The organism is Campylobacter sp. P0085 (genome assembly GCF_002139495.1).
GTDB classification, from domain to species: Bacteria; Campylobacterota; Campylobacteria; order Campylobacterales; family Campylobacteraceae; genus Campylobacter; species Campylobacter devanensis.
This window is the reverse complement of record NZ_MJKB01000002.1, coordinates 1-57,671: the sequence shown is the minus strand read 5'-3', so window position 1 is coordinate 57,671 and position 57,671 is coordinate 1. Positions and strand designations below refer to the sequence as shown.

General features: G+C 32.2%; 60 protein-coding genes and 2 rRNA genes (1 of these 62 running past the window's edge). 28 read left to right on the top strand and 34 right to left on the bottom strand.

Going from position 1 to position 57,671, the window contains the following annotated elements; translation table 11 throughout:
* A protein-coding gene (locus CIGNP85_RS02140; protein WP_086286757.1) for a hypothetical protein crosses the window boundary here: on the bottom strand, positions 1–130 show its beginning. It extends 632 nt beyond the left edge of the window; 130 of the gene's 762 nt are visible here — the first part of the coding sequence; the start codon lies at positions 128–130; the stop codon falls past the left edge of the window.
* Between the two features lie 232 nt (positions 131–362).
* Here CIGNP85_RS02140 and CIGNP85_RS02135 point away from each other — a divergent pair, with 232 nt between their 5' ends.
* The 10 genes from CIGNP85_RS02135 to CIGNP85_RS02090 all read left to right on the top strand — a co-directional run bounded on the left by CIGNP85_RS02135 (position 363) and on the right by CIGNP85_RS02090 (position 8,463).
* A complete protein-coding gene (locus CIGNP85_RS02135; RefSeq protein WP_086241346.1) occupies positions 363–1,421 on the top strand; it encodes a quinone-dependent dihydroorotate dehydrogenase in 1,059 nt (352 codons plus the stop codon).
* A complete protein-coding gene (locus CIGNP85_RS02130; RefSeq protein WP_086234540.1) occupies positions 1,422–2,669 on the top strand; it encodes a M16 family metallopeptidase in 1,248 nt (415 codons plus the stop codon).
* Complete coding sequence (dapA, locus tag CIGNP85_RS02125; RefSeq protein WP_086228955.1) at positions 2,666–3,559, top strand: 4-hydroxy-tetrahydrodipicolinate synthase; 894 nt, start codon at positions 2,666–2,668, stop codon at positions 3,557–3,559. Before CIGNP85_RS02130 ends, dapA begins: the two co-directional genes overlap by 4 nt.
* Complete coding sequence (locus tag CIGNP85_RS02120) at positions 3,559–4,347, top strand: enoyl-ACP reductase (protein WP_086224594.1); 789 nt, start codon at positions 3,559–3,561, stop codon at positions 4,345–4,347. Before dapA ends, CIGNP85_RS02120 begins: the two co-directional genes overlap by 1 nt.
* Entirely contained in the window at positions 4,347–4,886 is a 540-nt protein-coding gene (gene pgsA, locus CIGNP85_RS02115; RefSeq protein WP_236845571.1) for a CDP-diacylglycerol--glycerol-3-phosphate 3-phosphatidyltransferase, read from the top strand. Before CIGNP85_RS02120 ends, pgsA begins: the two co-directional genes overlap by 1 nt.
* A 123-nt stretch (positions 4,887–5,009) precedes the next feature.
* Entirely contained in the window at positions 5,010–5,759 is a 750-nt protein-coding gene (locus CIGNP85_RS02110; RefSeq protein WP_086241349.1) for a transporter substrate-binding domain-containing protein, read from the top strand.
* Entirely contained in the window at positions 5,752–6,414 is a 663-nt protein-coding gene (locus CIGNP85_RS02105; RefSeq protein ID WP_336526372.1) for an amino acid ABC transporter permease, read from the top strand. The genes CIGNP85_RS02110 and CIGNP85_RS02105 overlap by 8 nt, the downstream gene beginning before the upstream one ends.
* 9 nt (positions 6,415–6,423) lie before the next feature.
* Complete coding sequence (locus CIGNP85_RS02100) at positions 6,424–7,167, top strand: amino acid ABC transporter ATP-binding protein (protein ID WP_086224597.1); 744 nt, start codon at positions 6,424–6,426, stop codon at positions 7,165–7,167.
* Positions 7,167–8,042: an EamA family transporter RarD gene (rarD, locus tag CIGNP85_RS02095; protein WP_086224598.1), complete on the top strand. Its 876-nt coding sequence runs from the start codon at positions 7,167–7,169 to the stop codon at positions 8,040–8,042. Before CIGNP85_RS02100 ends, rarD begins: the two co-directional genes overlap by 1 nt.
* Positions 8,029–8,463: a hypothetical protein gene (locus CIGNP85_RS02090; RefSeq protein ID WP_086252427.1), complete on the top strand. Its 435-nt coding sequence runs from the start codon at positions 8,029–8,031 to the stop codon at positions 8,461–8,463. The genes rarD and CIGNP85_RS02090 overlap by 14 nt, the downstream gene beginning before the upstream one ends.
* On the opposite strand, the gene CIGNP85_RS02085 is transcribed toward CIGNP85_RS02090, so the two are convergent.
* From CIGNP85_RS02085 to CIGNP85_RS02040, 10 genes are all read right to left on the bottom strand, one after another.
* Positions 8,460–9,518 (bottom strand): glycoside hydrolase family 3 N-terminal domain-containing protein, encoded by a 1,059-nt coding sequence (locus tag CIGNP85_RS02085; RefSeq protein WP_086224600.1) that lies wholly within the window; start codon positions 9,516–9,518, stop codon positions 8,460–8,462. The two genes, CIGNP85_RS02090 and CIGNP85_RS02085, sit on opposite strands and share 4 nt — an antisense overlap.
* Positions 9,515–10,405 (bottom strand): NAD(P)H-dependent glycerol-3-phosphate dehydrogenase, encoded by an 891-nt coding sequence (locus CIGNP85_RS02080; protein WP_086238397.1) that lies wholly within the window; start codon positions 10,403–10,405, stop codon positions 9,515–9,517. The genes CIGNP85_RS02085 and CIGNP85_RS02080 overlap by 4 nt, the downstream gene beginning before the upstream one ends.
* Before the next feature lie 162 nt (positions 10,406–10,567).
* A complete protein-coding gene (gene gatB, locus CIGNP85_RS02075) occupies positions 10,568–11,989 on the bottom strand; it encodes an Asp-tRNA(Asn)/Glu-tRNA(Gln) amidotransferase subunit GatB (protein ID WP_086268374.1) in 1,422 nt (473 codons plus the stop codon).
* A gap of 67 nt (positions 11,990–12,056) precedes the next feature.
* Positions 12,057–12,593, bottom strand: a complete 537-nt coding sequence (locus CIGNP85_RS02070; protein ID WP_086286756.1) for a thiamine phosphate synthase — start codon at positions 12,591–12,593, stop codon at positions 12,057–12,059.
* A gap of 179 nt (positions 12,594–12,772) precedes the next feature.
* Positions 12,773–13,453 carry a F0F1 ATP synthase subunit A gene (locus tag CIGNP85_RS02065; RefSeq protein WP_086224605.1) on the bottom strand — a complete coding sequence of 227 codons (681 nt, stop codon included), beginning with the start codon at positions 13,451–13,453 and terminating at the stop codon, positions 12,773–12,775.
* A gap of 108 nt (positions 13,454–13,561) precedes the next feature.
* Positions 13,562–14,323: a TSUP family transporter gene (locus CIGNP85_RS02060; RefSeq protein ID WP_086226945.1), complete on the bottom strand. Its 762-nt coding sequence runs from the start codon at positions 14,321–14,323 to the stop codon at positions 13,562–13,564.
* A gap of 8 nt (positions 14,324–14,331) precedes the next feature.
* Positions 14,332–15,768 carry a potassium/proton antiporter gene (locus CIGNP85_RS02055; RefSeq protein WP_086224607.1) on the bottom strand — a complete coding sequence of 479 codons (1,437 nt, stop codon included), beginning with the start codon at positions 15,766–15,768 and terminating at the stop codon, positions 14,332–14,334.
* 2 nt (positions 15,769–15,770) lie between these two features.
* Entirely contained in the window at positions 15,771–17,438 is a 1,668-nt protein-coding gene (locus CIGNP85_RS02050) for a cation:proton antiporter (RefSeq protein WP_086228946.1), read from the bottom strand.
* 5 nt (positions 17,439–17,443) lie between these two features.
* Entirely contained in the window at positions 17,444–17,803 is a 360-nt protein-coding gene (locus CIGNP85_RS02045) for a heat shock protein transcriptional repressor HspR (protein WP_086224609.1), read from the bottom strand.
* A 10-nt stretch (positions 17,804–17,813) separates the two neighbouring features.
* Positions 17,814–18,701 (bottom strand): DnaJ C-terminal domain-containing protein, encoded by an 888-nt coding sequence (locus CIGNP85_RS02040; protein WP_086243653.1) that lies wholly within the window; start codon positions 18,699–18,701, stop codon positions 17,814–17,816.
* 151 nt (positions 18,702–18,852) lie between these two features.
* Between CIGNP85_RS02040 and CIGNP85_RS02035 the strand changes: the two genes are divergently transcribed.
* From CIGNP85_RS02035 to CIGNP85_RS02025, 3 genes are read left to right on the top strand one after another with little or no spacing between them, the layout of a single operon-like run.
* Complete coding sequence (locus CIGNP85_RS02035) at positions 18,853–20,265, top strand: Do family serine endopeptidase (protein ID WP_086286755.1); 1,413 nt, start codon at positions 18,853–18,855, stop codon at positions 20,263–20,265.
* Positions 20,266–20,310: 45 nt separating this feature from the next.
* Positions 20,311–20,985, top strand: a complete 675-nt coding sequence (locus CIGNP85_RS02030; protein ID WP_086224612.1) for a response regulator transcription factor — start codon at positions 20,311–20,313, stop codon at positions 20,983–20,985.
* A 21-nt stretch (positions 20,986–21,006) separates the two neighbouring features.
* Positions 21,007–22,254 carry an ArsS family sensor histidine kinase gene (locus CIGNP85_RS02025; RefSeq protein ID WP_086286754.1) on the top strand — a complete coding sequence of 416 codons (1,248 nt, stop codon included), beginning with the start codon at positions 21,007–21,009 and terminating at the stop codon, positions 22,252–22,254.
* Here CIGNP85_RS02025 and CIGNP85_RS02020 read toward each other — a convergent pair.
* The 4 genes from CIGNP85_RS02020 to CIGNP85_RS02005 are packed head-to-tail and all read right to left on the bottom strand — an operon-like array spanning position 22,225 to position 27,897.
* Entirely contained in the window at positions 22,225–23,481 is a 1,257-nt protein-coding gene (locus CIGNP85_RS02020; protein ID WP_086286753.1) for a ComEC/Rec2 family competence protein, read from the bottom strand. The two genes, CIGNP85_RS02025 and CIGNP85_RS02020, sit on opposite strands and share 30 nt — an antisense overlap.
* Positions 23,482–24,777 carry a TolC family protein gene (locus CIGNP85_RS02015; RefSeq protein WP_086286752.1) on the bottom strand — a complete coding sequence of 432 codons (1,296 nt, stop codon included), beginning with the start codon at positions 24,775–24,777 and terminating at the stop codon, positions 23,482–23,484.
* A 1-nt stretch (position 24,778) separates the two neighbouring features.
* Positions 24,779–26,704, bottom strand: coding sequence for a MacB family efflux pump subunit (locus CIGNP85_RS02010; protein ID WP_086232155.1), 1,926 nt, complete (start codon positions 26,702–26,704; stop codon positions 24,779–24,781).
* Entirely contained in the window at positions 26,704–27,897 is a 1,194-nt protein-coding gene (locus CIGNP85_RS02005) for an efflux RND transporter periplasmic adaptor subunit (RefSeq protein WP_086286751.1), read from the bottom strand. The genes CIGNP85_RS02010 and CIGNP85_RS02005 overlap by 1 nt, the downstream gene beginning before the upstream one ends.
* A gap of 131 nt (positions 27,898–28,028) precedes the next feature.
* Here CIGNP85_RS02005 and glmU point away from each other — a divergent pair, with 131 nt between their 5' ends.
* From glmU to CIGNP85_RS01965, 8 genes are all read left to right on the top strand, one after another.
* Positions 28,029–29,336, top strand: coding sequence for a bifunctional UDP-N-acetylglucosamine diphosphorylase/glucosamine-1-phosphate N-acetyltransferase GlmU (gene glmU / locus CIGNP85_RS02000; RefSeq protein ID WP_179187362.1), 1,308 nt, complete (start codon positions 28,029–28,031; stop codon positions 29,334–29,336).
* Complete coding sequence (gene coaBC, locus CIGNP85_RS01995; RefSeq protein ID WP_086286749.1) at positions 29,326–30,486, top strand: bifunctional phosphopantothenoylcysteine decarboxylase/phosphopantothenate--cysteine ligase CoaBC; 1,161 nt, start codon at positions 29,326–29,328, stop codon at positions 30,484–30,486. Before glmU ends, coaBC begins: the two co-directional genes overlap by 11 nt.
* Positions 30,483–31,154: a hypothetical protein gene (locus CIGNP85_RS01990; RefSeq protein ID WP_086224620.1), complete on the top strand. Its 672-nt coding sequence runs from the start codon at positions 30,483–30,485 to the stop codon at positions 31,152–31,154. Before coaBC ends, CIGNP85_RS01990 begins: the two co-directional genes overlap by 4 nt.
* Positions 31,151–31,828 (top strand): polyprenyl diphosphate synthase, encoded by a 678-nt coding sequence (gene uppS, locus CIGNP85_RS01985; RefSeq protein WP_086286748.1) that lies wholly within the window; start codon positions 31,151–31,153, stop codon positions 31,826–31,828. Before CIGNP85_RS01990 ends, uppS begins: the two co-directional genes overlap by 4 nt.
* The gene (locus tag CIGNP85_RS01980; RefSeq protein ID WP_086233121.1) at positions 31,828–32,556 is read left to right on the top strand and encodes a prepilin peptidase; all 729 of its coding nucleotides are present in this window, start codon (positions 31,828–31,830) and stop codon (positions 32,554–32,556) included. The genes uppS and CIGNP85_RS01980 overlap by 1 nt, the downstream gene beginning before the upstream one ends.
* On the top strand, positions 32,553–33,578 hold the full coding sequence (locus CIGNP85_RS01975; protein WP_086235404.1) for an LptF/LptG family permease: 1,026 nt from the start codon (positions 32,553–32,555) through the stop codon (positions 33,576–33,578). The genes CIGNP85_RS01980 and CIGNP85_RS01975 overlap by 4 nt, the downstream gene beginning before the upstream one ends.
* A complete protein-coding gene (gene truA / locus CIGNP85_RS01970) occupies positions 33,578–34,342 on the top strand; it encodes a tRNA pseudouridine(38-40) synthase TruA (RefSeq protein ID WP_086286747.1) in 765 nt (254 codons plus the stop codon). Before CIGNP85_RS01975 ends, truA begins: the two co-directional genes overlap by 1 nt.
* A gap of 129 nt (positions 34,343–34,471) precedes the next feature.
* Positions 34,472–35,560 carry a type I restriction endonuclease gene (locus tag CIGNP85_RS01965; protein ID WP_086238410.1) on the top strand — a complete coding sequence of 363 codons (1,089 nt, stop codon included), beginning with the start codon at positions 34,472–34,474 and terminating at the stop codon, positions 35,558–35,560.
* Positions 35,561–35,610: 50 nt separating this feature from the next.
* Here CIGNP85_RS01965 and CIGNP85_RS01960 read toward each other — a convergent pair whose 3' ends face one another.
* The 15 genes from CIGNP85_RS01960 to folD form a co-directional block, all read right to left on the bottom strand.
* Entirely contained in the window at positions 35,611–35,949 is a 339-nt protein-coding gene (locus tag CIGNP85_RS01960) for a chaperone NapD (protein WP_086253246.1), read from the bottom strand.
* The gene (locus tag CIGNP85_RS01955) at positions 35,949–36,845 is read right to left on the bottom strand and encodes a hypothetical protein (RefSeq protein WP_086233118.1); all 897 of its coding nucleotides are present in this window, start codon (positions 36,843–36,845) and stop codon (positions 35,949–35,951) included. Before CIGNP85_RS01955 ends, CIGNP85_RS01960 begins: the two co-directional genes overlap by 1 nt.
* Positions 36,845–37,306: a 4Fe-4S ferredoxin gene (locus CIGNP85_RS01950; protein WP_086226928.1), complete on the bottom strand. Its 462-nt coding sequence runs from the start codon at positions 37,304–37,306 to the stop codon at positions 36,845–36,847. Before CIGNP85_RS01950 ends, CIGNP85_RS01955 begins: the two co-directional genes overlap by 1 nt.
* Positions 37,303–37,839 (bottom strand): nitrate reductase cytochrome c-type subunit, encoded by a 537-nt coding sequence (locus tag CIGNP85_RS01945; protein WP_236845544.1) that lies wholly within the window; start codon positions 37,837–37,839, stop codon positions 37,303–37,305. Before CIGNP85_RS01945 ends, CIGNP85_RS01950 begins: the two co-directional genes overlap by 4 nt.
* A complete protein-coding gene (gene napH / locus CIGNP85_RS01940) occupies positions 37,836–38,621 on the bottom strand; it encodes a quinol dehydrogenase ferredoxin subunit NapH (protein ID WP_086286746.1) in 786 nt (261 codons plus the stop codon). Before napH ends, CIGNP85_RS01945 begins: the two co-directional genes overlap by 4 nt.
* Positions 38,618–39,370 (bottom strand): ferredoxin-type protein NapG, encoded by a 753-nt coding sequence (gene napG, locus CIGNP85_RS01935; RefSeq protein ID WP_086228085.1) that lies wholly within the window; start codon positions 39,368–39,370, stop codon positions 38,618–38,620. Before napG ends, napH begins: the two co-directional genes overlap by 4 nt.
* A gap of 1 nt (position 39,371) precedes the next feature.
* Positions 39,372–42,149, bottom strand: a complete 2,778-nt coding sequence (napA, locus tag CIGNP85_RS01930) for a periplasmic nitrate reductase subunit alpha (RefSeq protein WP_086286745.1) — start codon at positions 42,147–42,149, stop codon at positions 39,372–39,374.
* A gap of 407 nt (positions 42,150–42,556) precedes the next feature.
* Positions 42,557–43,660 (bottom strand): redox-regulated ATPase YchF, encoded by a 1,104-nt coding sequence (gene ychF, locus CIGNP85_RS01925; RefSeq protein ID WP_086241367.1) that lies wholly within the window; start codon positions 43,658–43,660, stop codon positions 42,557–42,559.
* Positions 43,660–45,129, bottom strand: a complete 1,470-nt coding sequence (locus CIGNP85_RS01920; protein ID WP_086241368.1) for a leucyl aminopeptidase — start codon at positions 45,127–45,129, stop codon at positions 43,660–43,662. Before CIGNP85_RS01920 ends, ychF begins: the two co-directional genes overlap by 1 nt.
* Entirely contained in the window at positions 45,119–45,724 is a 606-nt protein-coding gene (locus CIGNP85_RS01915) for a DedA family protein (protein WP_086232168.1), read from the bottom strand. Before CIGNP85_RS01915 ends, CIGNP85_RS01920 begins: the two co-directional genes overlap by 11 nt.
* A gap of 3 nt (positions 45,725–45,727) precedes the next feature.
* The gene (locus CIGNP85_RS01910; RefSeq protein ID WP_086241369.1) at positions 45,728–46,267 is read right to left on the bottom strand and encodes an adenine phosphoribosyltransferase; all 540 of its coding nucleotides are present in this window, start codon (positions 46,265–46,267) and stop codon (positions 45,728–45,730) included.
* A gap of 27 nt (positions 46,268–46,294) precedes the next feature.
* On the bottom strand, positions 46,295–46,627 hold the full coding sequence (locus tag CIGNP85_RS01905; RefSeq protein ID WP_086224635.1) for a hypothetical protein: 333 nt from the start codon (positions 46,625–46,627) through the stop codon (positions 46,295–46,297).
* Positions 46,618–47,067 carry a ribose 5-phosphate isomerase B gene (rpiB, locus tag CIGNP85_RS01900; RefSeq protein WP_086286744.1) on the bottom strand — a complete coding sequence of 150 codons (450 nt, stop codon included), beginning with the start codon at positions 47,065–47,067 and terminating at the stop codon, positions 46,618–46,620. The genes CIGNP85_RS01905 and rpiB overlap by 10 nt, the downstream gene beginning before the upstream one ends.
* An 88-nt stretch (positions 47,068–47,155) precedes the next feature.
* A complete protein-coding gene (gene lepB, locus CIGNP85_RS01895) occupies positions 47,156–47,989 on the bottom strand; it encodes a signal peptidase I (RefSeq protein ID WP_086286743.1) in 834 nt (277 codons plus the stop codon).
* Positions 47,990–47,992: 3 nt separating this feature from the next.
* Positions 47,993–48,844: a bifunctional methylenetetrahydrofolate dehydrogenase/methenyltetrahydrofolate cyclohydrolase FolD gene (gene folD, locus CIGNP85_RS01890; protein WP_086286742.1), complete on the bottom strand. Its 852-nt coding sequence runs from the start codon at positions 48,842–48,844 to the stop codon at positions 47,993–47,995.
* A 76-nt stretch (positions 48,845–48,920) separates the two neighbouring features.
* On the opposite strand from folD, the gene CIGNP85_RS01885 reads away from it, so the two are divergent.
* From CIGNP85_RS01885 to CIGNP85_RS01855, 7 genes are read left to right on the top strand one after another with little or no spacing between them, the layout of a single operon-like run.
* Complete coding sequence (locus tag CIGNP85_RS01885) at positions 48,921–49,286, top strand: c-type cytochrome (RefSeq protein ID WP_086224639.1); 366 nt, start codon at positions 48,921–48,923, stop codon at positions 49,284–49,286.
* Entirely contained in the window at positions 49,276–50,547 is a 1,272-nt protein-coding gene (hemL, locus tag CIGNP85_RS01880; protein WP_086286741.1) for a glutamate-1-semialdehyde 2,1-aminomutase, read from the top strand. Before CIGNP85_RS01885 ends, hemL begins: the two co-directional genes overlap by 11 nt.
* Positions 50,544–50,789, top strand: a complete 246-nt coding sequence (locus tag CIGNP85_RS01875) for an AtpZ/AtpI family protein (RefSeq protein WP_086226917.1) — start codon at positions 50,544–50,546, stop codon at positions 50,787–50,789. The genes hemL and CIGNP85_RS01875 overlap by 4 nt, the downstream gene beginning before the upstream one ends.
* On the top strand, positions 50,786–51,298 hold the full coding sequence (locus CIGNP85_RS01870) for a hypothetical protein (RefSeq protein WP_086228926.1): 513 nt from the start codon (positions 50,786–50,788) through the stop codon (positions 51,296–51,298). The genes CIGNP85_RS01875 and CIGNP85_RS01870 overlap by 4 nt, the downstream gene beginning before the upstream one ends.
* Entirely contained in the window at positions 51,285–52,505 is a 1,221-nt protein-coding gene (locus CIGNP85_RS01865; protein ID WP_086232176.1) for an MFS transporter, read from the top strand. Before CIGNP85_RS01870 ends, CIGNP85_RS01865 begins: the two co-directional genes overlap by 14 nt.
* Complete coding sequence (gene fliK, locus CIGNP85_RS01860) at positions 52,486–54,339, top strand: flagellar hook-length control protein FliK (RefSeq protein WP_086286740.1); 1,854 nt, start codon at positions 52,486–52,488, stop codon at positions 54,337–54,339. Before CIGNP85_RS01865 ends, fliK begins: the two co-directional genes overlap by 20 nt.
* A 1-nt stretch (position 54,340) precedes the next feature.
* Positions 54,341–54,607, top strand: a complete 267-nt coding sequence (locus tag CIGNP85_RS01855; RefSeq protein WP_086224645.1) for a FlhB-like flagellar biosynthesis protein — start codon at positions 54,341–54,343, stop codon at positions 54,605–54,607.
* Between the two features lie 36 nt (positions 54,608–54,643).
* On the opposite strand, the gene zupT is transcribed toward CIGNP85_RS01855, so the two are convergent.
* The 4 genes from zupT to CIGNP85_RS01835 form a co-directional block, all read right to left on the bottom strand.
* Complete coding sequence (zupT, locus tag CIGNP85_RS01850) at positions 54,644–55,513, bottom strand: zinc transporter ZupT (RefSeq protein ID WP_086286739.1); 870 nt, start codon at positions 55,511–55,513, stop codon at positions 54,644–54,646.
* Between the two features lie 598 nt (positions 55,514–56,111).
* Complete coding sequence (locus tag CIGNP85_RS08310) at positions 56,112–56,276, bottom strand: hypothetical protein (protein WP_179187350.1); 165 nt, start codon at positions 56,274–56,276, stop codon at positions 56,112–56,114.
* A 1,037-nt stretch (positions 56,277–57,313) separates the two neighbouring features.
* Positions 57,314–57,433, bottom strand: a 5S ribosomal RNA gene (gene rrf / locus CIGNP85_RS01840).
* A gap of 150 nt (positions 57,434–57,583) precedes the next feature.
* A 23S ribosomal RNA gene (locus tag CIGNP85_RS01835) occupies positions 57,584–57,671 on the bottom strand; the annotation flags it as partial.

The window sequence follows — 57,671 nt, the reverse complement described above, 5'->3', positions numbered from 1 at the left end:
TTTTATTATGCGGAATATCAGCAAAGTTAAATTTCTCACTAGGAAAATTAGTTTTATACCAATTTAACACACCTTTTTCATCTGCTTTAAGTTGATTTAAACGCTCCTTTTTCTCTAATTCGCCAATCACTTGAAGAGCGTTATACCCCCCCCCTATTTATAAATTGACTCATGAACTCCGCCCTTATAGCCTAAGCATTTTCATAAAAATTTTACCATTTTTTCTCTTGATATGCCACTTTTACTCCTTAAATTTATAAAATATTATATCTATAAATTGCCCAAAATATCATTAAATTTCTTATTAATTATAAGCAAATTTAAGCAAATTTTAGCTAAAATAGCAGGTTTAAAGGAATGTTATGAACTATAGTGATATTAAAAAAATTTTTTTTAAACTAAATCCAGAAAATGCCCATAAAATAGCTGAATTTGGAATGAAAGTATCTGTAAAAATTCCATTTGTTAGCGACTATTTGGTGGATAATTTCTGTTTTATTGACACTAAGCTATCACAAAATATTTTTGGAATTAATTTTTTAAATCCAGTTGGACTCGCCGGTGGATTTGATAAAAATGCTACAATGATTACACCGCTATCTGCGATGGGGTTTGGATTTTTAGAGTATGGCACTCTTACACCAAAACCTCAAGATGGAAATCCAAAACCAAGGCTATTTCGCTTAATAGAAGAAAAAAGTATACAAAATGCCATGGGATTTAATAACGATGGCTTAGATAAGATTAAAGCTAGAGCCTCAAAGGTATATCCTTTTAGTATCCCTCTTATTGCTAATATTGGCAAAAATAAGATTACACCAAATGATATGGCTATTAAAGATTATGAAATTTTGGTTAAAGGGCTTGATAGTTGCTGTGATGCATTTGTAATCAACATCAGCTCACCAAATACTCCAAATTTGAGAGATTTACAAAGCGAGTCTTTTATAAATGAACTATTTGCTGCTTTAAGTAGCTTAACCAAAAAACCTCTAATTTTAAAAATAGCTCCAGATATGAGTATAGACTCAGCTATATCTCTTTGTTCTACAGCTGCAAATGCTGGATTTAAAGGGTTAATTATCAATAATACTAGCGTGGATTACTCTCTTACACCAAAGGCAAAAGATTTTGGCGGTATCAGCGGCCAACTTATTAAAAACAAGAGCAAAGAGCTATTTAAAGAGGTTGCTAAAGAGCTTTATGGTAAAGCAGTATTAATTAGCTGTGGTGGAATTGATAATGGTCAAGATGCATATGAGCGTATCAAAATGGGTGCAAGCTTAGTACAAATATATACTAGTTTTATCTATGAAGGTCCAAGTATTTGTAAAAATATCAATAGTCAAATATTAAATTTAGCCTTAAGCGAGGGATATGAAAATATTTCTCAAGCAGTTGGCGCTAATCTAAGGAGATAAATGCTACCAAAATTTAGCAAAATTACCCTTGAAAATGGGTTTGAGATCTATCATACCCCTTTAAATTTAGGTTCAAATGTTATTAGCATAGATCTTTATTATAAAGTTGGCTCTAGAAACGAAACAATGGGTAAGAGCGGAATCGCACATATGTTAGAACATCTAAATTTTAAAAGTACAGACAATAGAAAAGCTGGTGAATTTGACTCCATTGTAAAGGGTTTTGGCGGAGTAAATAATGCTAGTACTGGTTTTGATTTTACTCACTATTTTATCAAATGTTCGAGTCAAAATCTTGATACATCGCTAGAACTTTATGCTGATATAATGGCAAATTTAAGCCTTAAAGAAGATGAATTTTTACCTGAGCGAGATGTTGTTTTAGAAGAGCGCAGATGGAGAACGGACAATAATCCAACTGGAATACTATATTTTAGACTATTTAATCACGCTTTTATATATCATCCTTATCACTGGACACCAATTGGATTTATTAAAGATATTGAAAATTGGAATATTGCTGATATTAAAGAGTTTTGGTCTAAATTTTACCAGCCAAAAAATGCATTTTTAATGATTACTGGAGATATTGACAAAAATACTGCATTTGAACTTGGCAAAAAACACTTTGAAGGTATAGCAAACCGCTGTGAAATACCTACTATGCACTGCATAGAGCCTGAACAAAACGGAGAAAAGTCTTTAATAATTCACAAACAAAGTGATGTAGAGATGATAGCTATCGCTTATAAAATACCGCCATTTAATCATCCAGACCAGACTGCATTAAGTGCAATTGGCGAATATCTTAGCAGCGGTAAAAGCTCATTATTTGAAAGAGTTTTAATAGATAAATTAAATTTAGTAAATCAAATTTATGCTTATCCTATGGAAAGCATTGATGAAAATTTATTTATAATAATCGCTATTTGTAATCCAGGTATAAAAGCCAAACTAGTTAAAAAAGAAATCTTAAAGCTGATAAAAAAACTAAAAAATAGCGATATAGATACTGATGAGCTAACTAAAATTAAAAATTGCCTAAAGAGCAATTTTATCTACTCATTAAGTAGCGCAAGCAAGCTTGCAAGTCTGTATGGAAGCTATATAGCAAGAGGCGATATAGAGCCACTTTGGCAACTCTCAGATAGGACAAATGCACTTACAACACAAGATATCAAAGAGTGTGCAAATAGGTATTTTAACAAAGATAAATCCACTACAATTATATTAAAAGGAATCAAATGAAAAAAAGTATTTATGGAGCGATGACAGCTCTAGTAACACCTTTTAAAAATGGTAAAATAGATGAAAATGGTTATGAAAAACTTATTAAAAGACAGATAAAAAATGGAATTGATGCAGTTGTACCTGTAGGAACTACGGGCGAGAGTGCGACTCTTACTCATGATGAGCATAGAATTTGTATTGAGATAGCTGTAAATGCGTGTAAAAATAGCGATGTAAAAGTATTAGCGGGTGCTGGAAGTAATGCTACTCACGAGGCTATAGGTTTGGCTGAATTTGCTCAAAATTGTGGCGCAGACGGAATCTTATCAGTAGCACCATACTATAATAAACCAACTCAAGAAGGATTATATCAACACTACAAAGCTATATCCAAATCAGTAGATATACCTATCTTGCTCTACAATGTCCCATCTAGAACGGGATGTGATATATTGCCAGAGACTATTATAAGGCTATTTAATGATTGCGATAATATCTATGGAGTTAAAGAAGCAAGTGGCAATATAGAAAGATGTGTTGATATTTTAGCTCATGAACCAAAGATATATTTATTAAGCGGTGATGATGCTATTAACTATCCAGTTTTAAGCAATGGAGGAAAAGGCGTTATATCAGTTACATCAAATCTCTTACCAGATCAAACTTCAGCTCTTACTCACTATGCTATGCAAAATGAGTTTCTAAAAGCAAAAGAGATTAATGATAAACTATATAATATAAATAAAGTTCTATTTTGCGAGTCAAATCCAATACCTATTAAAGCTGCTATGTATATTGCTGGTTTAATAGATAGCTTAGAATATAGATTACCACTTGTAGCTCCAAGCAGTGAGAATCTCAAAAAGATAGAATCAATAATGAAAACTTACGATATAAAAGGATTTTAATGAACTGTTATCATGAAGAATTTAAAGGCAAAACCCTAGTTATTAGTGGTGGTACAAGAGGAATTGGTAGAGCAATTGTACTTGAATTTGCAAAATATGGTGCAAATATTGCATTTACCTATAACTCTAATGAAGAGATGGCTAAAAATCAAGCATTAGAATTAGAAAAAGAATTTGGCATCAAAGCTAGAGCATATCCTTTAAATATTCTTGAACCTGAAACTTATAAAGAGCTATTTTTAGAGATAGATAAAGATTTTGATAGAGTCGATTTTTTTGTATCAAATGCAATTATTTCAGGGCGCGCAGTAGCTGGTGGTTATACTAAATTTATGAAGTTAAAACCTCGTGGAATAAACAATATCTTTACAGCCACCGTAAATGCATTTGTAGTAGGCTCTCAAGAAGCTGCTAAAAGAATGGAAAAAGTAGGCGGTGGTAGCATAGTTAGCTTAAGCTCAACTGGAAACCTAGTCTATATAGAACACTATAGCGGTCACGGCACAGCAAAAGCTGCAGTGGAAGCTATGGCAAGATACGCAGCTACTGAGCTTGGCGAGAAAAACATCAGAGTAAATGTAGTAAGTGGTGGGCCAATAGAAACTGATGCTTTAAGAGCATTTACAAATTATGAAGAAGTAAGAGATGCTACAGCATCATTAAGTCCTTTAGGTCGCATGGGACAACCAACTGATCTTGCTGGTGCTTGTTTATTTCTATGCAGCTCAAAAGCTAGCTGGGTAACAGGCCATACATTTATAATAGATGGTGGCACTACTTTTAAATGATAAATTTACCAAATTCTCTAGCTATATTTCGTATACTCTTAGCTCCACTTATGTTTTTTTTGCTTTTATGCATTAAGGGTAATGGGGATGCTATAGAGATTAGTTGGCTTAATTACTTTTGTGCTTTAACATTTGTAATAGCTAGCATTACTGATTTTTTTGATGGATATATAGCTAGAAGCTGGAATCAAAAAACAAAATTAGGTGCAATCTTAGATCCGCTTGCCGATAAAATGTTGATTTTAGCAGCATTTTTAGGTTTAATGATAATAGATAGAGCTGATGCATGGGCAGTATATATAATTCTTGTTAGAGAGTTTTTCATTACTGGATTTAGGGTAGTTATGGCAAGTGAAAATATAGATATAAGTGCATCCATAGCTGGCAAGATTAAAACAATAATACAGATGGTGGCCATAGGATTTTTATCTATGCAATGGTGGGGTGGCGAAATTTTACTTTGGATTTCTGTTATTCTTACCTTATATTCGGGATATGAATATATACATGCTTATATTAAAAATATTAAAAATATATAATTTTACTATATATATTTTTTAAATAACTATAATATAGCCTTTATCTAAAATATATAATTTTTATAATTTATTTATATATTTTAGATAATATTATGAAATTTTAAATAAATTTGAGGAGTAAATATGAAAAAGTTAATATCTTTTTTATTCATTAGTCTTTTAATGATTGGTTGTTCTTCTAATAATACCAACAAAGATAAATTAAGAGTCGCAACAGAAGGTACATATAATCCATTTTCATATCATGATGAAAGTGGCAAACTAGTCGGATATGATGTAGAAGTAATCACTGAAGCAGCCAAAAGAGCTGGATTTGAGATTGAATTTCATGAGACAAATTGGGATGCTATATTCTCAGGATTAAATTCAAATCGGTTTGATATGATAGCAAATCAAATAAGCGATGCGGACCCAAAAAGAGCCGAGCTTTATACTCTTAGTGATCCATATATAGTTACTTCAGCTGCCGTTGCTGTAAGGGCTAATGATAATAGCATAAACTCACTAAATGATATCAAAGGCAAAAATATTGCTCAAGCAATGGGTAGCAACTACTACGAGATTGCCATAGAAAATGGGGCAAATATTGTTTTAGTTGATGGATTAGCACCAGCTATTAAAGCAGTCAGTCAAGGTAGAGCAGATGCTACTATGAATGATAAACTTGCTATATTAAACTATATCAAAACAACTGGCGATAAAAATATCAAAGTCGCATTTAGCACTGGCAATGGCACAAGAAGTGTATTTTTATTTAAAAAAGAGCTAACCGAACAAAGAGATAGAATCAACAAAGCTCTTGAATCTATGAAAAAAGATGGCACCCTAAAACAAATTTCAGAAAAATATTTTGGAATAGATGTTAGTGAGTAATTATATTGAGGCATTTTTGCCTATGATTAAGGGGGCTATTTTATATACAATCCCCCTTAGTATTATATCTTTTATTTGTGGTATTGCAATAGGTGTTATTGTAGCGCTTATCCGTATCAATCACAGCAAAAATCCACTATCAAATTTAGCTAAGGCTATTTGCCAGTTCTACATCTCTATAATTCGTGGAACACCTCTACTTGTACAGCTTTTTATAATATTTTATGGTTTGCCAAATATTGGCATAACGCTAGATCCATTCATTAGCGCAATTATTGCTTTTAGCCTTAGCATTGGCGCATATAGCAGTGAAACTATTAGAGCTAGTATATTAGCAGTGCCAAAGGGCCAATGGGAAGCTGGATGGAGTATAGGACTAACTAATAGCGATACTTTTATTAAAATTATAGCACCGCAAGCCCTTAAAATAGCCTTGCCGACTCTATCTAATACCTTTATAGCGCTTATTAAAGATACATCTTTAGCTTCAGTGGTTTTGGTAGCTGAACTATTTCGTCAAGCTCAAACTATCGCCTCTCAAAATTATGAATTTCTAAGAGTCTATTCGCAAGCTGCTCTTATATACTGGATTATTTGTATAGGTCTTGGATATTTACAAACTCACCTCGAGGCAAAATTTAGCAAGCATCTATAAGAGGAAAATATGCTACAAATAAGAGATATAAATAAAAAAATCGGCTCTCATACCATATTATCAAATATTAGTTTTGATATTAAAAAAGGTGAGATAATTGCAATTATCGGGCCAAGCGGAAGTGGCAAGACTACACTTCTTCGTTCATTAAACTATCTAGAGATACCAGATAGCGGGATTTTGGAATTTAGCGATGGGAGTTTAAAAATTGATTTTAAACAGCATCCAAATAAGCAAGAAATTTTAAATTTAAGACGCAAAATGGGAATGGTCTTTCAATCTTATAATCTTTTTGCCCATCTAAATGCTACGCAAAATATCACCCAAGGGCTAATCAGCGTCCAAAAAATGCCAAAAGAAAAAGCCATTGAGATTGCTTTAAATTTACTAAATAAATTTGGCCTCAAAGATAGAGCCAATGCCTATCCTAGCTCTTTAAGTGGAGGACAACAGCAGCGTGTTGCAATTGCTAGAGCTGTTGCTTTAAAACCAAATATTTTATTGCTTGATGAGCCTACAAGCGCACTTGATAAAGAACTAGTAAGCGAAGTTTTATCCACGCTTAAAATGCTAGCAAATGAACACCAAACTATGATCTTAGTCACTCATGAGCTTAAATTTGCCAAGGATATCGCTGATAAGATTATATTTTTAGAAGATGGCAAAATAGTTACTATTGAATCCCCAAAAGAGTTTTTTAGTTCGCAAAACAATCCAAGAATTCTCAAATTTATAGGTGATCTAAACTACTAATGCAAGCAACGCAAAAAGGATTTATCTTAGCTTTAGCTACATTTATTATGTGGGGTGTATTCCCGATATTTTTTAAATTCATTGAAGGAATTGCAGCTACTGAGGTTTTGGCTCATAGGATTATATGGTCAGCTTTAATTTTGCTAGCTATACTTATAATTACAAAAAGATTAAACAGCGTCAAAAGAATAGCAAAAATAAAAAAAGTTACTCTAACCTTAGCCATTACAGGCGCATTAATTGCTAGTAATTGGGGAGTATTTATCTATGCAATCAACCAAAATGAAATTTTAGCAACTAGTCTTGGATACTTTATAAATCCTCTTTTTTCCATACTTCTTGGTGCGATAATATTAAAAGAGGAGTTAAGTCCGGCTTTAAAACTCTCAATTTTTATCGTATTTATTGCTATTGGAGTTCAAATTTATGCCATTGGCAATCTACCGCTAATATCTATTATACTGCCATTATCATTTGCGTTATATGGACTTTTGCGCAAAAGACTTGGGGTTAGAACTTTTGAGGGGTTATTTATAGAAACTATCATTTTAACACCTTTTGCTCTACTTTATTTGTTATATCTAGCTATAAATAATAGCAGTGAATTTGGGATAAATTTTAATGGTATTATGCTATTTTTAAGCGGATTTGTAACTATACTACCACTACTTACATTTAATGCTAGCACCAAATATCTTAAACTATCTACAATTGGATTTTTGCAATACATAAGCCCAACTTTAAGTATGATTATTGCAGTTTTTATATATAATGAGACTTTAGATTTTTATAAAATTATTAGCTTTGCACTCATATGGATTAGTCTTGCAATTGCTACAATTTCAAATTTAAGGAGAAAAAATGGCACAAAATGATTTAATTATAATGGCAGTTGCTGTATTAATTGTAGGAGTAATACTCTATAAACAGATAAATAAAGTAACACAAAATATCACAAATGATGATGAAAATCCACATTTAGTCTATTCTAAATTTTGTGATGCGATAGACAATCAAATAGATATATTGCGTCAAAACACCCAAGAAGATATGATATTAGAACCTAATAAAAAAGATGAAATACTAGAGGTTTTAAGCGATTTTAGTAAAGAACTTGTATTTATTGAGTCTTTAAATTCAAAAGATAGCACCCAATGGCAAAGTAAACTTTTTGCTCTTCTTAGCAGACTTGATAGTTTTGTAGAGTCTAATTTTATAAACGGAGAACAGCTTGCTAGAAGCATTAAAGAGAATTTAAGAGATGAGTTTAACAGACTTGGGCTAGATAGAGATTAGAATCTAGCCTTCTGAGCAATTATACGATTATACGCATCAATAATTCTAGCAATCTCTATTTTACCACTTTTAACAGAGTTAAAAATTGCATCATTTAAAGCTTTTATAGAGTTGGTTTTATTATAAAAATACTCACTTACTAGCAATATATCTACTCCAGCATTTACTGCCTTTATAGCATTTTGCTCAAGTGTTCCTCCAAGTGCTTTCATTAACATATCATCGCTTATTACAACGCCTTCATAATTTAAGCTATCTTTTAGTAAATTTGTAACTATTTGGCGTGAGAGCGTAGCTGGATTTACATCATCGATTGTAGGGATTATCATATGGCCAACCATTATAAATTTAGCCTTTTTACGCTTAATTAATTCATAATACGGCCTAATCTCATCAAAGTCAAAACTATCTACTATAGTGCTAATCTTATGTGTATCAGATGAGGCATTGCCATGACCTGGAAAATGCTTTAACACACTAGCAACGCCTACATTATCAAAAGCTGATATAAACTCACTAGCATATGCAGTTACTTCACCTGCATCCTTGCTAAATGCTCTTTGTCTTTGACCAATTATAGGTGATATATCATTATGAAGATCAACTACTGGAGCAAAATTCATATTTATTCCAAGATTTTTAAGCTGAGTTGCCATATTAGTATATAGCTTATTAGCACTATTTAAATCTAACTCACTACCAACCTTATAAGCTGATGGAAAATGCTCAAAATCGCTAAATTTATTAAATCTACTAATTTGCCCGCCTTCTTCATCGATAGCTATAAAAAGAGGATATTTAGAACTGGCGGAATTTAAATATTTGGTTAAATTTTTTAACCCCTGTTTGCTGCTAATATTTCTAGCTAGTATCATTACTCCACCGATTCTACCATTTTTAATATCAAGATGAAGCTGCTTAACCCACTCATCACTAGAACTGTTTCCAGTAAATCCCACCATCACCATCTGACCAATCATATTTCTTAACTCTTTATCACTTGGTGTGCCAAAGAGTGAAATAGTAAAAATAAATAGCAAAATAATCTTTTTCATCGTCGTTTTAATAAATCCTTTAATGCCTCTTTGGCGTCTTTGCCACCTAGCATATCAACTACTTGACTAGCAATTGGAGTATAAATCGCTTTTTGCTGAGCAATTTTAGTAATTGCATATGCTGTAGCTACACCTTCAGCCACCTCTCCAATTTGAGCTAAAATCTCATCAAGACTAAATCCACTAGCTAATCCAAGACCAACTCTATAATTTCTAGATAATTCACTACTTGCAGTTAAAAATAGATCCCCTGCTCCACTAAGACCTAAAAATGTATCACTCTTAGCACCAAAATGCTCACCAAATCTAGCCATCTCTACTAATCCTCTAGATATCAAACTAGCTCTAGCATTTTGCCCAAGACCAAGACCAGCACATACACCGCCAGCTATAGCGATCACATTCTTATATGCGCCACAAATCTCAGCTCCTATAACATCGTCGCTAATATATGGCTTAATAAAACTTGGAAAAGTGCTAGCCCAAATTTGAGCTAACTCATCATTTTCGCTGCTTATCACTAAAGCACACGGCAATCCTTGTATAACCTCACTTGCAAAGCTAGGACCGCTTAAAAATGCCAAATTTTCGCTTGGAGCAAATTTAGAATAGATCTCATGTAAAAACTCTCCACTAATCGTATCTATACCTTTAGAAGCTACTAATATTTTTTGATTCTTTGCTTTAAAATTTGAGCGTAAAAACTCATGTGTTTTTTGAGTTGATATACTAAAGAGCAAATAGTCGCACTCTAGCGCCTTATCCAACTCTACAAAACCTTCAATGTCACGCTTTGTTCGAGATGAGATAATGCAATCATTATTTATTTTAAGTGCTGAGTATAAAGCCTGCCCCCATTTTCCAGCACCGATTACTGCTATTTTCATATCTTGCTATCCATAGTTTTATATCGCTACTAATACTTACTAACAAAATCTCTATAAGATTAAATTTAATTTTGCAAAATAAAAAACATAATTTTATAAATAAAAATCTTGCTATATATTAATAAATTTAATCTTATGAAAATTGCTAATAAACCAATAATGCTACCCTAATTTCGTTTTTAATAACTCATTTACTTTGGCTGGATTAAATGCACCCTTGCCCTCTTTCATAACTTGACCAACAAAGAAACCAAATAATTTATCTTTACCGCTCTTATACTCAGCTACTTTATCTTCATTTGTAGCTAATATTGTATCAATGATAGATAATATAGCTGAATCATCACTTACTTGTTTTAGGCCCAGACGATCAATCACGCTATCTATATCTTCATCACTTTCTATTATTGCATCTAAAACATCTTTAGCAGCTTTTTGTGAGATGGTGCCATCTTCTATTCTGTTTAATAGAGTTGAGAGTTTTGCGCTATTAACTGGACTTGTCTCTATAGTTACACCATTTTTTAATCTACCTAAAAGCTCTACAGTAAGCCAAGTCACGCATAGTTTTGGTGAGTTTGTACCAGCTATTAGATCTTCAAAATATTTTGCCATCTCATAGCTGCTAATTATCACATCAGCATCGCTCTCTTTTATTCCAAATTCACTTATATATCTAGCTTTTTTTTCATCTGGTAACTCAGGTAAAATACTAGCTTCTTCCATAAGCTCATCAGGAATAATAACTGGTAATAAATCAGGATCTGGAAAATAGCGATACTCTGCACTATCTTCTTTACTTCTCATTGGTTTAGTTATTAATTTTGTCGTATCAAATAGTCTAGTTTCTTGAACAACCTCACTATCATATCTGCCATCCTCCCAAGCTTCACACTGACGCTCTACCTCATACTCAATAGCTTTTTGAATAAATCTAAATGAATTTAAATTTTTAATTTCAACTCTTGTATATAGCTTTTCATCACCTTTTGGTCTAATGCTAACATTTACATCGCATCTAAAAGAGCCTTCTTGCATATTAGCATCGCTAATATTTAAAAATCTTAAAATACTATGAAGTTTTTTAAGATACGCTACTGCCTCATCACTACTTCTAATATCTGGTTCGCTTACGATCTCTAAAAGCGGAGTTCCAGCACGATTTAGATCTACAAGACTAGATTTACTCTCATGGCTATTTTTGCCAGCATCTTCTTCTAAATGCGCTCTAGTAATACCAATTCTTTTACTTTTATCGCCAACTTTAATAATTAGCTCACCATTTTCTACAATTGGAATAGTAAATTGAGATATCTGATAGGCTTTAGGTAGATCTGGATAGAAGTAGTTTTTGCGGTCAAAAACACTCTTTTTATTTACAGTTGCATTTATTGCTTTACCAAAGCTAATTGCTTTTTTTACTGCTTGAGAATTTAACACTGGCAATGCCCCAGGAAGAGCTAAGCATGTTGGACAAACATGAGTATTTGGCTCCTCTCCAAAACTAGTTGAACATCCACAAAATATCTTAGTTTTTGTATTTAACTGACAATGTACTTCTAATCCTATAACTGTTTCAAACATAAATTTAGCCTTTTGATATTGATAAAATAATATATTTTAGCACAAAAAAAATTAAATATTAATAAGGTTAATCTAGCGTAAAATAGCGAATTGATGCAAATCCAGCCACACCGCACTTCATCACAGCACAAATTTGCTCAGCACTCATTATCCCGCCAAGAGCAATAACCTTAAATTTTGATATTTTTATAGCTTCTTTTAATCCTTCTAAGCCTTTTGGTTTGCCCTTATTTGGAGTTGCAAAAATTGGACTAAATGTAATAAAATCGGCTCCATATTGATTGGCCAATTCTATCTCTTTAATATTATGAGTGCTAGCAATTTTGATTAAATTTGGCGGAGTTTCCTTTAATAAATGAATAAAATTTGAACTAAAATGAATACCGTCAAAGCCAAGTTTGCAAGCCAAATCGATATCATTTTGAAGTAAAAATTTTATATTATGAGATTTAAATTTAATAAATTCTTGAGCTGTTTTATCATAGTTATTAGAGTTTTTATCTCTAAAAAGCAGCATGTTAGCCTCTTTTAATCTAAGAAAATTATTAAAAGCATAATCCAAATTTGAATAAAATTTGGGATCGCTAATTGCATACTTGATCACTATTTAAAATCCTTAATAACAGATATGATATCAAAGCTAAAATAAGACCGAAACTAGCCCCAATTAAACCACTAAGAAAAAGTCCTAAAAAATAAAAATGATAGATACAAAATAGTGCGCCGACAATAGCAACTGCCCACGACGCACCTAGAATAAAATTTAAAATATATACCAAAAAATTAATGCTCTTCAGAAACTACCACAGCACCAGCTAAATAAACATATGTTAAAATCATAAAGATAAATGTTTGTAGCAATGCCATAAATGTTAGTAATGCAAATGCTGGAAGTGGAGCAACCCACGGAGCAAGACTAAGAACAACCATCAAAAATAGATCATCGCCTTTAATATTTCCAAAAAGCCTAAATGATAATGAAACTATACGAGATAAATGAGATACAATCTCGATAGGAAACATTAAAGGAGCAAGAAATTTATTTGGTCCCATAAAATGGGCAAAATATTTAATCACACCTTGAGTGCGAATACCTTCAAAGTTGTAATATATAAACACACAAAGAGCCAAACAAAGAGTTAGATTCAAGCTAGAACTAGGAGCTTCAAAACCAGGAATAATACCAATTACATTACTTGTCAATACGATTAAACCAATTGTAGCTACTAGCGGTAGATATTTTCTAGCAAGCTCATCACTACCCATTACATCACGACCCATTGATACGATACCTTCTAAATATGCCTCAAGTAAATTTTGAGTACCACGAGGTACAAGCTGCATCGAGCTAGTAGCCATTTTAGCAACAATTAGCACTATAATCGCAACTAAAATAATGTGAAAAAGGTACGTAAAGCTATGATCATTAACGATCAAATTTGAAAAGAGAAACAGATCTTTCATAGAAAAGCGCCTTTTAAAAAAATTTGCGGTAATTATATCTTAATTTAGATTAAGCACAAATTAAAAAATCAATTTAAATATCTATTTTTGGTTATTTTATTCTAAATTTTATTTAATAAATAAATCATAAATAATCTTAACAATAGTTAAACTTACCACAGTTAAAAAGATAATTTTTATAAATTTAATCTCTTTTTTTATGACCATATGCGAACCAAAATAAGCTCCAATCATTTGGCCAAAACCCATAACTATTCCAAGTAGCCATAGAATTTGCCCACCTCCAATAAATACAGCTAAAGATACTATATTAGAAGTAAAATTTAAGATTTTAGTATTTGCTACTGCGGTTTTTAAATTTAAACCAAGCAAACTAGCAAAAGCAAACATCCAAAACGATCCAGTACCAGGCCCCATAAATCCATCATAAAATCCAATTCCTAACCCAAAAATAGCGTAAAATAAATTTTGACTTATTCTCTTTTCTCTATCAATTTGACCAAGATTTGGAGTAAAAATGGTGTAGATTAGAATTGCTGCTAAACAGATTGGAATTAGATATTTAATCACCACAGCATCGATTAAAAGTACTGACCATGTACCACACACTGCCCCTACAAATGTCCATATAATTCCGCGCCAAAGAGAGTTAAAATCCACCATTTTTTTATGAGTGAAATTAGCTGCTGCTGTAAAACTACCAAATGTAGCTTGTAGTTTATTTGTAGCTAATGCTACATGCTCTGGGATACCAACTGCTATTAATGCTGGGATGGTAATTAGCCCTCCACCTCCAGCAATTGCATCTATAAATCCACTAAAAAATGCTACAAAAAATAAAAGTATAAATATCCAAATTTCTAATTCCAAATTTAATCCTATAACTCATAAATTCTAATAATCTTTTGATATCTTAACTCGCTATTGCACAAAATAAGCAAAATATCATTTTGCATAAATTCAAATGAACCACTAACCTTTATAAGCTCGCCATTTCGTTTTGCTAAAACGATTAAAAAATCATCTGGCAAACCAAGCTCCGTTAAGTTTTTACCAATTACCTTTGATGATTCCCCTATTTTATACTGCTTTATGTCCGAATAAGATATTGGGCTGCTAGGCATATTTGGAATTGTAGTCTTAGATGGTTCGATAACTCCAAATATTTTTCCGCTTTTATTAAGCGTAGTGCCTTGAGTAAGCACAGATATTAATACCATAAAAAATATTATATTAAAGATTAATTGACCATTTTCTAGTTCAGCTGAGAGAGGATATGTAGCCAAAATAATAGGAACAACTCCTCTAAGGCCAACCCATGAGATAAAGCACTTCTCTTTTAAATTATATTTAGAAAATATAGTAGACATAAATACACTAATAGGTCTTGAAATAAACATAACAACAAGCGACATTAAAATACTAATCATAGCAACATGAGGTAGTTCGCTAGGAAAGACCAAAAGCCCAAGTGTAAGGAAGATAAATATCTGCATCATCCAAGCTATTCCATCAAAGAAACCAGTTAAATTCTTTTTATACAAAAACTCTTTTTTATTAGCGATAATTCCAGCTACATATACTGCAATATATCCATTACCGCCAATCTTTTCTGTCAAACCAAAAAGCACAGCAACCAAAGCTATTAAAAGCACTGGATATAACCCCCAAGAGCCTAGCTTTACTCTATTTATAAGGCTTGGGATTATAATACCAAATACATAACCCATTGTACCACCAAGGATAAACTCAAGTATAAGCTTGATACTCATTGTGTATGGATCTATAACTGTAGTAGCTGTAAGAAGTCCAAGTAGAGTAATAGTTAAAAAGATAGCCATCGGATCATTACTGCCACTTTCAAACTCAAGTAGCGACGCAAGATTATTTTTAAGCTTAGTTGAACGCATAATAGAAAATACTGCTGCTGCATCAGTCGAGCTAATAATTGCACCAAATAGTAACGACTCAAGCATAGAAAAGCCAATTATATAATAAGCAAATACTCCAGTAATCACAGCTGAGATAGCAACCCCAAAAGTTGCTAATACTATACCGCTTTTAAAAATAGGTTTTATTGATTTATAGTTGGTATTAAATCCACCAGAAAACAGTATATATATAAGTGCTATAGTTCCTACATTTTCAGCCATTTTAGCATTATCAAATTCAAGTCCTATAAGCCCATCGCTACCTGCTAGCATACCAATTGCTAAAAACATAAGCAGTGCTGGAACTCCATATTTATCAGATATTTTGCTAAATAAAACACTAAGGATAAATAATCCTCCAAATATAATCAACGAGTTATCCATAATTATCCTTGATTTAAGTCATTATTTATTTTGCACTTTAAAGCCTTACTAATAATAGCTTTAGCCACAGCTTCTCTCTCTTTAATCAAATAAAAATGATCTCCAAAATCAGTATAAAGCCCCTTCTCAATAGTATCAGCAAATCTTATGATAGTATTTACATCATATCCTAGATTTTTTATAGAGTTTGCTATTAGCTCTGATTTTTGTTCATTGCTAACAGCAATTATTGTAGCTATACAATTTTTAATATGAGCTTTTTCTAAAGTAGTTTTTTGAATAGCATTTCCATAATATACATTATCTCTACTATTCTTACCACGCTCTACTAAATTTAAATCATTTTCAAGTGCTATATATGAACAACCTTTAGCCTTTAATTGCCTTACTATTTCACGACCAAGCTTGCCATATCCACATACTACAAAATGGTTTTTATACTCTGGAATATCTATATTTACAAGCTCTTCTATCTCATCTTGTTCTTTTGTAGTTACAACTGCTTGCATTAGCTCATCTTGCTCTTCCATGCTATCAGCGATTTTGCTCACATTTTTTAAGATAAATGGAGTAAGAACCATAGATATAACTACTACAGCAGTTAAAATCTGCAATGTTTTATCATCAGCCATACCTTTTACAGATAATAATGTAAATATAGCTAAAGCAAACTCTCCAACTTGAGCTAAGCTTAGTGCTGCTTTTAATGCGACTTTTTTTCTAGTTAATATCATTAAGAATAGATAAATAATCAAAGCTTTAATTATTAAAACAGTAATCAAAACTAAAGCAATTATAAAAAGATTATTAGCAATTACATTAAAGTTTATCTGCATACCAACTGTTATAAAAAATAGACCCAAAAGAAGATCTCTAAAAGGTATAAGGTCTGTCTCAATCTGATGTTTATACTGCGTTTCAGCTATTAGCATACCAGCAATAAATGCTCCAAGTGAATAACTAAATCCAAAATAGTGCGCTAAAAAGCTAGAGCCAATAACCGTAAATAAAATAGTAGTTATAAATATCTCTTTTGAATTTGCACTCACTACTAAATATAAAACACGACTTAATATATACTTACCAATAAAATATAATATTACAATTAATATTACGGCACTAACCATAGATGTAAATATCAAAGAGCTTACAGCGCCATCTTCTACATTAAATATATCTATCATTAAAAGCAAAGGAATAACTGCTATATCTTGAAATAATAATATTCCAAGTACCTTGCGTCCATAACGCTTTGATATATGCCCATTATCATTTAATGTTTTTAAAACTATTGCTGTGGAACTAAGAGACAATGCAAAGCCTATAATAATAGCGCTTTTAATATCTATATCAAATATATAAACCGATAAAATGCTACATGCAAAGCCAGTAGCAAATACTTGAATAGGACCATATAAAAATACATATTTTTTCATTGACATTAAATGCTTAATACTAAACTCAAGCCCAATAGTAAACATCAAAAATACAATCCCAAATTCAGCTACAAAACTTAAATCATGATTATTTTTTAGCCCAAAAAGCTGTGAAATCAAGATTCCTGTAGCAATATAACCTATAATAGTTGGGATTCCATATCTGCGAAATATAAGATTAAATAAAACAGCACAACCAGCTGTTATTACAAATATATATATGATATTATCCATTTTCTCTACTTTTTATCATTTACAAATATTAAATCAAAACTACTACCACGCTTGACTAGCGAACCTTTATTTTGTGTTTTTATATTTGCCCTTAACTCCTCTATTACAGCTTCATACTCTTCAAGTCTTTGTTTTAAGCGCAAAATCACATCAACACCTGCTAAATTTACACCTAAATCTCTAGTAAGTCTTAAAATCATCTTAATCCTATCAAGATCTTTTTCGCTATAGAGTCTCATCTTGCCTTCAGTTCTGCTAGGCTCTACTAATCCCTCTCTTTCATACTGTCTTAGAGTTTGGGGATGGATACTTAAAACCTTTGCTACTACGCTTATTAGATAGACTGGCTCTTCATAATCTCTCATACCATCTCCTTTATAGTTTGCTTTGCAACATATCTCTTAATTGTGGATCAATCCGCTCAATATCTGGTAAAATTATATTGGTAACTAAATACATATCGCCATAGATGTTGCTTTTTCTATTTTTTACACCATAACCTTTTAATCTAATTTTTTGACCATTTTTAGTATTAGGCGGTATTTTGATTGATACATCTTTTTTAAATGTCTTTACATCAATTTTATCACCAAAAAGAGCAGTTTTAAGAGTTAAATCTAAATTTTTATACAAATCATCGCCATCTCTTTTATACTCCTTATCCTCTTCTATATTTACAGTAATAATTAGATCTCCTCTATGGTTTCCAGCACTTTTACCTTTATTTCTAGCCCGTAGCTTTTCACCGCTATTTAATCCGGCTGGAATTTTGATTTTAATCTTTTCGCCATTTATACTAAACTCATAATCACCGCCATTTACAGCTAGTTCAAGTGAAATATTTATTCTAGCTTGAATATCTAAATTTTGCCCAAATCCTTGATCAAAACCATCAAATCCACCAAAACCTGCTGAACTAAATCCACTAAACCCTCTCTTAGATCGTCCTGCACCGCCAAAATTGCCAAAAAGTTGATTTAATATATCATTAAAATCAGCATTACCGCCAAAATTTTCTCTACTAAAATCATGAAAACTCTGCCCGCCAAACATACTATCGCCATATTGATCATACTGCTTACGCTTCGTTTCATCGCTTAAAATTTCATAAGCTGCATTAATCTCTTTAAATTTCTCTTCAGTCCCTGGGTCTTTATTGATATCGGGATGATACTGCCTAGCTAGCTTTCTATAGGCTTTTTTAATCTCATCGCTACTAGCATCTTTAGAGATTCCCAAAGTTTCATATAAACTATTACTCATTATAATTCTCCACTTATATTTTTTTATATAAATTATATCATAAAAGTTGAGCTAATGTCAATCAACTTATTTAAATTCATTTGTATAAATATTAAATTTATATTTATCCCTACATAATATAATCCAAAGCAATTTTTTAAAAGGGAATAATATGAAAAAAATAACATTAATATCACTTATAGCAGCCTCAACAATTTTTGGTGCTAATGTAGAATTTAGTGATGCAAACCCAAATTTTAACCGCATAAATCCAACTATAGATCAAAACTCAATCCTATCATATAATAGTTCAATTCAAAAAGCAAAACAGACAGTTGTAAATATATCAACAACCAAAACTATAAAGGTAAAAAATAATCTAAATAGCCTAATGAATGATCCATTTTTTAAAGAATTTTTTGGTTTTGGTTTTAATATTCCAGAACAAAGAAGCCAAAAAAGCTCATCTCTTGGTTCAGGTGTAATCATCTCTAGTGATGGCTATATAGTTACAAATTATCATGTAATAGAAGATAGCGATGAGATTATAGTATCAATGTTAGATAATTCAAAAGAGTATAAAGCTAAAATAATTGGCTCAGACCCAAAAACAGATTTAGCAATTATAAAAATAGATGCTAAAAACCTAGAACCAGCATATTTTGCTGATAGCTCTAAGCTTCTTGAAGGCGATGTAGTATTTGCTATTGGTAATCCTTTTGGCGTAGGTGGAAGTATCACAAGCGGAATAATAAGTGGATTAAATAAAGATAATATTGGATTAAATCAATATGAAGATTTTATCCAAACAGATGCTAGTATAAATCCTGGAAATAGTGGCGGTGCTTTAATAGATAGTCGTGGTGCCTTAGTTGGTATAAACTCAGCTATTCTTAGCCGAAGTGGAGGCAATAATGGAATAGGATTTGCCATTCCATCAAATATGGTAAAAACAATAGCTCAAAAGCTAATTAGCGATGGAAAGATAACTCGTGGCTACATTGGTGTTATGATTGCAAATTTAACAAAAGACCAAAAAGAGATATATAAAAACAAAGAAGGCGCATTAATTACTAATGTAGAAAAAGACTATCCAGCTAGTAAAGCCGGCCTTCAAAGAGGCGACCTTATCATCAAAGTAGATAATACAATCATAAAAAGTGCAAATGATTTAAAAAATATAATTGGTGCATACTCGCCAAATACAAAAATTAATTTAGAATATGAAAGAGCAGGAAAAATCTACTCTACTAAACTCCAGCTAGCTGATACAGATGTTACTGGTAATACAGCTGAAAATTTAAGCATTGATGGCTTAAGCGTACAAAATTTAAGTGAAGAAATAAAATATAAATACAAAATACCTCAAGAGATAAAAGGTATATTAATCACAGATGTCAAAGATGGTTCAAATGCTGCACATACAGGCTTTGAAAGTGGAGATATAATTATTCAAGTAAATGAGAAAATTATAAATAATATTAATGAATTTAGCCAAGAGATAAAAGCGTCAAAAGCATCAAAAAGAAAACCAATAATCTGGATAAATAGAGCTGGAATTTTAATGGGGCTTGTATTGAAATAATAGCTATTTTTGGCTATAATCAGCTCAAATTTATAAGGCAGATATATGATAAAGATTCTAATGATTGAAGATGATTTTGAACTTGCAGAGATATTAAGCGAATATTTAGAGCAATTTGAAATAGAGGTTAAGATATGCGATGATCCATATCTTGGCCTTTCTACTCTTAATACAAATAAATTTGATCTAGTTATTTTAGATCTTACCTTGCCAGGTATTGATGGGCTTGAGGTTTGCAAAGAGATACGCACCAAACATACAATTCCCATCATTATCTCTAGTGCTAGACATGATATAAGCGATAAGATAAATGCATTTGAATTTGGCGCAGATGATTACTTGCCAAAACCATATAATCCCCAAGAGCTTCTAGCTAGAATCAAAAGCCATTTACGACGCCAAAGTATCACAATGCAAGAGATATCTCCAGCTCCAAAAGATCTAGTATGTGATGATTTTCGTCATATTATTACTCTAAAAGGCGAGCCGCTTCAGCTTACAGTTGCTGAGTATGATATCTTAAGATATTTAATTAAAAAAGAAGGTGGCGCTATAAGTCGTGAAGAGTTAATTTATAATTGCAACTCCATAAATGAAGATAGCACAAATAAAAGTATAGATGTTATCATAGGTCGTATTCGCACCAAAATAGGTGAAAATCCAAAAGAGCCAAAATATATCCACGCTATTAGAGGCGTAGGCTACAAGCTAGAACAATAAATTAAAACCAAAAAGGGCAAAATGAGATTTTCATCAATTTTTTACACCATTACGCTTATTTTCGCCCTTGGAATTGGGGCTATAGGAATAGCATTTTTATGGCTTATAGAGTATGATAAAGCCAATTACGCAAGAGAATTGAATACCAAATATTCTATTGTAGCTAGGGCTACTTTACTTCATTTAAATGAGTTAATTAATGAAGATGAGTATAAAGAACAGGTCTCAAATTTATATATGCCCCAAATAGATAATATAGAAAAAAAAGAAAAAATACTAAATCAAGCTGTAATCTTAGAAGAGATTACTACTGAATTAGGATCAAGCGCTATATTATTTTATGAGAAAAAAAACTATTTAAAGGTTACCAAAGACGACAATACTCTACTTCTTATAGATACAGCATATCAGCCATATAGATATATAATTATTCAGATTATTTTTGCTTTTGTAGCTGGAATTATCTTGCTTACATATATATTTATTATTCGTAAGATTATGCCACTTGGAAAGTTAAAACGCCAGATTGATAAATTTGCTCAAGGGGATTTAGAGATCAAAAATGTCGCCACTGGAAATGATGAGATCAGTCAGGTAGCAAGTGCTTTTTATGACGCTGTTAGCCAGATTAAAAATTTAAATAATAGCCGTCAGCTCTTTTTACGCAATATCATGCATGAGCTAAAAACACCAATTACAAAAGGTAGAATTACTGCTGAGATGATTCAAAAAAATAAAAATCAAGAGCGTTTAATCGATGTATTTGAGCGACTTGAGAGCTTAATAAATGAATTTGCAGCTGTAGAGCGTGCCACTTCTAGATTAATAGGAGAATTAAAACCTTGTAAAGTAAGAGATGTAATAGATGAAGCTATAGATATTGCTATGGCTGAAGAGTCTAGTGTGGGAGTTGAAGCCATAGATGATGCTACTGTAAAGGCAGATTTTAAACTTTTAGCAATTGCATGTAAAAATATAATTGATAATGCTCTAAAATATTCAGATGATAAATTTGTTAAAATTACAATCACAAACAATGAGATAGTATTTTCATCAAAAGGCCAGCCATTAGAAAATGATATAAAGCACTATATAGAACCATTTACACAAGGAACGAATGCCAAAAAAAGCTTTGGTCTAGGTCTATATATAGTACATAATATCTTAATAGCCCATAAATTAAAACTAATATATAAATATAATAATGGAATAAATAACTTTATCTTTAGTGATATAAATTTAAATCAAGGCAAAAATATAGACAAATAATCCAAGTAACGCCAATAAAAGCATTATCCACTTTTTATATATTGCTAATAATGCAATAATATTATACCCTATAAACTGCCATAGCTCTAGATTAGCCTTGCCTTGAGCTGGTGCAAATTCAATAAATCTAATCATAAAATCATCAAAAAGCCCACCTATTCCAAAAAAATGCAAAAATAGACTAACTGGATAAAATATTATAAAAACATAAGATAATGGAATTACGCTAATTTGATACCAGCTAGCTATAGGAAAAAAGTAATAAACAGGAATATTCATCGCTAAAAATACAAAAATCTCAAGAATTAAAGTATGCATCAAAATTCTCTTTAAACTACTAAGGTCACTTCTATTGCCAAAATGATAGATATATAAAAATATAAAATAGACCCCAAGACATGAAAAATAAAACCCGATAGAAAATAGTAATTGCGGACTAAAAGCTAATCCAATCAATATTGCTAAAATCAAATTTCCAAAGCTAAAAACCTTAAGCCCACGACTAAGCAATAAAAACCCAATCACACCCATAATATATGAACGCAAGAAACTAGGAGTAAAATCTAAAATATATAGATAAAATCCCATTAAAATAAACAAAATCAAACTAATATAAAATCTTAAATTTAAGTATGGAAAATATAGGTCTTGCAACGGCACAATAGTAAATCTAGCTACAAAAAATACAAAAATAAATATTACACTAAGATGAAATCCACTAATAGCTATAATATGCGCAATTCCCCAGTGAGTAACATTTTGACGCAACTCTTTACTCATTGGAGTTGCTAAATATAAGGCACTATATAATTCTTGCATTTTAGGATTTTGATGTTGAGATATGATTGCATTTTTAAGAATATTAGCAAGACTATAATTTATATCAAGCTTACTAATCTTAAAACTAGGCAAGAAAAATCTACCAGCAATATAATCTTTAAATTTAAGATTTTTAGTTATTACCCCTACTTCGCAACTACTACACTTTGGCAAGCTCTTAGAGCGAGTATAAAATATAAAGTTATCACTTTTAAACTGCAAAACATAATACTCGGAGTTTTTTCCTTGTCTTTTATCGCTAAATAAAAGATCAGCCTTAATAAAACTATATGGCTTAGCTTTAAAAGCTTCATAACTTCTAAACTCTAAATACAAATTTAGAGTAAAAATCGCAATACAAATAGCAATAAATACTCCAAATTGTCTAAAGTTAGAAAATAAATTCATCTACTTTGCAATGGCTTTATAGTAGCTTAACTCATCATTTAATAGCTCAAATTTTTGATTAAGGAGTGAAATTTGGGCTGATATTAGATTATTTTGCGCCTCTAATAGATCTTTTAACTCAGCACTTCCTTCATTATATTTACTCTTATAAATTGCAACAATCTTAGCTTGATCGTTTACCATTATGGCTAAATTATCATATGTTGCTTTATCAGTTTGATAAAATAATAGATATTTTAAAGACTCATTTATGGCATTTTTTAGCGTTTTTTCATAGCTAAATTTAAGTTTATTAAACTCAAGCTCACTAATTTTAATATGTTTTTTAAGCTTAAAATAGTCCAAAAATGGCAAACTAAAACTCACAACTCCACCAAGTTGATTAAAATCAAAGCTATTTTTAAACTCTTTATCGCTATCGCTTAAATTTGCACCAAGACTAAGACTAGGCAAAAGCTCTTTTTGACTTAGACGATACTCATAAAAGCTCGAATTTAGTTTTGCTACTGCTTCATTAATATCTGGACGATTTGAAAGCTCACCAACATCAAACTGGCTAATTCCTATAAATTCGACACCATCTAAGCTAAGTTCATCAAACCTTTTATCACTTCTAGTAAGATTTTTTAAACTCTCATAGTTAGATTCTAGCAATCTTTGTGTAGAGTGAATTTGATTTTGAATTTTTAATATATTTTGAGAACTTTGCTTAATAGCTAAAAGCTCCTCTTTACCATTTTCAAATTTAACCTTAACTATATCATCAAGCATCTTTGCATTATCTAAATTTTGCTTTAAACTACGCAAAGAGTCATTAAGATATAAGATATTAAAATAACTATTTGCTACTTGACTAATAATAGTCAATCTTAAATTATCCAATGTTAATCTACTAGAGTGCATTATCCACTCTTTTGATTTATAATTATCATATATCTTACCAAATATATCAAGTTCATAGCTAAGGCTAAATTTAGAATTAAATTTGCTGCTAAACTCATCACTTTTTCCTATATCTCTACTGCTATTTGCTCCTATCTCGCCACTCATTGATGGGATATAGCCATCACTTGCTATACCTGCATTTAACATAGCTACTTCTAAATTTAACACCGCTACACCAATATCTTCATTATTTTTAAGAGCCAAATCAATAAGCTCATTTAAGGTAGTTTGGTTAAAATCTTTATGCCACTTAGGAGTATAAAACTCAACATCTTTAATCTCATAATCTAGCTTTTTGCCAGCACATCCGCCAAAGATAATAGCTATAAAAATAACAATTATATATCTCATTTTAATCCCTTAGTAGTGCATCAATTGGATTTAATTTAGATGCATTTTTAGCTGGAATATAACCAAAAATTATCCCAATAAGACTAGAAACTCCAATAGCTATAACAATCGAAGCTGTGCTAAATATCATCGTAAATCCAGTATCTAAAGCATTTATAATAGTACCAACTAAATATGCTAGTCCAACTCCAATTACCCCGCCAATAGCACATAGCAATATCGCCTCTATTAAAAATTGAAGTAAAATATCTCTACTTTTAGCACCAATTGCCATGCGAATACCAATCTCTTTAGTCCTCTCAAATACACTTACAAGCATAATATTCATAACCCCAATTCCGCCAACCATCAGTGAGATAAAAGCCACTCCAGAGATTAAAAGACTCATTGAATTTACAGTGCTTTGAACGGTTTGCATAATAGTATCTGAATTTATAGTAAAAAAGTCCTTTGTCCCTCGCATAGAACTCATAGCCTCTATTATCCCGCTCTCAGCTACTTGAGCATTTACCTCATCATTAATTTTTACAATTATTGAGCGAATGTTTTGTTGGCCTGTTAATTTATTTACTGCTGTAGTATATGGCAGATATACAGTAATATTATCAGCACCAAATGAGCCTGAATCCTTATATCCTACTCCTATAATTGTAAAAGGTTGTTTATTAAATATAATTGTTTTGCCAATAGGATCAACACCTTCAAAAAATTCTTTTTGTGCTAAATTATCAATGATAATATTTGATCTTGAAAATCTTAAATCATCAAATTCAAAATCCCTACCATGCGTAATTGTTACCCCAGAGACATTAAGCAAATTTTCACTTCCGCTTCTTAGACTTGCATCTATATTTTTATTGCCATATGTGAGTAATCCAGTAGCATTAATCCTAGGCGTAGCATAATCTACAAAGCTAAGACTCTCAAGCATCTTATAGCTCTCAATACTAAAATCTTTTAACTTTCTAGCATTTTTATCACCAAAATTTTTACCTAAATGCAGCGTAATTGTATTTGTTCCCATACTATTGATATTAGCTAAAATCTTTTGCTCACTACCTTTGGCTAAAGCAACTACACAAATTACAGAAGCAATACCTATAATAATACCAAGCATAGTCAAAAATGATCTAAGCTTATGCGATTTAATCGCTCCAATACTCATCATAAAGCTCTCTAACAAACGATCTTTTAAAGCTTTGAAATTTGATTCTATAGATATGTTTTTAGAGCTTTTTTCGTAACATTGATTATTTTTTATATCATCTTTAATTATATTGCCATCTTTAATCTCTATGATACGATTTGCCCAACTAGCTATATCTTTATCATGTGTTACTATTATAATTGTATGGCCATCTTTGTGAAGCTCTTTTAAGATCTGCATTACCATCACACCACTAGCACTATCAAGCGCTCCAGTAGGCTCATCACATAGCAAAATCTCACCGCCGTTCATCAGCGCTCTAGCGATACTTACACGCTGCTGCTGACCGCCACTTAGATAGTTTGGCATAGTATCTATTTTAGATTCTAGGCCAAGTTTTGCTAGAAGCTCTTTAGATCTATTTAATCTATCATCTTTATTCATTCCAGCATAAATTCCAGGCAAGGCGACATTGCTTTTGACATCATTTGAACTAAGTAGATTATAACGCTGAAAGATAAAGCCAAATTTTTTTAATCTTAAATTTGAGAGTTCATCTTTATTAAATTTACTTATATCTTTACCATCAAGCTCATATTTGCCACTTGTTGGAGTATCTAGACAACCCAATATATTCATAAGCGTACTCTTGCCGCTACCTGATTGCCCTATAATAGCTACAAACTCACCCTTTTTAATCTCTAAATTTATCCCTTTTAATACCTCTGTTTGAGTATCACCGACTTTGAAGGATTTACGGATTTTGCTTAGCCTAATCATTAGAACCTCATCATCGGTCTTTTAGAGCCATTCATCATATTTTGCATGCTAGCTGAGTTTAGATGAAAATATATTACCTCTTCATTTTCGCTAAGACCGCTTAGAATTTGTGTATTTATACCATTTGTAATTCCTGTAGTTATAGCTCTTTGTTCGATTTTATCACCATTTTTAATATATACAAATTTACCATCTTTACCTGATTTTATCGCCATTGTAGGTAGATATAAGACATCTTTATTTTCAGCAATTATTATTTTATTTTCTGTTGTCATACCTATACGCAAAATCTCATCACTATTATCTACATTTACCTTAGCATAATAATATACAGCTGAGCTTGAGCTAGTACTGCTTGAATTTGAATTTGAAGTGGAGTATTTGCCATCACTTAAAGTAGTCAAACCTGGGTCAATTGAGCTTATATATGCGGTAAATTTTTTAGTATTATTTGAAAGAATCGAGTATTCTACCTTATTTCCTACCTTAATATTTGGTATATCTCCTTCGCTAACTTGCAATCTTATCTCCATTTTGCTTAAATCTGCGATATTTACTAAGGTTGGAGTTGTTTGATTAGCGTTGATAGTTTGACCAACCTCTACTGGCACAGATACTACAACTCCATCAAATGGCGCCCTAATATCAGTATAGCCCAAATTTGTTCTAGCAGTATTAATCTCAATTCCAGTTTGTTTGATTTGAGCTTGTATCTCTTTTAAACTAGCTAATTTTAAACTATAAGTATCTTTAGCATTTTCTAAGCTCTCTTGGCTTGTGGCGTTTTGTTTAGCTAGGTTTTGCTCCCTTTTATACTGCTTTAATGCGATATCAACTGAAATTTTAGCCGAATTTAACTTCGCTTCTAAAATCTCCAAAGCCGCAAGTTGCTGATCGAGCGTATTTTGCTGCTTTATGCTATCTATTTGAGCTATTTTATCTCCAGCTTTTACCTTATCGCCTACTTTTACATATAGCTCTTTTATCTGACCACTTACTTGAGCACCAACATCTACTAGATTACTAGCAAATACCTCACCTACTGCATCTACACTTTGTATGATATCTCCGCGTTTAACAACTGTTGTGATATATTTATCTTTTGGCTCATCATCTTTTAATCCCCACCATAAAATAGCCCCACTAACAGCTATAAGACCGGTAATAATTAATAATTTTTTTGAAATTTTCATTATTTTCCTTAGAATTTTTTATTGCCATTGTATGAAATTTATGTAAATTTATTGTTAAGATTGTAATTTAGATTTAATCAATTTTAACCATATTTAGCTACAATATTGTCAAATTTAATCCAAAAGAAAAGATCATGAAAAATATATCAATAATTATACTAGCAGCTGGTAATGGTACTCGTATGAAATCACCTAAATCTAAAGTTCTACACACTCTAAGTGGTAGATCAATGATTGCTCATGTAGTAGAAAAATCACTACAAATATCTGATGATATAACAGTAGTTTTAGGCTATCAATTTGATGAAGTAAGCTCAGAGATAAATAGAGAATTTAATAATATAAATATTGTCGCTCAAGATACTATCAACTTTCCTGGAACTGCTGGAGCTGTAATGGCAGCAAAACCTAAATTTGATAAAACTCTAATAATATGCGCTGATATGCCACTAGTTGCAACTAGCGAACTAATATCACTAACTCAATCAAATTCTGATATAACTATAGCTGCTTTTGAATCTAAAGATCCTTTTGGATATGGTAGAGTAGTAAAAAATGGCGATCAAGTTATCAAAATAGTAGAACAAAAAGATGCCAACGAAGATGAAAAAGCAATAAATCTATGCAACGCTGGGGCTTACTGCTTTGATACGGCTTTATTAAATTCAGTCCTACCACAGATAAATAACCAAAATGCAAGCAATGAATACTATCTAACAGATGCCATAGAACTAGCGTTAAAAGCTGGCAAAAGCGTAAGCTCTGTCTTAGTAAGTGAGCAAAACTTTATGGGTATTAATGACAAGCTAGCTCTAAGCAAAGCTGAAAATATAATGCAAGAGCAGATAAAAGCAAATTTGATGAAAAATGGCGTTATCATTAGACTTCCTCAAACTGTATTTATAGATATTAGAGCCAAATTTGAAGGAGAGTGCGAGATAGAGAGCGGCTGTGTGATTAAAGGCGATTGTCTTATTAAAAACTCTATAATTAAAAGCAGTTCAGTTATAGAGTATAGCACCGTAATTGATAGTGATATTGGTCCGATGGCACACCTAAGACCAAAAAGCCACATAGTCTCTACTCACATTGGCAATTTTGTAGAGCTTAAAAATGCAAATTTAAATAGTGTAAAAGCTGGCCATTTAAGCTATTTGGGAGATTGCCAAATTGATAGTGGAACAAATGTAGGATGTGGTACAATCACTTGCAACTACGATGGTAAAAACAAACATAAAACCATAATAGGCAAAAATGTATTTATCGGTAGCGATACACAGCTTATTGCGCCACTAAATATCGCTGATGATACTCTAATAGCAGCAGGTTCAAGCGTAACACACGATAGTCAAAAAGGCGACCTAATCATAGCTAGAGCCAAACAAAATAATAAAAGTGGATTCTTTTATAAATTCTTTGGTAAAAAAGATGAAAAATAAAAATATTCTCTTAGCAGTTTGTGGGAGTATTAGCTTTTATAAAGCTTATGAAATTTTAAGTCTGCTTAAAAAAAATGGTGCAAATGTTAAAGTACTACTAAGCGATGGGGTTCTTAAATTTGCTACTCCGGTTGGCTTTGAAGCCCTTAGCGATGGTGTTTTAACATCGCTTAATGAGAGCTGGACAAATGGCTTAGATCACATAAGCTTTAGTAAAAATGATCTGCTTATCATCGCACCAGCATCAGCTAATAGTATCAATAAAATTGCAAATGGAATAGCTGATAATATATTTTTACAAACAATTCTAGCAGCCTCTTGTCCTAAGATTATAGCTCCAGCTGCTAATAATAATATGCTAGATAATCCAGCCACAATTCGAAATTTAAAGATTTTAAATAATGATGGTTTTACAATTATTGAGCCAATTACTAAAACTTTAGCTTGTGGAGATTATGGAAAAGGTGCATTAAATGAGCCATGGCTAATTGTAGAAACCGCCAAAAGAGTATTAAACCAAGATGAGTTTTACAAAGGTAAAAAGGTTATAATCACTGGTGGTCCAACAACTGAAAAGATAGATGATGCAAGAGCTATTACCAATCACTCAAGCGGTAAAATGGCTAAAGCTTTAGCTGATAGCTTTTACTATGCTGGGGCTGATGTTGTATTTATTAGCTCTATTGATTTTAACACACCATATAAGATAATCAAATTTAAAAGCTCAGACCAATTAAATAGCATATTAAATCAGCAAATAGTCGCTCCAGATGATATATTAGTAATGTGTGCAGCAGTTAGTGATTTTATCTGTGCTAATCCCAAAGATGGCAAGATCAAAAAAGATCAAATGGGAGATAAAATTGAGCTAAAATTAAATATCGATATATTAAAAAATCTAAATTTAAAGTGTAAAAAAATTGGCTTTAAAATGGAAATGGACGCTAAAAACGCTCTACATAATGCTAAAAATATGCTAATGAATAAAAATCTTGATGCAGTGTGTTTAAATATCTTAGGAGATGATATTAAATTTGGCTCTAATGAAACCAAGATAAGTTTTATAACTAAAGATACAATTATACAAACAGAACTAACATCAAAAGAACTAGTCGCATCACAAATTACTAAATTGGCAAAAAATATATGATAAATAAATTATCTAAAATTCAATCTGCTCAAATATCAAATAATATTCCAACAATAATAAACTCAAGTTTGCCAGTTATCATAAAAGTATTAGAACAAACTAGATTTAATCGTTATAATATTAAATTTGGCACCAAAACAATCAGCACTACAAGCTATAAAGATCTAGAAGTAGGAAGCGAATACTATGCTAATATCGGATCTCAAAGCGGCGGTATGATAAGTATAAACTCTCTTACTAAAAGAGAGATTATAAAGCCAGTTTTAGATGATGGAGTAGCTCTTATTGAGATGGTAGCAAGCTCACAAAATCTCTCATGGCTAATACCATATATTAAATCCAAAATGGCAAATCCAATCTCAAAAGATGAATTTAGCATATACGCAGATATGATTATGGCATTAAATGAGAACATACTTCATATACCATTTTATTATGATAACCGTTCTGCATTAATACAAATTTTACTTGGGAAAAATCCTAAAATTTATCTGATATTTTCTTTATTTGCACCAATAATTATCTCTATAAAAGATGGAAAAATTCGCCTAGTTAGCTCACCTTATGTTAGTCTTAGCAAGGCCTTAGCTGATGAGTTAGGATGCGAATTTGAAATTAAACAAGTATCACCTCTATGGCAAAAAACAGTCATAAAGGCTACAATATGAATATATTAAATCATCTAGCTATAATTATGGATGGCAATGGAAGATGGGCTAAAAATCGCTCTTTAGTACGGACTAATGGCCACAAAAAAGGCGCAAATGTAGTCAATGATATTGCCATATATTGTGCTAAAAATAATATAAAAAATTTAACACTTTATGCCTTTAGCACAGAAAACTGGAAACGACCAAAAAGCGAAGTTGATTTTTTACTAAATTTGCTTTTGAAATTTATCAAACTCAAAGAGGAGCTTTTTTTACAAAACAATATTAGATTTCATACTATAGGTGATTTAAGTCCATTTAGCAATAAACTAAAAGACGCCATAGCAAATCTAAAAAACAAAACCCAAAACAATAACGGATTAAATTTAATCCTAGCAATAAATTATGGAAGTCAAAATGAGATTACAAGAGCTGTAAATTTAGCTCTTGAAAATGGATATAAAATTACAGAACAAAGCATAGCCAAACATCTAGATAGTGCTAGCTTTGGAGATGTAGATCTACTTATTCGTACTGGTGGAGAACAAAGGCTTAGCAACTTTTTATTATGGCAGTCTAGCTATGCAGAACTAGCATTTACGCCAACTCTTTGGCCAGATTTTAATAGCAAAGAACTTGAAGAAATTATAGCTAAATTTAAATCCATTCACCGTAAATTTGGGGCAATTTAATGCTATTGATATTTTTTATTTTTGGGATATGTCTTGGCTCATTTACTACAGTTTTAATCACTCGCATACCTATTGGAGAGGATTTTGTCTTTAGTCGTAGCCGCTGCCCAAGCTGCGCTAAAAAGCTTGGCGCTACTGAGCTTATACCTCTACTTTCGTGGGTAATGCTTAAAGCAAAGTGTAAAAACTGCAAAACAAAAATTTCGTCATTTTATCCGTTATCTGAACTAATAGTAGGATTTTTAGCAATTTTTGCCTTTTTTTTAGAATCAAATTTAATCTTAGCTATGCTTTTAGCGTTAATTTTTGCTATATTTTATGCCCTTGGGGCGATCGATTTTAGACTAAAAGCTGTTCCAAATTATCTTCTAATGAGTGGATATTTTTTGGCTGTATTATATGCTTCTATAACTCAAATTAACAATATTTTAGACTCATTTATCATAATTGGTATTATGGTAATACTAAAAAGCACTCTAATGCTACGCCCACGCCATCAAATTTTAGAACCAATGGGTGAGGCTGATAGTATTTTTATCGCTTCGATGGTGGCGATTTTAGGGCTTGAGTGGGGATTTATAGCTCTATTTTTAGGCGCATTAGTTCAGCTTTTTATCCACATATCTATAAAAGATAAAACCATTGCATTTATTCCGGCACTTTTTGGCGGATTTATCGTTGCTGCAAGCCTTAAGAATTTTACAAATATAAATTTAGGATTAATATGAATAGAGTTAATCGATATCTTTTTAGTAGCTTTTTATCGACTTTTGCCTCTTTATTTGCTACGCTATTTTTAATAGTTTCAATTGTATTTTTTATCCAAATTGCTAGAATTACTAGCTATATAGATATTAGTTTTTTTGAGCTTCTTAAATTATATCTATTTATGCTTCCACAAATTCTACTTTTTACCATACCTATTGGATTTTTTGTTGCTTTAGCGATGAGTTTTTTTCGTCTTTCAAGAGAGAATGAGAGCATAGTTATATTTACCTTAGGATACAATCCAAAAGATATAGCCAAATTTTTTCTAAAAATATCAACTATACTATCAATTACGCTATTATTTATAGCTCTTGTTGCAATGCCTACTGCAATGAATTTAAATAATAACTTTGTAGCATATAAAAAAACAAAACTAAGCCTAAATATAAAACCAAGCGAATTTGGGCAGAAATTTGGCGAGTGGATGGTATTTATAGATAAGCAAAATATAGATGAAAATCTCTCAAAATATGAAAATATTGTATTATATAATCACAACAAAGATAGCGAAAGATTTATTACTGCTAGTAGTGGCGATATCACAAATGAGAATGCAAGACTAAATTTAATCTTAAAAGATGGCTATATTTATGATATTAAAGATAACAAATGGAATGTTTCAAAATATGACTTACTAACGATTCGTTCAAATATACAAGATAGTTCTAATGATAATTTTAGTATAGCTGCATACTGGAAACAAGCTAGTAGCGATCCAAAAGTTGCTAAAAATCTTACAATATACTGCCTTATCGCCCTATTCCCTCTAGCTAGTACTCTATTTGCACTAAGCTTTGGAATTGTAACATATAGATATGAAAAAGGTATGGTATATATTGGAATATTTGCTGTTTTATCGGCATATTTTACAGCAATTTTACTACTATCTAAACATCCATTTTATGGAATTCCGCTTGTTTTTGTAGTTACATTTTTATTAAGTCAAGTAGCATTTATAAATAAAGTGGTAAAAAAATACTAATGAAAATAGCTCTCAAATATAGCTACAACGGCTCTAAATTTAGCGGTTCTCAAACTCAACCAAATGTCCAAGCCGTAGAAGATGCTATAAATGAAGCATTAAATCATGTAGGAATTTATGAACCAATACTATCAGGCTCTAGAACCGATAAAGGCGTTCATGCATTAAATCAAATATCAACCGTGCATTGTGGCGATTTTTGGAATTTAAATAGATTAAAAGATCAAATTAGCCGCCATCTTAGCCCATATATTAATCTTAAAGATATATGGATTGTAGATAAAGATTTTCATCCTAGATTTAGTGCAGTAGCTAGAGAGTATAGATATATAATCTATCATGGTGACAAATCACCATTTTTGAGTGATTTTGTATATTTTTATCCAAATTTAGACTTAAAAAGATTAAATTTAGCACTTGCTTGCTTTATTGGTAAGCAAGATTTTAAACCATATTACAAAGTTGGAAGTGGTGAAAAATCAACTATTAGAGAGATTTACAAAGCTTATGCGTATCAAATTCAAAAATCTGCATTTAGCATAAATAGATATAGCGATAAACCAAATTTAACTATTATTAAATTTAGAGCCAATGGCTTTTTAAGAGCTCAAGTTAGGCTAATGGTCGCAAACGCTATAAAAGCTGCAACTAGCAATGAAAAGCTAGAGGAGTTTATAGGGCTTCACAAAGCTCAAAAGCCACTAACAAAAATGCCAGCTCCACCAAATGGATTATATTTAAAAAAGGTGTTTTTTAAAACTTAAGCAATACTAGATTATATTTTACATTTATTTGTAAAATTTACAAGCATAACAAATGAAAATAATCTGAATTTAAATTTGATTATTTATTTTAAATTTGCTAAAATTACGCAAAATTAGCAAGGAGTAAAAATGGCTGAGTTTAAAGAAGAGCTTTTAAAACTTTCTAAAAGGATAGAAAATACAAAAGATAGAGTGCTAACTGAAGAAGCTACAAAGATGAGCTTTATAGTTCCATTTCTTAGAATTTTAGGATATGATGCAACCGATCCATCTGTGGTAGTACCAGAATTTACAGCAGATATCGGAACAAGAAATGGAGAAAAGGTTGATTATGCTATATTAAAAGATGATTCTCCTTTAATATTGATCGAAGCTAAGCATCATAGTGAAAATTTAGACACTCATTGTAATCAACTTATGCGTTATTTTAATGTTACTAAGGCTAAATTTGCAATATTGACAAACGGTATAGAGTATAGATTTTATACAGATAGCCAAGAACCTAATATAATGGATTTAACTCCTTTCTTGCTTATCAATATGAATCAATTAATAGATAGCAAATTAAAAGAGTTGGAAAAATTTAAGTGTGATAAGCTAAATATAGATGACCTATCATCTATGGCTACAGAGCAAATATATCATAATAAAATCAGAGATATATTTAAACAAGAAATAGAAAATCCTAGTGATGATTTTACTAGATTTTTTGCTCAAAAAATTACTAGCAATAGAATAACTGGAAATGTCTTAGATAAATTTAGATCTCATATCAAAAGAGTATTTGCCAATATGATAAATGACATTGCAAATGAAAAAATCGATAGTATCCAAGCTCAAATTAAGCAAAATCAATCACACAATAACTCGCAACAATCCCAAATAGAAGAAAGCAACATAAACACAGCAGAAGATAATCAAATAATAACAACAGAAGAGGAGTTGCAGTCATTTTATATTGTGCGCTCCATACTTGTTTGTAGTCCAACCATCCAAGCAAGCGATGTGAATTATAAAGATACAAGAAGTTATTTTTATGTTTATCTATATAATAAAACAACAAAATGGGTATGTAGAATTTATTATCGTCCAAATGGATCTTATATTATCATACCAGATCAAAATGGCGAAGACAAAAGATATGATATTCAAACGCCGGATGATATCTACTCTTTGCGTGAAGAATTAATAAAATATGCAAATTCTATCACAAAATAATATAACTCAATCTGATTTAAGCTCCAATACAGGAGCTTAAAAAAACATAATCAAATATTTGGATTGCCATTATATTTTATATCTTTAACATCCATTTCATCTATTTTGCGCACTATACTACCTATATCATTTGAGTTGGCTTTAGATATATCGCCTTCTAAATCTTGATAGCTATATATCATAGCTACGGTACTTACGCCTTCTATTTGTTCTAACATTCTAAAAGTAGCCAACTCTCCATCTAAATCTGCAGACTCTATGACAGCTACTATTTTATCATTTTCTTTAGCAGCTACTTCACAGTTTGAAATCTTATCTATCTTTGTAGCTACTTCTTCGCAAAGATTAGGATTCATTAGAGTTATAACCACACTTGATATATTATTCATTACATACTCCAAAAATATATTTTATTATCATAGCTTGAACCAATTAGATACTCATCATTAAAAATTAAATAATTTAATGAAGCTCCATCATACTCTATATTTTTAATTATTTCACCATTTTTATCAATAATTTTTATACTATTTTCTGTACTAAATGCTCCCTTATCACTACTTATCCCAACACAATATACTAAAAATTTAGCCTCATAATAAAACTCTTTTGAGCCGTTATTAAAGTATGATTTTTTATCAGCAGAACCACTAATTAATAATTTGCCATCAATACCAACGCTATAAATTGTATCTTTTTGGGCATTTATCTGCTTTACAACTCTTTTAAGCTTAGTATCAAAATAAAATATCACACCACCTTCAATCCCAATAGCTATAACACCATTTTTTCTATCAAAAGCAGCATCCCCAGTACTTGAAGTAGTTAATTTATTTTCAAAAACAACCTTACCTTCTCTAAAATTATAATACTCAACCTCGCTACTTAAAGTAACAAAAATTACATGATTACTATCGAGTAAAAATATCTTTTTAACTCCATCAGTATGCATTTTAAAGCTCTTTAAATTTCCATTTTCTAAAATACCAAGCGACTTGGTTCCATTATCGCTCTCATACAAAATAGCTACCACTTCGCCAAGTTTGTCAATACTAAAAATCTTTGGTGCTATATCATTATCAAAATAATTTGAGAACTTTGGTAGATCTATCATCTTATTTAGCTCTTGAGTCTTTATGCTATAATTATAAAGCTCACCATTATCAAGCCCTATTAATAGCTCATCCTTATCAAGCTTGACACTTACAGCATTTGCAGGTAATTTTAACTCAAAACTACCCCATAAAAATGTAATAGCCATAAATAAAACTACAAAAAATCTCATCAATTTCCCCTTACAATTACTGAGTTATTTACACATACGCTTACGCACTCACTACACCCTACGCAACTATCATTAACAGTAGGCCTAAACATTCCTAAATACTCTATGGCTCTAAATTTACAAATATCTAAGCAGTTGTAGCATATAACCTCATTCCAAGCCAAGCAAGTAGCCGTATTTATCTCTACGCTTGCATTTATTTTAGCCGGATAAGCCAAATTTAACACGCTCTTACCTATAGATTCACACGCTATAGCGCACTCTTTACAAAAATTACAACCGAGCTTATACTGGTTAAATTTAATTCTACCATCATCAAACTCCAAAAGTTCTCTTTGGCAACTAGATACACAAGGCGCATGGCAGTTAATGCAATCAAACTCTCCGCTAAAATATGGCGGTGCAATAAGTCTAGGCTCTCTTTGCTTAAATTTAGCAAAGAGATTTCGCCTATCTATCATTTAATACCTTGATTTAAAACATCAATAAGATTAGATGATCTATTACCCTCACCATCTCTAAAATCAGCTTTAAAATTATTTTTAACTAGCGGTTCAGCATCTGCTTGTGGTACGTGACATTGAACGCAGTTAAATCTTTCTGTATTTAGCTCTTTTGTTTTTTTACCAGTTGATAGATACATATAGTGACTTTGTGGAGCTGGAATTGTACCCATTTCTTTAGCTGTTTCTGGAGTGTGGCATGTCAAACACATATTAGACTCTATTGTAATAGGCAACAAACCCTCCAAGCTATGTGGAATTAATGGCGGAGCATTTTCATAGCTTCTTTCATATACTTCATTGTTACCTGGCAGATCGCCTTTCCAAGTAATTACTGGATTTTTTACATTAACTTCATCTTTAAGTTCCACACTTCTAAGGCCAATTTGTGTATCTTCTACTGCTGAGCCTTGTCCTGTGCTCAAATTACAAGCTGCTAAAACTAGTGCTGCAGTCGCACTAAGTAAAACATTTTGCAAACCCTTTTTCATTGTTCTCTCCTAAATTTTAATATACTAAAATTAAGTGCATCATCATCGCAAGCCTCTACGCAACGTCCGCAACTTATACACTCGCTTCTTATATTGCCACTTTGTTTACCTACTATATCCAAGACTTGCATCTCTGGACAAACAACTTTGCACTTATTGCAATGAGTGCAATTTTTACTGTTGTGATAGATGCGTATTAAGCTAAATCTACTAACTAATGCCCAAAATGCTCCCAAAGGACATAAATGACCACATATTAATCGCTTACCTAAAAAAGCCTCTATACAAATAATTATGATAGCTATACTAATAGCAGATCCACTAAGATATACAACACCTCTAGTAAAAGCCCCTATATAGCTTATACTTTCAAAGGCTGCTATGCTAAAAGCAAAGCTAAATATCAAGCTCAGCACAAATAGATAATATCTTGAATTTGAGCTTATATTAACCAGATTTTTGCCAATTTTTAGCTTTGTTCTTATGTATGCACCAAGATCTGTTAGAATATTTACTGGACAGACCCAAGAACAAAATGCTCTAGGTGCTATCAAAGCATAAAAGACAACCATAATCAAAGCCCCAATTACACTTGCACTACCTACACTAAATCCAGCCAAAAATAGCTGAAGTAAAGCATATGGATCACTAAGTCCGATTACACCAAAGATCTCTGAGCTACTTAAATTTCCTTTTAAGATATTTACGCCATATATATTTCCAGCTATAAACAATCCCAAAATAGCTAATTGAACTACCCTTCTAGCAATTGTAAATTTCATAGCTCATCTCCATTTAGATACTTAATACCCTTTTTGCTATCTAAATGCATTTTAGTATCAGCATCTTTTAGTTTAGCATCATCACCTTCTACCCAGCCTTTTACATAGTTATTACCCAACTTACCCATAACCATATCTCTTGGAAGCACGGTTATTGCGGCTTTATCTGTGATACATGCTATTTCACACTTACCACATCCAGTACAATAATCACTATCTACAATCGGCAATAAAAATGCGTGTTTGCCAGTTCTTTCATTGCGTTTATAATCTATCAATAAAGCCTTATCTATCAATGGACAAGCACGATAACACGCATCACATTGAATTCCAAAATAGGCTACACAGTTTTTCTCATCTACAACTGCTACACCCATTTTAGCCATATTGATATCCAAAGCTCCATCTTTTGTAACTAGCTTAGGATCTAGCGCCTCTGTAGGACACTCAACTACGCAAGGAATATCTTCGCACATAAAGCAAGGAATATCCCTTGGGGTAAAAAATGGAGTTCCGATACCTACGCCACTATCTTTAAATTCAGCGAGTTTTAGCGTATCAAAAGGACACGCCTCAACGCATAGCCCGCATCTAATACAACGAGTCAAAAACTCATCTTCATCCAAAGCTGCAGGCGGACGCAGTTTAAGCACAGGCTTAGCATTTGCATACTCTTTATAAACAAATGAGCTAGCAGCTAAAAGTCCAACTAAACTAAAACCCGTCTTTATAGCATCTCGCCTTTGCATTTTAGGCCTTATAGACTTTTACAGCACATTTTTTAAAGTCTGTCTGTTTAGATAATGGACAAGTAGCATCTAGACAAACTTTATTAATATATACATTTTCATCAAACCAAGGCACATATACCAAGCCTACAGGTGGTTTATTTCTACCACGGAAATCCACTCTAGCTTTTACTTTACCACGGCGGCTCTCTACCCATACGACATCATTTTGAGCTACGCCGATTTTTTTGCCATCTTCTTCATTCATATAGCAAAGCGCTTCTGGAACAGCACGATATAGCTCAGGAACACGCATTGTCATAGTACCACTATGCCAGTGCTCTAGCACCCTACCTGTACATAGCCATAGTGGATACTCTTTGCTTGGAGTTTCTGGTGCATCCATAAATGGTCTAAAGAATATTTTTGCCCTATTTTTGATAGAACTTTTTTCAGGGTTAGTAACCTTGGTTAAATCCCCACTTGGTAGAGCACCACCTGCGTTACCATAGAAAGCAAAATCGCTATCTGGAGCTGCTTTTTTCGCATATACATCATATTTGGTATTAAATCTCCATTGAGTCTCTTTGCCATCTACAACTGGCCATCTAAGACCTCTAACTTTATGATATGTATCAAAATCTGCTAGGTCGTGACCGTGGCCTACGCCAAATTTTCTATACTCTTCCCAAAGATATTTTTGGACGAAGAATCCATAGCCTTTAAATACATTACCATCGCTACCAACTACATTTCTGCTATCACCGAATACTTCAGTATTATCAAATCCATTTATAACAGCATCATCAGCACTAAATGATTTAGCCTCAGCATTAGCAAATAATACATCATATAGAGTTGATTCTGGAGTATAGCCTAATTTAGCCGCTTCATCTAAGACACTTGGAAGTGTTAGTTTGTTATCGATTTTTTTCTCACCCCAAACCTCTTTTAGTTTAAAGCGTTTGCTAAATTCCATATATTGCCATGTATCACTCATAGCCTCGCCTACTGGAAGGACTTGTTGTCTCCAATGTTGAGTTCTTCTCTCAGCATTACCATAAGCTCCCCATTTTTCATATATCATAGCTGTTGGCAAGATAAGATCAGCTACCTTAGCACTAATACCTGGATATGGATCGCTCACTACTATGAAGTTATCCATCTCTCTTGCCGCTTTAATCCAGTGGTTAGCATTTGCGGTATTGTGCCATGGATTATTTACATGTACCCAAATAAATTTAATCTTACCATCTTCAAGATCACGCATAATTTTCATATATGGCGCACCTGGTTTTGGGTTTAGAGTTTTGGCTGGAAGTTTCCAAATTTTCTCTGTAATCTCTCTATGTTTTGGATTGGCTACGACCATATCTGCTGGCAAGCGGTGTGAGAATGTCCCAACCTCTCTAGCGGTACCACAGGCACTTGGCTGACCTGTTAGCGAGAATGCTCCACTGCCTGGTTTAGCTTGTTTGCCTAGTAAGAAATGCACCATATAGCTTTGTTCATTTACCCAAGTACCACGAGTATGCTGATTCATACCCATAGTCCAAAAGCTCACAACTTTGCGTTTTTGATCTATATAATAATTTGCTAGAGTTTGAAGTTTATTCTTAAACTCTTCTAAATCTTCATTATCATCACCTTTGGCTAATTTCGCTACAAAATCAAGTGTATATGGCGCTAAAGCCTTTTTAAACTCATCAAATGAAATTTGCCAATGAGCATCTGGGGTGGCTGTGTGTTTATTTTCCATTGTATCACCGGCTTTCATTCCTAAATATGCTAGTGTTACGCCTTCAGCTTCAGTTAATACTTTAGATCTCTCTTTGGCTGCAGTATCTAGCTCACTTGGTAGATATTTAGGGTGGTTGATATTATCTCTCATACCATAACCAATATCAGCTGGACCTGTAGTAAATACGCAGTGCTCTTTTACGAATTTTTCATCGATAGCTTCTGGATGATTATATACAATCTCTCTAGCGATATAGTTCCATATAGCTAAGTCAGTTTGTGGTCTAAAGATAATCTCCATATCAGCGATATTTGATGTTCTATTTGAAAATGTAGATAAATTTATAATTTTTACATTATTTGGATTTTGAAGTTTTCTATCGCTCACCCTAGCCCATAAAACTGGATGCATCTCCGCCATATTAGCACCCCAGCATACTACTGTATCAGTTAGCTCTATATCATCATAGCAACCAGCGGGTTCATCTATACCAAAAGTTTGCATAAAACCCACAACCGCACTAGCCATACAGTGTCTAGCATTTGGGTCAATATTGTTTGAGCGGAAACCGCCTTTGATTAGCTTAACAGCCGAATATCCCTCTTGGACAGTATATTGTCCAGAGCCAAATACACCAATACCAGTTGGTCCAAGCTCATTATAAGCTCTTTTAAATTGTTTTTCCATCTCGTCAAATGCTCTTTTCCAGCTAACTTCAACGAATTTACCATTTTTATCAAATTCACCCTTAGAATTTACCCTTAAAAGTGGTTTAGTAATTCTATCTTCGCCATACATAATCTTAGCATTAAAATAGCCTTTAATACAATTCAAACCACGATTTACAGGAGCCAATGGATCGCCTTTTACCGCAACTATTTTACCATCTTTAGTAGCAACGACAATACCACAACCAGTACCACAAAATCTACATACTGCTTTATCCCAACGCCAATCTTGCTCTTTGTTAGCAGCACTTAGTGCGCTAGGCGCAGTAAGACCAGCTGCTGAACACGCAGCTGCAACAGCTGAGCTTTTAATAAAATCTCGTCTATCCATGTTCGACCTTTCTAAAATAATGTAGAATTGGTGTTATTATATACATTTATTTGTATTTTACTACTTAAAATTTTTTTGATATATAATTATTTATATAATATATTTTAATTAAATTTAGACTTTAATACTCTTTTTATATTTTTATTAAAATCAAAAAATATATGGTAAAATCAGTATTTAAGCTATATATAATAAATTTTAGCAATTTAAAATTTACAAAATATTTGATATTTATTATCATAAATACTAAATAAAATTATAAAAATATATAAATAAAATATCTTGTACTTTAGCTCAATTTATACAATAGTTTATAAATTTTTAATAATTGAAAAATAAGTTTTTAAATTAAAATTAATATATAGAATATATCCGAATTTAGATCTCTCTAAATTCGGATTGAATTATCACACATTAAATCTAAAATGCATCACATCGCCATCATTAACGATATAATCCTTACCTTCCAATCTCATCTTGCCAGCTTCTTTAGCCTTGGCTTCACCGCCACAAGCGATATAATCATCATAGCTGATAACTTCAGCTCTGATAAAACCTCTTTCAAAATCATTATGTATCACGCTCGCAGCCTTTGGGGCTTTCCACCCTTTGTGAATAGTCCAAGCCCTAACTTCCACAACCCCAGCTGTAAAATAACTAATAAGCCCAAGCTTCGCAAATGCCGTGCGTATAATGCTCTCTAATCCACTCTCACTCGCTCCTAAGCTCTCTAGCATCTCTTTAGCCTCAGCATCATCTAGCCCTATTAGCTCCTCTTCTATCTTAGCACAAAGTTTGATAACCTCTGCCCCACGCTCTTTGGCGTATTCTTTTACCTTTTTTACATACTCATTATCGATAGAAATTTCATCTTCATTGACATTGGCACCATATATAACCTCTTTTGCTGAAAGAAGTCTAAGCTCTTTATTTAAAGCGTTAAAAACATCACTATCAAATTCACTAAACGACGCCGCACTCTTGCCACTATCTAAATGATCTGCTAAGGCCTTAGCACACTCTAAGCTCTCTTTAGCGCCTTTTACATTTGCTTTAGCCTCTTTGGTTAATTTCTCAATCTTTTTAGCAAGTTGCTCTATATCAGCTAGTATAAGCTCAGTTTCGATAATTTCGATATCTCTAATTGGATCTACGCTATTTTCTACATGCGTAACATTAGAATCTTCAAAGCACCTTACCATGTGTAAGATCACCTCTGTCTCTCTAATATTAGAAAGAAATTTATTCCCAAGCCCTTCACCCTTACTAGCACCCTTTACAAGCCCTGCGATATCTACAAATTCAATTACAGAGTGTTGAATTTTGTTTGGTTTTACGATTTTAGCTAGTTCATCAAGCCTAGGATCTGGCACTGGCACTATAGCCTTATTTGGTTCAATCGTACAAAATGGATAGTTGGCCGCTTCAGCGTTACTAGCTTTTGTTAGTGCGTTAAATGTAGTTGATTTACCCACATTTGGCAAACCTACAATACCTACTGATAATCCCATTAATTCTGACCTTTTTGATGATTTCTAGCTAATTTTTGTAGATAGTATAAACACGCTCTAACTCCAGCTCCACTAGCCCCAGCTGGATTATATCCCCATGCTTTATTTACATAAGCAGGCCCAGCGATATCAAGATGTAACCACCTATCTTTATACTCATCTTTTATAAATTTATCCAAAAAGATTCCAGCTGTAATAGCCCCACCATATCTACTTGAAGAGATATTTGAGATATCGGCTATATCGCTTTTTATAAGCTCTTTTAGATGATCATTAAATTCCAAAACAGTTAGATACTCTCCACTTCTACTAGCGTAATTTTTAAACTCACTCTGTAACTCATAGCTATTTCCCATAACTCCGCTAGTATATTCACCAAGCCCTACAACACAAGCACCTGTAAGTGTCGCCATATCTATAAGAAGATCTGGGTCAAGCTCACTTTGCGCCCAATCCAAACAATCAGCCAAAACAAGCCTGCCTTCAGCATCTGTATTTTTAACCTCTACGCTAACTCCACTACGAGTAATTAGCACATCATCAGGCTTATACGCATTTCCACCTATCATATTTTCAGTCGCACCCAAAACGGCGTGAATTTCAAATGGCAACTCCATCTTAGCCGCTCCCATTATGATTCCCATAGCAGCCGCTGCACCACTCTTATCGCTTTTCATAGTTAGCATATAATCAGCTGGTTTTAAGCTTAGCCCACCACTATCATATGTAAGACCCTTACCTACAAATACAACTCTTTTAATGCTCTGTTTTGGGGTGTATTTTAAATGTATTAGGCGTGGTGGATGAATTGAGGCTTTATTAACCGCTAAAAAGGCATTCATATTTTGGCTTTTTAGGTAGTTTTCATCATGTATAGCGCACTCTATATTAGCATAGCTTAGGCTTAAATTTTTCGCATCTTCGGCCATCTTTTGCGGGGTGTAGATCTCTGGAATTTCATTTACTATATCTCTTGTAAAATTAGTCGCTTCAGCTATGATATGAGCGTGATCTATGCCGATTTGCGCTTCATCTAGGGCGATCTTTTTGCTATTATAATCCTCAGTTGAGATTAGAATTTTTTCTATTTTATTCTCTTTTTTCTCGCTTTTGTATTTATCAAATTTATAACTAGCTAACAAAAATCCCTCAACCATAGCCTCAAAACTCATCTTAACGCAATCCCCGCTATAACTAGCGATTTTGACACTTTTGATATTAAGCTCTTTAATAGCATTAAAAGCCGTAGCACTCGCTAATCTAAGAGAATTTAAATCAAGATTTTTAATACCTACATAAATCCGTCTCTTACTAGGCAAATTTAAAACCCCATCACCCTTATAAGAGTAAAAATCAAACTCACCCAAATCATCTACAAATCTATGACTCAAATTCTTATCAACAATAAAAATTATCTCATAATCAGCCAAAATATCAGCTAATTTTTTATCTATTAATTCAACATTCATTTCTTCTCTTTTTCCTTTCATTTAAAATTCGCTTTTCCATATATTTTAAACCAAAAAATAAAGAAGCCAAAAATCCACCGATAATTGGCACCGCAAAATACCAATGCGACTCGGCCCACTCTATCCCAGCCCAAATGAGCTGACCAAAATGCCAAGCCAAAAGTATCGTAATAGCCGCCCATACCCAAGCGCTAATTAAATTTATAAAAGCAAATTTTTTAGCGCTATATCTAGTGATTCCTATACTCATAGGTATAATAGTGCGAAATCCATACATATAACGCTGCATAAATATAATCGGCCAGCCAAATTTTTGAAGTAGTAGGTGAGCAACGGCGAATTTGCGTCTTTGTTTGGCTAATTTTTTTTGGATATATTTTTTGTTATAGCGACCAATATAAAAATAAATTTGATCCCCCACAAATCCACCAAGTCCAGCCACAAATATTATAAGCCCTAAATTCACATGCCCCTCATGAGCAAATATCCCACCTAAAATAAGCGCTAACTCTCCTTCGGCAATACACCATAAAAATATAATAAGATAGGCGAAATTTTGATACTCATATAATAAATTCTTTAAAAACTCTTCCATATCCTACTCCTGTAATACCACATAAATTGGCGCATAATTTTTAAGCTCTTTTAATCCACCAATTCCAATATCTATTATAGAGATGATTTCAACCAAATTTCCATTAAGTCTTAAAATAAGCTCACAAGCTGCCTTAGCCGTACCACCTGTGGCTATAAGATCATCTATTAATAATAGATTTGCTCTAGGCTTAAAGGCATCTATATGCGCTTCAATCTCATCTACTCCATACTCTAATGAGTATTTTTCAGAGATAGTAGCACCTGGTAATTTACCCTTTTTTCTAAAAGGCACAAATCCCACCCCAAGCCTATCAGCCAAAGCCGCACCAAAAATAAAGCCACGACTCTCGATCCCAACTACATAATCAATATCTTTATCTTTATATCTATCATAGAGATGAGACATTAAAAGATTAAATGCCTTACCATCGCCTAAAAGCGTAGTAATATCTCGAAATATCACTCCAGGCTTTGGAAAATCAGCAATCTTTCTAATAGTTGAATCTAAATAATCTTTTTGTTCTTGTGATAAACTATACACACTAGTCCTTCTATAAATAAATTTATTTTACAATAGCGCTTCGATTTTGCCCTCTAACTCTTTAATTCTAGCTCTTAATTTGTCGTTTTCTACTCTGTATTGAGAATTTCTAGCTCTTAAGCTGCTTACATCACTTTTAATTTTATTTAATTCATCGGTTAAAATATCTATATTCCCAAGACTTCTTTGAAGTTGAACTTGCAATTTGCGAATTATTATTTCAGTATCATCTAGATTGTTCTTAACAAAATCACGCATAGCACGCTCTTTTTTAAGTAAAGTTTTATAATAAAATACCATAACAACCAAATAAAGGCTACAGCAAATAAAAAATGTATAAAAAATCCAATCTAAGAACATTGACATACTCCTAGTTTTTCAACTCGTTTTTGATGCCTACCACCACTAAATTCAGTAGTAAAAAATACTTCAACCATATCTTTGATAATCTCAGCACCAACTACTCTAGCACCAAAACACAGCACATTTGCATCATTATGCTCTCTAGATAGTCTTGCAATAGTAGTATTATGACTCAAAGCACAGCGTATATGAGAAAAGCGATTAGCTGCTATAGATATACCAATCCCGCTACCGCATATCAACACACCAAATTCATCATTACTTTTAATACTATTAGCCACTAAAGCAGCAAAATCAGGATAATCCACGCTATTTTTAGCATTATCAGTTCCTAAATCTATCACCAATACGCCCATATTTTCTAAAATACTCTTAACTTGCATCTTAGCCTCATATCCAGCGTGATCACTTGCTATATAAATCTTAGAAATATTCATCTAAACCTACTTTAAATTAAAATTATCTGATTATATCATATAAAATGATATAAATTTGGCTTTTAGTTAATCAACTTAGCCAACCTATCTATTTTGCCATATCTTCTAAGCTACTTGCTAAGCGTCCGATACGCTCCCAGCGAATTTTGTAATTCTCATCATAGCTTAGATAGACAAACCACGGCTTACCAACTATATATTTATAAGGCACAGAACCCCAAAATCTACTATCGCTGCTATTTTCTCTATTATCGCCCACCATGAAATACTCATTTTGTGGCACTTTAAAGTAATATGCGTTGAAATTTAATCCATTAATTTTAGGCAATTCTGGCACCATAATCTCACTCATAGCAAAATCCACCATACCAGCAATAGTAAATGTATCAGCTTTTAATCCACCATAATTATCTTTATCAGTGTTATTATCATAGTGAATTCCGGCCATCTTATATGGCTCTTTTATAAATCTTTTACCACCTAATATTACAATATCAGCATCTTTAAATTTACTATTTATCTCATCATCACCACCGCTTGGTCTTAGATACATTGCACTTGGAGCAAATATAACCTCGTCATTTCCAGTAGCAAAATTACGCTTTACATAGTGAATTTTAGGATCTTTTGGATAGCGAAAAACTACTATATCACCACGCTTTGGCCCATCACTAGCTATCAAATGCCCATCACCATCGCTATCAGGAAGCACTGGAATTTCTATAAATGGAATGTGTGGTGTTGGAATTCCATAAGAAAATTTCTTTACAAATAGATAATCTCCAACTAAAAGAGTATTTTTCATAGAGCCACTAGGGATTACAAATGCTTGAGCGATAAAAAATATTATAAACAAAACTATAATTACTGTTCCAGTCCAACTACTACAAAAATTATAGAATTTCGATAAAATTTTTCTCAAAGCTTAACCTTTTAATTTTCTATTTTTTGCTGATTTTAGCGTATTGCTAAGTAGCATAGCAATTGTCATTGGCCCTACTCCTCCTGGAACAGGAGTTATCATAGAACACTTCGGAGCTACATTATCATAATCACAATCACCTACTAACTTACCATTATCTAAACGATTTATACCTACATCTATTACTATCGCTCCATCGCTTACCATATCAGCAGTTAAAAAATTTGGTTTACCTACAGCAACTACTATAATTTGGGCATTTTGACAAACTTTTGCTAAATCTTTAGTTTTAGAGTGAGCTATAGTCACAGTAGCCCCAGCATTTAGTAGCAGTGCTGCCATTGGCTTACCTACTATATTACTTCTTCCTATTACCACGGCATTTTTGCCACTAACTTCAATGTTATACTCTTTTAAAAGCTCCATTATCCCAAGTGGCGTACAAGGCACAAATCCATCTAATCCGCTATTTAATTTACCTACATTTATAGCATGAAATCCATCCACATCTTTGCTTGGATCAATAGCTTCTAAAATTTTATTACTATCTATATGTTTTGGAAGCGGCAGTTGAACTAAAATTCCATCTATACTATCATCTGCATTTAAAAGCTCAATCAAAGCTAAAAGCTCGTCTTGAGTAGTAGATTCAGGTAATTTATGAGCTACTGAACCCATTTCGCAAGCTATTGTAGATTTTTCTTTACTTGCAACATAAGTTTGACTAGCTTTATCTTCACCTACTAAAATAACTGCTAAAGTTGGAGTAATTCCCATATCTTTTAAAGCTATAGCTTCAGCTTTTACTCTCTCTTTTACTCTGTTACTTATCTCTTTACCATCAATTATTTGCATTTTTAATCCTTTTATGCATTTTTTAATTACAAAAATTGTATCATACCTAAATTCAAATTAAACTCAGGTGAGATTTATGAAATTTATTGGCTTTTTTTTGCTTTTTATTACTTTTGCTTTTAGTGAAGAGTTTATTACTGAGAGCGAATATGCTAAAATGCTATATAAAAATCCTCGTGGAATCGGCTGTGACAAGTGTCATGGAAGCAAAGGGGATGGTGCTTTGATAGTAAAATACAAAGCATTTAATAAAAAAACTAATAAATATGAGGAGAGGTCTTTGATGGCACCACGCATAAATAATCTTGAATTCGATAAATTCAAATCTGCAGTCACAGACTCAAAAGGCATTATGCCATCATATTTTCTTACTCAAAATGAGATTTTAAATTTATTTGAATACATAACTTCATTTAATAAGGATAAAAAAGATGAGAAATAAAGATGAATTCCAAAAAGCACAAAAATATATCCCAGGTGGTGTAAATTCGCCTGTTCGTGCCTTTGGTTCAGTTGGTTCTACTCCTGTGATGATAGATAGGGGTGAGCGTGAGTTTATCTATGATATTGAAAATAATGAGTATATTGATTATATTTTAAGCTGGGGGCCACTCATCTTTGGGCATTGTGATAAGGATATAGAAGATGCTGTGATATCAACGGCTAAAAAGGGCCTAAGCTTTGGTGCGCCATGTTTATTAGAAACTGAGCTTGCGAAATTAGTATTATCTAAATTCCCTCATTTAGATAAAATTCGCTTTGTTAATAGCGGGACTGAAGCTACTATGAGCGCTATTAGATTAGCTCGTGGATATAGCAAAAAAGATGGAATAATCAAATTTGAAGGTTGCTATCACGGCCATAGCGATGGATTATTAGTCAAAGCTGGGAGTGGAGCTACCACTTTTGGATATTCAAGTAGCTTAGGCGTCCCAAATGATATAGTCAAAAATACTCATCTAGCTAAATATAATGATTTAAATAGTGTTGAAGAGTGCTTTAAAAATGGTGATATTGGCGTTATTATCGTTGAGCCAATCGCTGGAAATATGGGATTGGTGCCTGGTAGTGATGAGTTTTTACATGGGCTTAGAAAGATTTGTGATGAAAATGGTGCGGTGCTAATCTTTGATGAAGTTATGAGTGGATTTAGAGCTAGTGCCACTGGTAGCTATGGATTAAATAAGATTGAAGCTGATATAGTTACCTTTGGTAAGGTCATTGGTGGTGGTATGCCGTGTGCTGCGTATGCTGGAAAAAATGAGATAATGGAGCTTATAAGCCCACTTGGTGGAGTCTATCAAGCTGGGACGCTAAGCGGTAATCCTGTTGCTATGGCTGCTGGACTAGCTGCGTTAAATAAAATTTATAATATGCCAAATTTATATGATGAGCTTGGTAAAAAGAGTAAATTTATAATTGATACTATGCAAGATAGCGCAAATGAGATGGGAATTCCACTTCAAACAACTATGCGTGGGTCTATGTGGGGATTTTTCTTCAATGAAAATCCAGTTACCAACTACACTCAAGCTCTACAAAGCGATACAAGTTTATTTGCCAAATTCCACGCTCAAATGCTAAAGCGTGGAGTATATCTAGCACCAAGTCAGTTTGAAACTTGCTTTGTTTGCAAGCCTCTAAGCCAAACTAGCTTAGACAAAACCGCACAAGCTATAAAAGAGAGTTTTAAATCACTATGAGCCAAAAAAGCAAAAAGATAAACACCGCAATAAAAGCCGCTGATAGCCTAAGTCTTGGGATCTCAATCGTAGTTGCGGTGCTTATAGGCTTTGGGATCGGCTGGGGATTAAAGGAGCTAACAGGCTCAAACTGGGGATTAGGTATTGGAATCTTTATAGGCGTTGGTGCAGCGATAAATAATATCTATAAGGCCTATAAATCTCAAGTTAAAAGCTATGAAGAGTTTAAAGAAAAGAGATGAAATTTAAAAATTTAGCTATATTTTATCTAATCTTGGATCTATTGTTGATAGCTATTACTTCGGCTTTTGGGGCAGTTGCACTTTTAAATTCACAAGTAGCCTTTATTTGTTCTACGCTTATTTTATTTGCTAGTTATTTTGGATATAAGAGTAGAGTTGAGAATAAAAGTGTTAATTATCAATTAAGCGAGCAAGAACTTGAGCTTTTTGAAGATAGCGAAGATGAGCAGATTAAAAACAATGATAATTCAGACAATTTAAATGTTGATATTACAAATTTAAATGAGAAAAATTTTACTACCAAAAGTGATAAAAAGTTAGCTAAATTTCGTAAAATAGATATTCTAGGTGCTTTTAAACCACTTAGGCTGCTTAGCTATTTTATTTTAATTATTGCCTTTTTTGTTTTGCTTAGGCACGGAATTTTAGAACCAATCGCATTTTTAGCCGGACTTGCTTTAATGCCTCTTGGTGTATTTTGCGCTGGAGTATTTTATGGCAGGAAGTAAAAGAGCTATAACCTCGCTTAGTGCTTTATTTATAGGAGTTAGCTTTATATTTATAGCTAGTGGGTTAGTTGTTAGTTCTGCTGGAGTTCTACTAAATGAATTAGGAGCTTCAAATACGCAAATTGGCCTTATTACTTCTTGCTTTTTTATGGGAGCGCTTACTTGTACAATTATATCGCATAGGTTAATTTCACATGTAGGACATATGAGAGCTTATGCTATATTTACTGCGCTTTTTGCCATTTCAGCCCTACTTCATGATATAAGTGAAAATCTCATATTTTGGGCTATTTTAAGATTTATGCTAGGGTTTTGCTATTATAGTATTGTATTAATTGTAGAGAGTTGGTTAAATGAGAAGATTTCAAATTCTGTTCGCTCAAGGGTACTTGGATTTTATGAAATTATCTTTTATAGCGCCTTTGCCATTGGCGCTGTGATTATGAGTATGGATTTAAGCACTACGAAGGTATTTTTAATTGGCACAATTGCAATCATTTTAGGTTCAATTCCATTAAATTTTCTTAAAATCAAATCACCTAAAATCCCAAAAGCAATGAGTATTAGCTTGCCTAAAATTTACAATATCGCCCCATTAGCGCTTGCTACAAGTATAATTGCTGGTCTTACAATGAATGGATTTTTCTCAATGGCTTCACTATTTATAATAACCCAAGGCTATACCCCAGCACAAGCTGGAATTTTTATAATTATTGGAATGAGTGGCGGATTTATGGCACATACTATATTTGGAACTATTTCTGATAAATTTGGTAGAAAGTTTGCTATTATTTTAGCCTCTAGCATAGCACTTCTAGCGTGTCTTATATTTATATTTATTAACCCAGATATTGCTTTACAGTATCTTATTGTTTTCTTTTTAGGTTTTGGAATATTTGTACTTTACGCACTAGCATTAGCTAGGGCAAACGATGTTGTAACTGATAAAACTACTTATGTCGAAGTTGTAAGAGCTTTACTATTTAACTACTTAATAGGTTCATTTTTATCTACAATAATTATAGGATTTTTAATAAACCAATTTGGCGCTACAGCTTTTATATATTACTACATTACACTGTTGGCATTTTTGATAATCTTTGCTACATTTCAAAAAAATGTACCCAAAGACCAAGAGGTGGCATTTACTCGCCACGGTGGTCATAGTGTGATTTTTGATGAGTTAAATGATGATAATAGTAAATAATACCCCAACCCAACAACCAACCCAAACCAAAGATGATAAAAAATCATCTAAAGAGACTAGTAATACAACTACCTTAAATGATGGCAAAACCATACTAAAAAAACCAACCCAAGGTGTTGTAATTGAGCAGACTAAACTCGATTTAGAATTAAATAAATTCACATCAAAACTATTAAATGCACTCAAGGCTAATATCGATGATGGAACATATAAACAAAATGCCTTAGCCCAGATAAAATCATCGCAAGTAGCACCAAATTTAGCCAAAGATCTAGCCTCTCTTTTAAATTCTATAAAATCAGACCCGAAGCTAAGTCAACTTGGTGCAAAGCTTGAAAGTTTTATCAAGCCAGTTGAGCATATTAAAACAACAAACATTGCCCAAACTATCAAAGATACAGGCATAATGCTAGAGGCTAAACTCGCCCAAACTCTAAAGGCTGAAATTTTGCCATCAAGCATTAAAGAACTTTTATCACTGATGAAAAATACTACTAATAAAGATCTTACGCTAGCCTTTATGGGTCTTGCAAATACCAAAGAAAGTAGTCCACAAGAGAGCTTTAATGCACTTTTAGAAATTTTACAAAAAAATAAATTAAAAAATAACCAAATTATACAAAACTCAAATTTTAAGCCACTTTTAGATGCAAATACTAAGCTAGAACATATGGCGAAATTCCTTGATAAAATCGCATATCAAATTCAAACTAATCCCAAAAATCCACTCTCAATAGAGCAAAATATATCACGAGCTATAAACCAAGGTCAAAATATAATCAAAAATATAGAAACTTCGCTATCACAGATTAATTTTAACCACCCAAATTTAAAAAATGTCAAACCTCTAAGTACACAGCTAGGCCAAATGCTTCTAGATATCAAAGCTGAGTTAAATTCACTAAAATCCAATATAAATAATCCCGCTCTTGATATAAAAGAATTTAAGCTATCAAACAATATAGCAGCCAGTGCTAATCGCCTCTCAGCTATGCTAGAATCTACACAGCTAAGCCAGATTAATAGTGCTACAATAGCACAAACCACTCAATCTACGCCAAATTTAGAAAGTCTAATAAGCGGTCTAAATCAATCTCAAAATAGCACAAATTTAAGTAATTTCATACAACATATTAACACTGATGCTAATAATCTAAATCTACAAGATAAACTCTCTATGGCTGCTAGAAAGCTATCAAATATTATTAACTTTTTTGATAAAAATAGCCAAGATGCTAAAAGCCATCTAGCTGAACTAAAAGGATTGATAAAAGCTACAAATTTAGCTAAAGCTGATATAGCAAATATCACTCCAAATGATAAAAATCTAGCTGCTCAAACACTACAAAATGATGTTAAAGCCACACTTTTAGCCCTAAAAGAAGCCACAGCCAATCAACCAAATCAGGCTGCGTTAAATCAGAATATAAATAGACTTTTAACTCAAATCGAAATGCACCAGCTAATTAGCTATGCACAAAATTCGCTTCAAACATACTTACCATACTCATGGGATGCGCTTGAGAGTAGTAGCGTAGCTTTTAAACAAGGTAAAAAGAAACGTTTCTACGCTAAAATTGATCTAAATTTTACTCATTTTGGTAATGTTGATATCGTAATTGCCTTAAGCGATAACAAATATATCGATATTAGTATTGCTACTGGTACGGCTGAATTTAAAAACCTAATCCTAAGTGCTAGTAAAGAACTAAAAAGCGCAATCACTGGATTGGGATTAATAGTTAGTAGCTTTACTTTGGTTCATAAACCTAAAAAAGCCCCATATCATCAAGCTGACAGGGCATTTGATTTTGGATTTAACAAAAAGGCATAAGATGGCAAAAAAAATTAAAAAGGCAGTTGCTCTAGGTTATAATAAAGATAAAAACAATGCTCCAATGGTTTTAGCTAGCGGCAAAGGTGAAGTAGCTAATAAAATCATTGAAGCAGCCAAAATTTATAAAGTTCCCATTAGAGAAGATAGTGACTTAGTCGAGATTCTAAGCAAAGTTGATATTAATCAAGAAATTCCACCAAATTTATACAAAGCCGTCGCTGAAGTATTTAGTTTCTTATACCGTACTACTAAGATAAAAAAATAAATTAGCTAAATTATGGATCTAAATTTAATACAAAATTTAGATCCCAAGTAAAATCAAGCTCACTGCCATCACTACCATACCAGCAACTAAACCATATAAACTATCATGTGCCTTATCATAACTCCTAGCTGCTGGTAAAAGCTCATCAAAGCTAATAAAAACCATAATTCCAGCAACAACACCAAAAACACTAGCCATCACTGTCTCATTCATAAAAGGCATCAAAATCAATGCTCCAGCAATTGCGCCAATAGGCTCAGCAAATCCTGATAAACACGAATAGGCAAAGGCTCTCTTTTTATCTCCAGTAGCATGATATATTGGCAATGAAACTGCTAGTCCCTCAGGAATATTATGTAATGCTACAGCCCCAGCAATTGCTAGTCCAAAACTTAACGACTCAACACTACTAATAAATGTCGCAAATCCCTCAGGAAAATTATGTATCGCAATAGCAAAAGCAGTAATAATCCCGGTTCGTTTTAAGCTCTTTAAGCTCTTTTGACTAATTCCTGGATGATAGGTTGGACGTGGCTCATTACTTTTTGGCAGTGGGCAAAATTTAAGCTCATCAAGGCTATCTTTTGGTTCATGGGGATTTAAATCGCTTGGAATAAATTTATCAATTAAAGCAGTTAAAACTATTCCGCTAAAAAATGCTAAAAGTCCTATAAACTCAGCATTTTTACTTTCAAAAATTCTAGCAAAATCATCCATCGAACTAGGCAAAATCTCCATAAATGAGATATAAATCATCACTCCAGCACTAAATCCGAGCCCAATACTAAGAAGCCTATAATCATCCTTTTTACTAAAAAATGCAATTACTGCACCAATTGAAGTAGAAAACCCAGCAAAAAGCGTAAGCAAAAATGCATAAAAAAGTTGCATAAAACCAAATTCCATCTATATATCCAAATAATAATTTTTATTGTTAATATAGCTAAATTTAGCTTTAAAAATACTCAAATTCCCATCTTTTACCAATTTTATATTTTATTTGCATATTTTTTGTTATGCTAATAAAATATAAAAACTTATAAAATGAGAATATTAACTATTTTAAATTTAAGAAAAAATAAAACTAAATCAAATAATTATTTATAAAGATAAATTTATATTATCTTTTCTTTAATATTATTATCTCTATCTTTATTTAATATAATCTATTATTAATTTAGAATTTCAAATTTAAATACTCTTAAATTTAGTATAGCTTAATTCAATATTTTGAGAGCTTATAAACTTAAATTATCGTATATTTTTATTTATCTCAGATGTATCATGATAATTTTTATATTTGTTTATAAATTCCATATTTAAATTAAACTGCTTACTATTATAAAGCTTCTCATCATATATAACAGCAAATTTTATACCATAATTTTTAGATTTTTTATAACGTGTCTTGAACCACTAACTATTTAACTTTTTATTCTTTTTAGCATCACTTTTGCTATAGCTAGTAGTTAAAACCATCATATCGCTAAATAACACTTGCAATCTATCTCTTTACACATCCACTCATTTGTTCTTTAAAATTTAAAGCATCTTTATAATATCTACTAATAATCAATCCACCATTAATAGATATTTGGTTTGCCAAATCAGTATTTTGTTTAGGGATAATCTCTTTTATCCTACTTGGTAAAATCGTAACTGTTAGCATATTAAATTAAAAAGCAGCCCTATGAGCAATACCATCACATCTAAATGCTAATCCACTTGCAATCACGACTCCATTTTTTTTACAAACTTAGAAGCAATATATACAAACACTCATCATCTTTAACTCTAAGAAAAAATCAATACCATCTTTTAAATTATTCACGCAAACCTAGCTATCTCTAAAGCGCATTTTTTCATTATTAGCATATAGTTCAGAAACCAAACAAACATAATATGAATGCTTAAAAGACCATTTAAGCAAATCAATATTTGATAAAAAAGTATAGATATATCTAAAACATATATTTGAAGTATTATTTGGTTTGCAAAAATCATCTTTAATAGTATAAATAAATCTAGCAGGATTCTTTTTTAAATTTTCACAATCAACACGTAAATTACCAATATAATCTAAGCTATAAAAGGCTTTTATAGTTTAGATAAAAATCATTTCTACTTATTCCTGCTAGAGTTATAATAGATATAAGAAAAATAATTTTGTAAATCATAAAATTTTATAAGCTCATCAGCTCTATTTTTATTAGTATTAGTCAATAAAATAATTCTATTTGTTTTATGCAATTCTAATATTAGATAATATAGTAAATAATTTACTTTTGTTAAATTTAAATATTTAGAATAAATTTGTTCTTTATACTCTTTTATTTTAAGTAATTCTACTGCAGATAATTGATTTTCCAAACAGTTGTTTAAAGTTTTTATAGTAACTCTATTAAGTGAGACATTCCAAACTTATTGCTTAAAACATCTTTATATAATATATGATTAGTATAATTAGTATCTAATAAAGTTCCATCCAAATCAATAACAATAATATCTAAAGGATATAATATAAACCATAAAAACACTAAAACATCTAAGCTTAACAACTTACAATAATAAAATATCCAAGAATTAATAAATTAGTTAAAAGATATAAAATAAAAAGCGATTTATACCATTTCATCCATTAAGGTAAAAACAAATAAATACTAAAACTATAGATTAATAAATATAAGATATAAAGAATAAAAACAAAGCTCGCAGCAACCTACTTTTCCAGCATCCCAGTAAGGGAGAGTATCATCGGCCATGAAAAGCTTAGCTTCTTGGTTCGAGATGGAGCAAGGCGTTTCCTAATCATGTATAGCCACGAGCAGTGTTAAATAAAATATCATATAGTAAATATAATATCTTATTTAACACTGCTTAGAGTATTAAAGCTAAAAATCACTAAGTTTAATATCTAAAAATATTTTAAAACCTAAAAGGATTATATTTTATCCTTAACAAGGAAGTGATGCTTATTAAGATAAGCAAACGAGCTATTAGTACTGGTCAGCTAAAGGACTCTCATCCATTACACACCCAGCCTATCAAACTAGTAGTCTACTAG

Bases quoted from the DNA above. Each gene is read 5' to 3' on its own strand.
- CIGNP85_RS01875 (WP_086226917.1), top strand. From the start codon at position 50,544: ATGAGCCAAAAAAGCAAAAAGATAAACACCGCAATAAAAGCCGCTGAT.
- CIGNP85_RS02045 (WP_086224609.1), bottom strand. From the start codon at position 17,803: ATGAGAGATTATGAAGAGCCAGTCTATCTAATAAGCGTAGTAGCAAAG.
- CIGNP85_RS02135 (WP_086241346.1), top strand. From the start codon at position 363: ATGAACTATAGTGATATTAAAAAAATTTTTTTTAAACTAAATCCAGAA.
- CIGNP85_RS02120 (WP_086224594.1), top strand. From the start codon at position 3,559: ATGAACTGTTATCATGAAGAATTTAAAGGCAAAACCCTAGTTATTAGT.
- CIGNP85_RS08310 (WP_179187350.1), bottom strand. From the start codon at position 56,276: ATGCTAACAGTTACGATTTTACCAAGTAGGATAAAAGAGATTATCCCT.
- CIGNP85_RS02090 (WP_086252427.1), top strand. From the start codon at position 8,029: ATGGCACAAAATGATTTAATTATAATGGCAGTTGCTGTATTAATTGTA.
- CIGNP85_RS02015 (WP_086286752.1), bottom strand. From the start codon at position 24,777: ATGAGATATATAATTGTTATTTTTATAGCTATTATCTTTGGCGGATGT.
- CIGNP85_RS02055 (WP_086224607.1), bottom strand. From the start codon at position 15,768: ATGGATAACTCGTTGATTATATTTGGAGGATTATTTATCCTTAGTGTT.
- CIGNP85_RS02130 (WP_086234540.1), top strand. From the start codon at position 1,422: ATGCTACCAAAATTTAGCAAAATTACCCTTGAAAATGGGTTTGAGATC.
- CIGNP85_RS02010 (WP_086232155.1), bottom strand. From the start codon at position 26,704: ATGATTAGGCTAAGCAAAATCCGTAAATCCTTCAAAGTCGGTGATACT.
- CIGNP85_RS01885 (WP_086224639.1), top strand. From the start codon at position 48,921: ATGAAATTTATTGGCTTTTTTTTGCTTTTTATTACTTTTGCTTTTAGT.
- CIGNP85_RS01865 (WP_086232176.1), top strand. From the start codon at position 51,285: ATGGCAGGAAGTAAAAGAGCTATAACCTCGCTTAGTGCTTTATTTATA.
- hemL (WP_086286741.1), top strand. From the start codon at position 49,276: ATGAGAAATAAAGATGAATTCCAAAAAGCACAAAAATATATCCCAGGT.
- rarD (WP_086224598.1), top strand. From the start codon at position 7,167: ATGCAAGCAACGCAAAAAGGATTTATCTTAGCTTTAGCTACATTTATT.
- CIGNP85_RS01945 (WP_236845544.1), bottom strand. From the start codon at position 37,839: ATGAAAAAGGGTTTGCAAAATGTTTTACTTAGTGCGACTGCAGCACTA.
- CIGNP85_RS02050 (WP_086228946.1), bottom strand. From the start codon at position 17,438: ATGGATAATATCATATATATATTTGTAATAACAGCTGGTTGTGCTGTT.
- CIGNP85_RS01955 (WP_086233118.1), bottom strand. From the start codon at position 36,845: ATGAGATTTTTTGTAGTTTTATTTATGGCTATTACATTTTTATGGGGT.
- CIGNP85_RS01920 (WP_086241368.1), bottom strand. From the start codon at position 45,129: ATGAATGTTGAATTAATAGATAAAAAATTAGCTGATATTTTGGCTGAT.
- CIGNP85_RS01980 (WP_086233121.1), top strand. From the start codon at position 31,828: ATGCTATTGATATTTTTTATTTTTGGGATATGTCTTGGCTCATTTACT.
- napA (WP_086286745.1), bottom strand. From the start codon at position 42,149: ATGGATAGACGAGATTTTATTAAAAGCTCAGCTGTTGCAGCTGCGTGT.
- CIGNP85_RS02100 (WP_086224597.1), top strand. From the start codon at position 6,424: ATGCTACAAATAAGAGATATAAATAAAAAAATCGGCTCTCATACCATA.
- CIGNP85_RS01870 (WP_086228926.1), top strand. From the start codon at position 50,786: ATGAAATTTAAAAATTTAGCTATATTTTATCTAATCTTGGATCTATTG.
- dapA (WP_086228955.1), top strand. From the start codon at position 2,666: ATGAAAAAAAGTATTTATGGAGCGATGACAGCTCTAGTAACACCTTTT.
- gatB (WP_086268374.1), bottom strand. From the start codon at position 11,989: ATGTTTGAAACAGTTATAGGATTAGAAGTACATTGTCAGTTAAATACA.
- rpiB (WP_086286744.1), bottom strand. From the start codon at position 47,067: ATGAATATTTCTAAGATTTATATAGCAAGTGATCACGCTGGATATGAG.
- CIGNP85_RS01990 (WP_086224620.1), top strand. From the start codon at position 30,483: ATGATAAATAAATTATCTAAAATTCAATCTGCTCAAATATCAAATAAT.
- ychF (WP_086241367.1), bottom strand. From the start codon at position 43,660: ATGGGATTATCAGTAGGTATTGTAGGTTTGCCAAATGTGGGTAAATCA.
- CIGNP85_RS02085 (WP_086224600.1), bottom strand. From the start codon at position 9,518: ATGAAAAAGATTATTTTGCTATTTATTTTTACTATTTCACTCTTTGGC.
- CIGNP85_RS02110 (WP_086241349.1), top strand. From the start codon at position 5,010: ATGAAAAAGTTAATATCTTTTTTATTCATTAGTCTTTTAATGATTGGT.
- napG (WP_086228085.1), bottom strand. From the start codon at position 39,370: ATGCAAAGGCGAGATGCTATAAAGACGGGTTTTAGTTTAGTTGGACTT.
- CIGNP85_RS02020 (WP_086286753.1), bottom strand. From the start codon at position 23,481: ATGAATTTATTTTCTAACTTTAGACAATTTGGAGTATTTATTGCTATT.
- napH (WP_086286746.1), bottom strand. From the start codon at position 38,621: ATGAAATTTACAATTGCTAGAAGGGTAGTTCAATTAGCTATTTTGGGA.
- CIGNP85_RS01975 (WP_086235404.1), top strand. From the start codon at position 32,553: ATGAATAGAGTTAATCGATATCTTTTTAGTAGCTTTTTATCGACTTTT.
- CIGNP85_RS01960 (WP_086253246.1), bottom strand. From the start codon at position 35,949: ATGAATAATATATCAAGTGTGGTTATAACTCTAATGAATCCTAATCTT.
- CIGNP85_RS02040 (WP_086243653.1), bottom strand. From the start codon at position 18,701: ATGAGTAATAGTTTATATGAAACTTTGGGAATCTCTAAAGATGCTAGT.
- CIGNP85_RS01965 (WP_086238410.1), top strand. From the start codon at position 34,472: ATGGCTGAGTTTAAAGAAGAGCTTTTAAAACTTTCTAAAAGGATAGAA.
- coaBC (WP_086286749.1), top strand. From the start codon at position 29,326: ATGAAAAATAAAAATATTCTCTTAGCAGTTTGTGGGAGTATTAGCTTT.
- CIGNP85_RS02080 (WP_086238397.1), bottom strand. From the start codon at position 10,405: ATGAAAATAGCAGTAATCGGTGCTGGAAAATGGGGGCAGGCTTTATAC.
- CIGNP85_RS02005 (WP_086286751.1), bottom strand. From the start codon at position 27,897: ATGAAAATTTCAAAAAAATTATTAATTATTACCGGTCTTATAGCTGTT.
- CIGNP85_RS02025 (WP_086286754.1), top strand. From the start codon at position 21,007: ATGAGATTTTCATCAATTTTTTACACCATTACGCTTATTTTCGCCCTT.
- CIGNP85_RS01905 (WP_086224635.1), bottom strand. From the start codon at position 46,627: ATGTTCTTAGATTGGATTTTTTATACATTTTTTATTTGCTGTAGCCTT.
- CIGNP85_RS01950 (WP_086226928.1), bottom strand. From the start codon at position 37,306: ATGATAGATAGGCGAAATCTCTTTGCTAAATTTAAGCAAAGAGAGCCT.
- fliK (WP_086286740.1), top strand. From the start codon at position 52,486: ATGATGATAATAGTAAATAATACCCCAACCCAACAACCAACCCAAACC.
- uppS (WP_086286748.1), top strand. From the start codon at position 31,151: ATGAATATATTAAATCATCTAGCTATAATTATGGATGGCAATGGAAGA.
- CIGNP85_RS02065 (WP_086224605.1), bottom strand. From the start codon at position 13,453: ATGAAAGATCTGTTTCTCTTTTCAAATTTGATCGTTAATGATCATAGC.
- CIGNP85_RS01855 (WP_086224645.1), top strand. From the start codon at position 54,341: ATGGCAAAAAAAATTAAAAAGGCAGTTGCTCTAGGTTATAATAAAGAT.
- zupT (WP_086286739.1), bottom strand. From the start codon at position 55,513: ATGGAATTTGGTTTTATGCAACTTTTTTATGCATTTTTGCTTACGCTT.
- CIGNP85_RS01915 (WP_086232168.1), bottom strand. From the start codon at position 45,724: ATGGAAGAGTTTTTAAAGAATTTATTATATGAGTATCAAAATTTCGCC.
- folD (WP_086286742.1), bottom strand. From the start codon at position 48,844: ATGCAAATAATTGATGGTAAAGAGATAAGTAACAGAGTAAAAGAGAGA.
- CIGNP85_RS02035 (WP_086286755.1), top strand. From the start codon at position 18,853: ATGAAAAAAATAACATTAATATCACTTATAGCAGCCTCAACAATTTTT.
- CIGNP85_RS02030 (WP_086224612.1), top strand. From the start codon at position 20,311: ATGATAAAGATTCTAATGATTGAAGATGATTTTGAACTTGCAGAGATA.
- truA (WP_086286747.1), top strand. From the start codon at position 33,578: ATGAAAATAGCTCTCAAATATAGCTACAACGGCTCTAAATTTAGCGGT.